Annotated in this window: 52 protein-coding genes, 1 tRNA gene and 1 pseudogene (2 of these 54 running past the window's edge); 27 read left to right on the forward strand and 27 right to left on the reverse strand. The window is 63.5% G+C overall.

Features of this window, described 5'->3' with window-relative positions:
• The 5 genes from kdpB to BLU15_RS09135 all read right to left on the reverse strand — a co-directional run.
• Positions 1–1,931 carry the 5' portion of a potassium-transporting ATPase subunit KdpB gene (gene kdpB / locus BLU15_RS09110; RefSeq protein ID WP_090295041.1) on the reverse strand. It extends 187 nt beyond the left edge of the window, so 1,931 of the gene's 2,118 nt are visible here — the first part of the coding sequence; the start codon lies at positions 1,929–1,931; the stop codon falls past the left edge of the window.
• 13 nt (positions 1,932–1,944) lie between these two features.
• Complete coding sequence (kdpA, locus tag BLU15_RS09115) at positions 1,945–3,654, reverse strand: potassium-transporting ATPase subunit KdpA (protein WP_090295042.1); 1,710 nt, start codon at positions 3,652–3,654, stop codon at positions 1,945–1,947.
• A gap of 86 nt (positions 3,655–3,740) precedes the next feature.
• Positions 3,741–3,827, reverse strand: a complete 87-nt coding sequence (gene kdpF / locus BLU15_RS40825; protein WP_060522357.1) for a K(+)-transporting ATPase subunit F — start codon at positions 3,825–3,827, stop codon at positions 3,741–3,743.
• Between the two features lie 327 nt (positions 3,828–4,154).
• The gene (locus BLU15_RS09130) at positions 4,155–5,315 is read right to left on the reverse strand and encodes an AI-2E family transporter (protein WP_034797607.1); all 1,161 of its coding nucleotides are present in this window, start codon (positions 5,313–5,315) and stop codon (positions 4,155–4,157) included.
• A gap of 188 nt (positions 5,316–5,503) precedes the next feature.
• The gene (locus BLU15_RS09135) at positions 5,504–6,739 is read right to left on the reverse strand and encodes an MFS transporter (protein ID WP_060581841.1); all 1,236 of its coding nucleotides are present in this window, start codon (positions 6,737–6,739) and stop codon (positions 5,504–5,506) included.
• A gap of 336 nt (positions 6,740–7,075) precedes the next feature.
• Here BLU15_RS09135 and BLU15_RS09145 point away from each other — a divergent pair, with 336 nt between their 5' ends.
• From BLU15_RS09145 to BLU15_RS09160, 4 genes are all read left to right on the forward strand, one after another.
• Complete coding sequence (locus BLU15_RS09145) at positions 7,076–8,776, forward strand: long-chain fatty acid--CoA ligase (RefSeq protein WP_060522360.1); 1,701 nt, start codon at positions 7,076–7,078, stop codon at positions 8,774–8,776.
• 139 nt (positions 8,777–8,915) lie between these two features.
• The gene (pgi, locus tag BLU15_RS09150) at positions 8,916–10,541 is read left to right on the forward strand and encodes a glucose-6-phosphate isomerase (RefSeq protein WP_034797225.1); all 1,626 of its coding nucleotides are present in this window, start codon (positions 8,916–8,918) and stop codon (positions 10,539–10,541) included.
• Positions 10,542–11,076: 535 nt separating this feature from the next.
• Positions 11,077–11,631 carry a DUF2975 domain-containing protein gene (locus BLU15_RS09155; RefSeq protein WP_060581837.1) on the forward strand — a complete coding sequence of 185 codons (555 nt, stop codon included), beginning with the start codon at positions 11,077–11,079 and terminating at the stop codon, positions 11,629–11,631.
• Between the two features lie 3 nt (positions 11,632–11,634).
• Positions 11,635–11,847 carry a helix-turn-helix domain-containing protein gene (locus BLU15_RS09160; protein WP_090295046.1) on the forward strand — a complete coding sequence of 71 codons (213 nt, stop codon included), beginning with the start codon at positions 11,635–11,637 and terminating at the stop codon, positions 11,845–11,847.
• 3 nt (positions 11,848–11,850) lie between these two features.
• Here the strand turns inward: BLU15_RS09160 and BLU15_RS09165 are convergent, their stop codons facing one another.
• The 7 genes from BLU15_RS09165 to BLU15_RS09195 all read right to left on the reverse strand — a co-directional run bounded on the left by BLU15_RS09165 (position 11,851) and on the right by BLU15_RS09195 (position 18,522).
• Positions 11,851–12,777, reverse strand: coding sequence for a carbohydrate kinase family protein (locus BLU15_RS09165; protein WP_060581836.1), 927 nt, complete (start codon positions 12,775–12,777; stop codon positions 11,851–11,853).
• Between the two features lie 92 nt (positions 12,778–12,869).
• Positions 12,870–13,562, reverse strand: coding sequence for an orotate phosphoribosyltransferase (locus BLU15_RS09170; protein WP_043618867.1), 693 nt, complete (start codon positions 13,560–13,562; stop codon positions 12,870–12,872).
• A 27-nt stretch (positions 13,563–13,589) separates the two neighbouring features.
• Entirely contained in the window at positions 13,590–14,627 is a 1,038-nt protein-coding gene (pyrC, locus tag BLU15_RS09175; protein ID WP_090295048.1) for a dihydroorotase, read from the reverse strand.
• A gap of 186 nt (positions 14,628–14,813) precedes the next feature.
• Positions 14,814–15,434, reverse strand: coding sequence for a nucleoside triphosphate hydrolase (locus tag BLU15_RS09180; RefSeq protein WP_090295050.1), 621 nt, complete (start codon positions 15,432–15,434; stop codon positions 14,814–14,816).
• The gene (locus BLU15_RS09185; protein ID WP_034797240.1) at positions 15,431–16,213 is read right to left on the reverse strand and encodes an ATP-binding cassette domain-containing protein; all 783 of its coding nucleotides are present in this window, start codon (positions 16,211–16,213) and stop codon (positions 15,431–15,433) included. The genes BLU15_RS09180 and BLU15_RS09185 overlap by 4 nt, the downstream gene beginning before the upstream one ends.
• Complete coding sequence (locus tag BLU15_RS09190; protein ID WP_034797242.1) at positions 16,213–17,298, reverse strand: ABC transporter permease; 1,086 nt, start codon at positions 17,296–17,298, stop codon at positions 16,213–16,215. Before BLU15_RS09190 ends, BLU15_RS09185 begins: the two co-directional genes overlap by 1 nt.
• A gap of 198 nt (positions 17,299–17,496) precedes the next feature.
• A complete protein-coding gene (locus BLU15_RS09195; protein WP_090295052.1) occupies positions 17,497–18,522 on the reverse strand; it encodes a sugar ABC transporter substrate-binding protein in 1,026 nt (341 codons plus the stop codon).
• 342 nt (positions 18,523–18,864) lie between these two features.
• On the opposite strand from BLU15_RS09195, the gene BLU15_RS09200 reads away from it, so the two are divergent.
• Complete coding sequence (locus BLU15_RS09200; RefSeq protein WP_034797247.1) at positions 18,865–20,097, forward strand: ROK family transcriptional regulator; 1,233 nt, start codon at positions 18,865–18,867, stop codon at positions 20,095–20,097.
• Positions 20,097–20,525, forward strand: a complete 429-nt coding sequence (locus BLU15_RS09205; RefSeq protein ID WP_060519841.1) for an RbsD/FucU family protein — start codon at positions 20,097–20,099, stop codon at positions 20,523–20,525. Before BLU15_RS09200 ends, BLU15_RS09205 begins: the two co-directional genes overlap by 1 nt.
• Before the next feature lie 73 nt (positions 20,526–20,598).
• Here the strand turns inward: BLU15_RS09205 and BLU15_RS09210 are convergent, their stop codons facing one another.
• The gene (locus BLU15_RS09210) at positions 20,599–21,021 is read right to left on the reverse strand and encodes a DoxX family protein (RefSeq protein WP_034797251.1); all 423 of its coding nucleotides are present in this window, start codon (positions 21,019–21,021) and stop codon (positions 20,599–20,601) included.
• A gap of 106 nt (positions 21,022–21,127) precedes the next feature.
• On the opposite strand from BLU15_RS09210, the gene BLU15_RS38910 reads away from it, so the two are divergent.
• The 3 genes from BLU15_RS38910 to BLU15_RS09220 are packed head-to-tail and all read left to right on the forward strand — an operon-like array spanning position 21,128 to position 23,857.
• Positions 21,128–21,337: a hypothetical protein gene (locus BLU15_RS38910; protein ID WP_143034208.1), complete on the forward strand. Its 210-nt coding sequence runs from the start codon at positions 21,128–21,130 to the stop codon at positions 21,335–21,337.
• Positions 21,285–21,989 carry a Crp/Fnr family transcriptional regulator gene (locus tag BLU15_RS09215; protein WP_034797255.1) on the forward strand — a complete coding sequence of 235 codons (705 nt, stop codon included), beginning with the start codon at positions 21,285–21,287 and terminating at the stop codon, positions 21,987–21,989. The genes BLU15_RS38910 and BLU15_RS09215 overlap by 53 nt, the downstream gene beginning before the upstream one ends.
• 5 nt (positions 21,990–21,994) lie before the next feature.
• Entirely contained in the window at positions 21,995–23,857 is a 1,863-nt protein-coding gene (locus tag BLU15_RS09220) for a CHASE2 domain-containing protein (RefSeq protein WP_090295054.1), read from the forward strand.
• 48 nt (positions 23,858–23,905) lie between these two features.
• On the opposite strand, the gene BLU15_RS09225 is transcribed toward BLU15_RS09220, so the two are convergent.
• The gene (locus tag BLU15_RS09225) at positions 23,906–24,529 is read right to left on the reverse strand and encodes a FecR family protein (RefSeq protein WP_089043361.1); all 624 of its coding nucleotides are present in this window, start codon (positions 24,527–24,529) and stop codon (positions 23,906–23,908) included.
• 210 nt (positions 24,530–24,739) lie between these two features.
• Here BLU15_RS09225 and BLU15_RS40830 point away from each other — a divergent pair.
• Positions 24,740–25,285, forward strand: a pseudogene (locus BLU15_RS40830) (sel1 repeat family protein); the annotation flags it as partial.
• The gene (locus BLU15_RS40835) at positions 25,262–25,600 is read left to right on the forward strand and encodes a tetratricopeptide repeat protein (protein WP_309139233.1); all 339 of its coding nucleotides are present in this window, start codon (positions 25,262–25,264) and stop codon (positions 25,598–25,600) included. The pseudogene BLU15_RS40830 and the gene BLU15_RS40835, both read left to right, overlap by 24 nt.
• Positions 25,601–25,692: 92 nt before the next feature.
• Here the strand turns inward: BLU15_RS40835 and BLU15_RS09235 are convergent, their stop codons facing one another.
• Complete coding sequence (locus tag BLU15_RS09235; protein WP_060581832.1) at positions 25,693–26,727, reverse strand: proline racemase family protein; 1,035 nt, start codon at positions 26,725–26,727, stop codon at positions 25,693–25,695.
• 200 nt (positions 26,728–26,927) lie between these two features.
• Here BLU15_RS09235 and BLU15_RS09240 point away from each other — a divergent pair, with 200 nt between their 5' ends.
• From BLU15_RS09240 to BLU15_RS09275, 8 genes are all read left to right on the forward strand, one after another.
• A complete protein-coding gene (locus tag BLU15_RS09240; RefSeq protein ID WP_034797261.1) occupies positions 26,928–27,734 on the forward strand; it encodes a 2', 3'cyclic nucleotide phosphodiesterase SpdA in 807 nt (268 codons plus the stop codon).
• 40 nt (positions 27,735–27,774) lie between these two features.
• Positions 27,775–28,089: a YkgJ family cysteine cluster protein gene (locus BLU15_RS09245; protein ID WP_034797263.1), complete on the forward strand. Its 315-nt coding sequence runs from the start codon at positions 27,775–27,777 to the stop codon at positions 28,087–28,089.
• A 186-nt stretch (positions 28,090–28,275) separates the two neighbouring features.
• Positions 28,276–31,983, forward strand: a complete 3,708-nt coding sequence (gene putA / locus BLU15_RS09250; RefSeq protein ID WP_090295057.1) for a trifunctional transcriptional regulator/proline dehydrogenase/L-glutamate gamma-semialdehyde dehydrogenase — start codon at positions 28,276–28,278, stop codon at positions 31,981–31,983.
• Positions 31,984–32,203: 220 nt separating this feature from the next.
• A complete protein-coding gene (locus BLU15_RS09255; RefSeq protein WP_090295059.1) occupies positions 32,204–32,788 on the forward strand; it encodes an IMPACT family protein in 585 nt (194 codons plus the stop codon).
• Between the two features lie 177 nt (positions 32,789–32,965).
• Positions 32,966–33,952 carry an aldo/keto reductase gene (locus tag BLU15_RS09260; protein WP_090295061.1) on the forward strand — a complete coding sequence of 329 codons (987 nt, stop codon included), beginning with the start codon at positions 32,966–32,968 and terminating at the stop codon, positions 33,950–33,952.
• Positions 33,953–33,993: 41 nt separating this feature from the next.
• Positions 33,994–34,425 carry a DUF1810 domain-containing protein gene (locus BLU15_RS09265; protein ID WP_090295062.1) on the forward strand — a complete coding sequence of 144 codons (432 nt, stop codon included), beginning with the start codon at positions 33,994–33,996 and terminating at the stop codon, positions 34,423–34,425.
• Between the two features lie 492 nt (positions 34,426–34,917).
• A complete protein-coding gene (locus tag BLU15_RS09270; RefSeq protein WP_090295064.1) occupies positions 34,918–35,295 on the forward strand; it encodes a MerR family transcriptional regulator in 378 nt (125 codons plus the stop codon).
• A gap of 218 nt (positions 35,296–35,513) precedes the next feature.
• A complete protein-coding gene (locus tag BLU15_RS09275) occupies positions 35,514–36,197 on the forward strand; it encodes a hypothetical protein (protein ID WP_090295065.1) in 684 nt (227 codons plus the stop codon).
• 235 nt (positions 36,198–36,432) lie between these two features.
• Here the strand turns inward: BLU15_RS09275 and BLU15_RS09280 are convergent.
• The 3 genes from BLU15_RS09280 to BLU15_RS09290 all read right to left on the reverse strand — a co-directional run bounded on the left by BLU15_RS09280 (position 36,433) and on the right by BLU15_RS09290 (position 40,760).
• Positions 36,433–36,509, reverse strand: a tRNA-Arg gene (locus BLU15_RS09280).
• A gap of 321 nt (positions 36,510–36,830) precedes the next feature.
• Positions 36,831–38,312: a sensor histidine kinase gene (locus BLU15_RS09285; RefSeq protein WP_060519828.1), complete on the reverse strand. Its 1,482-nt coding sequence runs from the start codon at positions 38,310–38,312 to the stop codon at positions 36,831–36,833.
• A gap of 444 nt (positions 38,313–38,756) precedes the next feature.
• A complete protein-coding gene (locus BLU15_RS09290) occupies positions 38,757–40,760 on the reverse strand; it encodes a methyl-accepting chemotaxis protein (protein WP_034797297.1) in 2,004 nt (667 codons plus the stop codon).
• Positions 40,761–41,157: 397 nt separating this feature from the next.
• Here BLU15_RS09290 and rpmH point away from each other — a divergent pair, with 397 nt between their 5' ends.
• The 6 genes from rpmH (at position 41,158) to BLU15_RS09320 (ending at position 45,986) form a co-directional block, all read left to right on the forward strand.
• A complete protein-coding gene (rpmH, locus tag BLU15_RS09295) occupies positions 41,158–41,292 on the forward strand; it encodes a 50S ribosomal protein L34 (protein ID WP_060519824.1) in 135 nt (44 codons plus the stop codon).
• A gap of 20 nt (positions 41,293–41,312) precedes the next feature.
• Positions 41,313–41,711, forward strand: coding sequence for a ribonuclease P protein component (gene rnpA, locus BLU15_RS09300; RefSeq protein ID WP_034797300.1), 399 nt, complete (start codon positions 41,313–41,315; stop codon positions 41,709–41,711).
• Positions 41,711–43,498 (forward strand): membrane protein insertase YidC, encoded by a 1,788-nt coding sequence (gene yidC / locus BLU15_RS09305; protein WP_034797302.1) that lies wholly within the window; start codon positions 41,711–41,713, stop codon positions 43,496–43,498. The genes rnpA and yidC overlap by 1 nt, the downstream gene beginning before the upstream one ends.
• Before the next feature lie 159 nt (positions 43,499–43,657).
• Positions 43,658–44,590 (forward strand): DMT family transporter, encoded by a 933-nt coding sequence (locus BLU15_RS09310; RefSeq protein ID WP_090295069.1) that lies wholly within the window; start codon positions 43,658–43,660, stop codon positions 44,588–44,590.
• Positions 44,591–44,646: 56 nt separating this feature from the next.
• On the forward strand, positions 44,647–45,300 hold the full coding sequence (yihA, locus tag BLU15_RS09315) for a ribosome biogenesis GTP-binding protein YihA/YsxC (protein WP_060607324.1): 654 nt from the start codon (positions 44,647–44,649) through the stop codon (positions 45,298–45,300).
• A gap of 149 nt (positions 45,301–45,449) precedes the next feature.
• A complete protein-coding gene (locus BLU15_RS09320) occupies positions 45,450–45,986 on the forward strand; it encodes a DUF1269 domain-containing protein (protein WP_034797308.1) in 537 nt (178 codons plus the stop codon).
• Positions 45,987–45,999: 13 nt separating this feature from the next.
• Here BLU15_RS09320 and msrB read toward each other — a convergent pair whose 3' ends face one another.
• The 4 genes from msrB to BLU15_RS09340 form a co-directional block, all read right to left on the reverse strand.
• The gene (gene msrB / locus BLU15_RS09325) at positions 46,000–46,491 is read right to left on the reverse strand and encodes a peptide-methionine (R)-S-oxide reductase MsrB (protein ID WP_090295070.1); all 492 of its coding nucleotides are present in this window, start codon (positions 46,489–46,491) and stop codon (positions 46,000–46,002) included.
• Between the two features lie 212 nt (positions 46,492–46,703).
• The gene (locus BLU15_RS09330; protein WP_090295071.1) at positions 46,704–47,261 is read right to left on the reverse strand and encodes a fasciclin domain-containing protein; all 558 of its coding nucleotides are present in this window, start codon (positions 47,259–47,261) and stop codon (positions 46,704–46,706) included.
• Between the two features lie 166 nt (positions 47,262–47,427).
• On the reverse strand, positions 47,428–48,147 hold the full coding sequence (locus tag BLU15_RS09335) for an anti-sigma factor (RefSeq protein ID WP_060607221.1): 720 nt from the start codon (positions 48,145–48,147) through the stop codon (positions 47,428–47,430).
• Positions 48,144–48,683, reverse strand: a complete 540-nt coding sequence (locus tag BLU15_RS09340; protein ID WP_090295073.1) for a sigma-70 family RNA polymerase sigma factor — start codon at positions 48,681–48,683, stop codon at positions 48,144–48,146. The genes BLU15_RS09335 and BLU15_RS09340 overlap by 4 nt, the downstream gene beginning before the upstream one ends.
• 152 nt (positions 48,684–48,835) lie before the next feature.
• Between BLU15_RS09340 and argB the strand changes: the two genes are divergently transcribed.
• Positions 48,836–49,723, forward strand: coding sequence for an acetylglutamate kinase (gene argB / locus BLU15_RS09345; protein WP_034797321.1), 888 nt, complete (start codon positions 48,836–48,838; stop codon positions 49,721–49,723).
• Between the two features lie 64 nt (positions 49,724–49,787).
• Here the strand turns inward: argB and bchE are convergent, their stop codons facing one another.
• The 5 genes from bchE to BLU15_RS09370 all read right to left on the reverse strand — a co-directional run bounded on the left by bchE (position 49,788) and on the right by BLU15_RS09370 (position 55,133).
• Positions 49,788–51,317, reverse strand: a complete 1,530-nt coding sequence (bchE, locus tag BLU15_RS09350; protein WP_090295075.1) for a magnesium-protoporphyrin IX monomethyl ester anaerobic oxidative cyclase — start codon at positions 51,315–51,317, stop codon at positions 49,788–49,790.
• Positions 51,318–51,464: 147 nt separating this feature from the next.
• Positions 51,465–52,235, reverse strand: coding sequence for an isocitrate lyase/PEP mutase family protein (locus BLU15_RS09355; RefSeq protein WP_090295077.1), 771 nt, complete (start codon positions 52,233–52,235; stop codon positions 51,465–51,467).
• Complete coding sequence (locus BLU15_RS09360; RefSeq protein ID WP_089043201.1) at positions 52,232–53,311, reverse strand: bifunctional transcriptional activator/DNA repair enzyme AdaA; 1,080 nt, start codon at positions 53,309–53,311, stop codon at positions 52,232–52,234. The genes BLU15_RS09355 and BLU15_RS09360 overlap by 4 nt, the downstream gene beginning before the upstream one ends.
• 57 nt (positions 53,312–53,368) lie before the next feature.
• Positions 53,369–54,283, reverse strand: coding sequence for a DMT family transporter (locus tag BLU15_RS09365; protein WP_090295078.1), 915 nt, complete (start codon positions 54,281–54,283; stop codon positions 53,369–53,371).
• Positions 54,284–54,341: 58 nt separating this feature from the next.
• Positions 54,342–55,133, reverse strand: a complete 792-nt coding sequence (locus BLU15_RS09370; protein WP_162731809.1) for a sterol desaturase family protein — start codon at positions 55,131–55,133, stop codon at positions 54,342–54,344.
• Between the two features lie 155 nt (positions 55,134–55,288).
• Between BLU15_RS09370 and BLU15_RS09375 the strand changes: the two genes are divergently transcribed.
• Positions 55,289–55,828 carry the 5' portion of a pyrimidine 5'-nucleotidase gene (locus BLU15_RS09375; protein ID WP_090295082.1) on the forward strand. 174 nt of this gene lie beyond the right edge of the window, so only the first 540 of its 714 coding nucleotides appear in the window; it begins with the start codon at positions 55,289–55,291; the stop codon falls past the right edge of the window.

The following is a 55,828-nucleotide window of genomic DNA, read 5'->3' on the forward strand; positions in this document are numbered from 1 at the left end:
ACCGCCGAGAGGATCGCCGATTGCGGCGAGGCGAGGCCCATGACGTTGAGCGTGGCAAGGGCCGGATAGGTGGTGATGAACAGCGCCGGGATGATGGCGAAGTACTTGGCCACGTCGTTGGCGATCGAAAACGTCGTCAGCGACCCGCGGGTCATCAGCAGCTGCTTGCCGATCTCGACGATCTCGATGAGCTTCGTCGGACTGGAATCGAGGTCCACCATGTTGGCGGCCTCGCGGGCGGCCTGGGTCCCCGTCTGCATGGCGACGCCGACATCGGCCTGGGCGAGTGCCGGCGCGTCGTTGGTGCCGTCGCCGCACATCGCGATCAGGCGGCCGCCCTGCTGCTCCTTGCGGATATAGCCAAGCTTGTCCTCCGGGGTGGCTTCGGCAAGGAAGTCGTCGACGCCGGCTTCGGACGCGATGGCGGCCGCGGTCACCGGGTTGTCGCCGGTGACCATCACCGTGCGGATGCCCATGGCGCGAAGAGCGGCGAAGCGCTCCTTGATGCCGGGCTTCACCACATCCTTCAGATGGATGACGCCGAGCAGGCGCGGACCATCGGCAACGGCGAGCGGCGTGCCGCCGGTGCGGGCCACCTGGTCGACGGCGCGGCGAAACTCGTTCGGCAAGTTCTCGTCGCGGATACCGGTGAACTTCAGGATCGAGTCGACGGCGCCCTTGCGCAGCCGGCGGCCGCCGAAGTCCACGCCCGAAAGCCTCGTTTCCGCAGCGAAGGGAATGACCGCGTCGATCCGGGTCGCGCCGGCCCGGCTTGCGCCGCCGCCGACGGCGAGCGCCAGGACCTCGCCCTTGTCGGACGCGGGCAGCGACACATCCGGCGTCTGGCGGCCAAATTCACCGGTGGCAAGCGCCGCGATCGAGCGGCCCTCAGGCGTTTCGTCGGCAAGGCTTGCAAGCAGTGCCGCATCGGCAAGCTCGGCCTCGGTGACGCCGGGCACCGGCATGAAGTCGGCCGCCATGCGGTTGCCGAAGGTGATGGTGCCTGTCTTGTCGAGCAGCAGCGTATCGACGTCGCCAGCGGCCTCGACAGCGCGGCCGGAGGTGGCGATGACATTGAAGCGCACCAGACGGTCCATGCCGGCGATGCCGATGGCTGAAAGCAGGCCACCGATCGTGGTCGGAATCAGGGTGACGAGCAGGGCTGCGAGCACGGTAACCGAGAGCACGGTACCGGAATAGCCGGCGAGCCCCCAGAGCGTGACGACGGCCACCAGGAAGATCAGCGTCAGGCCCGAAAGCAGGATCGACAGGGCGATCTCGTTCGGGGTCTTCTGGCGCTGCGCGCCCTCGATCAGCGCGATCATGCGGTCGACGAAAGTGTCGCCGGGTGCCACGCCGATGCGGATCTTGATCCAGTCGGACAGCACCTGCGTGCCGCCTGTGACGGCCGAGCGGTCGCCACCGGATTCACGGATGACGGGCGCCGATTCACCGGTGATGGCGCTCTCGTTGACAGAGGCGACACCCTCGACGACTTCGCCATCGCCGGGGATCAGTTCGCCAGCCTCGACGAGCACGAGGTCGCCGACCTTCAGCGATGTCGCCGGGATCGTCTGGGTCTCGCGGCCTTCGTCGGCAACGAGCTTGCGCGCCGTCAGTTCGGATTTGGTGCGGCGCAGGCTGTCGGCCTGGGCCTTGCCGCGGCCTTCGGCGACGGCTTCGGCAAAGGTGGCAAAAAGCACCGTGAACCACAGCCAGACGGCGATCTGGCCGGAGAACAGCGGGCTGCCTGTGCCGGTGGCGATGTCGCGCACGAAGAGACCGGTGACCACGGCTGCGACCACTTCGGTGACGAAGATCACCGGATTGCGCACGAGCTGGCGCGGGTCGAGCTTGATGAACGCCGCCTTGATCGCCGGCAGCAGGATCGCCGGGTCCAGAAGACTGGGTGCGATAGGTTTGGAAGACATGTGTCGAATTCCTTTAGAAGGTCTGACCGGCAAGCATCGAGAGATGCTCGACGATGGGACCGAGCGCGAGCGCCGGGAAGAATTGCAGCCCGCCGAGAATGAGGATGATGCCGACAAGCAGGCCGACGAAGAGCGGCGTGTCGGTCGGGAAGGTACCCTTGGACGCCGGCACACGGGTCTTCACCGCGATCGAACCGGCGATCGCCATGACCGGAACCGCATAGGCGAAGCGGCCGAGCAGCATCGCGAACCCGAGCGTCGTGTTGTACCAGGGTGTGTTGCCGGTGAGCCCGCCGAAAGCCGAGCCGTTGTTGCCGGCCGCCGACGTGAAGGCATAGAGGATTTCAGACAGGCCGTGCGGGCCCGCCGTGCCGATGCTTGCGACGGCAAAGGGCAGCATCGCGGAGACGGCGGCAAAGCCGAGGATCGTCACCGGCAGAATGAGGACGGCAAACATCGCGTATTTCATCTCGCGGGATTCGATCTTCTTGCCGAGCAGTTCCGGCGTGCGGCCGACCATCAGGCCGGCAACGAAGACGGCGAGGATCGCAAAGACCACCATGCCGTAGAGACCGGACCCGACGCCGCCCGGCAGGACTTCGCCAAGCTGCATCAGGAACATCGGCACGAGACCGCCGAGGCCCGTCAGCGAGCCGTGCATGCCGTTGACGCCGCCATCCGACAGACCGGTGGTGACAGCCGCATAGAGCGCCGTCATCGCCTGGCCGAAGCGGACTTCCTTGCCTTCCATGTTGCCCTGGGCGGCATCGAGGCCAAGGGCGGTCAGGATCGGGTTGCCGTGGGCTTCCGCCCAGTAGACGACCGCAACGCCTGAGATCAGCAGGATCGCGGTGGCGGCGATGAAGGCCCAACCCTGGCGGCGGTTACCGACCATCTGGCCAAACGTGTAGACGAGCGCCGCCGAGATCGACAACATAGCGAAAATGTTGAGATAGTTGGAGAAAGCCGTCGGGTTCTCGAAGGGATGGGCGGCATTGACGTTGAAGAAGCCACCACCATTGGTGCCGAGCTGCTTGATCGCTTCCTGACTGGCGACAGGGCCGAGCGAGATCGTCTGCTTGGCGCCTTCGAGCGTGGTTGCCGACAGATCGGCGTGGAAGGTCTGCGGCAAGCCGGTCCAGACCATGGCAAGGGCCATGACGACGGCGATCGGCAGCAACACGTAAAGCGTCGAACGGGTGAGATCGACCCAGAAGTTGCCGACGGTCGAGGCGTTCGAGCGGGCGAAGGCGCGGGTGACGGCAAGCGCCATGGCGATGCCGGTCGCGGCGGAGACGAAGTTATGCACCGTCAGGCCGGCCATCTGGCTGAAATGGCTGAGCGTGGTTTCGCCACCGTAGTTCTGCCAGTTGGTGTTGGTGACGAAGCTGACCGCCGTGTTGAAGGCGAGATCGGACGGCATGCCCGAGAAGCCCTGCGGGTTCATCGGCAGGTAGGCCTGCAGCCGGAGGATCGCATAGAGCGAGACAAAGCCGGCGAGGCTGAAGGCGAGCATCGACATCGTGTAGGCGAGCCAGCCCTGTTCCTTCTTCGGATCGACACCGGCGGCAAGATAAAGGCCGCTTTCGACGGGACCGAGGACGGGTGAAAAAACGTTGCGTTCACCGGAGAAGACCCGCGCCATATAAAGCCCCAGCGGCTTGATGACGATCAGGACGGCGATGAAGAGGAGGCTGATCTGCAGCCACCCGATGATAGACATGAGATTACTCCGCTAAGGGCGGCCGGACGGCGCAAAGGCGCCCGGCTGATGCGAACGGCCAACGGGTTCGATCCCCGTCAACCGGGTCAGAACCGTTCCGGGCGAACGAGGGTGACGACGAGGTAGGCCGCAAGACCGACGGCGACGGCAAGACCGAGCAGGGCTTCGAACATGACGCCCTCCTAAAGCCGGCTCAGCGCGCGCGCATAAAGCGCGAACACGACAAAGCCGCCGATTCCGGCGGCAAGAAAAAGAACATCGGACATGCAAATTCTCCGGACTGTTGAAGTCCGGATCTTGCGCCCGCAGCGGGTCAATTATCGATTGCGATGGTCGGAAGGAGGCATAAGGAAAAGATAAAGACGCCCGCAAAGATCCGTTCGGGAGCGCGGGAGGCGACCTTCATAGGCGCGGGACCGGTCCGGTATCGGCCTATCTGCCACAAGCTGAAGAGATCCCGAGGCCGCCCACATGCGACCGCCGGTTCGGCAAAAGAGCACCTAGCCCTTGATAATCTCGTTCACGCTCGTTTCGGTGGGCGTGGTGGCTTCGCGCATCCATTCGCGCCAGATCGCAACGAGCAGCGCCATCAGCACCGGACCGACGAAGAGGCCGAGGAAACCCATGGTCTTCACGCCGCCCACGAGGCCGAAGAAGGTCGGCAGGAAGGGAAGCTTGATCGGGCCGCCGACGAGGCGCGGACGCAGCGTCTTGTCGACGATGAAAAGTTCGGTCGTGCCCCAGGTGAACAGCGCCAGGCCATGAATGGGCGAACCGCTGGCGACGAGATAGACCGAGACCAGCGTGAAGCAGAGCGGCGCGCCACCGGGGATCAGCGCCATCAGGCCGGTGATGATGCCGAGCGTGACCGGCGACGGCACGCCGGCAAGCCAATAGGCGACGCCAAGCACGATGCCTTCGCCGATGGCGATGATGCCCATGCCGGTGACCGTCGAGCTGATAGTCAGCGGCACGACGCGGGACAGCCGTTCCCAGCGCATCGGGAAGATGCGCTCGCCGAGCTTGTCGAGTTGGCCGGAGAAGGACTGCCCATCGCGATAGACGAAGAACAGCGTGATCAGCATGAACAGCAGCGTCAGGAAGGCATGGAACGTCGAGGCACCGACGACCAGAACGCCGCGGTAGATATTGCCGATGTTGGAGCCGCTGACGAGCTGGACCAGTTCGCCGAGCGCGCCCGGATGGCCGATATGCTTGACCCATTGCTCGCCAAGCCAGACACCGGCGATCGGAATGCTCGACAGCCATGCGGGCACGACGGCACCGTTGGCATTGGTCTCGACGGCCCAGACGACCCAGTCGCGCACTTCGTCGACCGCATAGACGGCGGCAATCGAGATCGGCACGACGATGAAGGAGATGACGCAGACGATCGCGATGGTGGCGGCAAGCGTCCGGTTGCCGTTCACACCGGCGAGCAGCCGGCGATAGATCGGCCAGCTGGCAAACCCGATGACGACAGCGGCCAGAACCGGAACGACGAAACCATGGAAGAAATAGACGCCGGCGAGCAGAACGAAGACCAGCATCCAGCGGGCAGCGGTCATGGGGCCGACAAGGGCATGGCGCGAAATGGCAGTGTGCCCGAGGAGCCGTGGCTCCACGGCGAAATTCTCTCGTTCGCGATTACCCAATTGCACCAATGATCCTCCGTCTTCCGACGAGCTTACAGCAAACCCGCGGCCTTGCCAGCCACTCTGACACCGCGCGCCGCCCCTTTGCCCCTGCTTTACGGTAGTTTCAGGGCCGTGGCCGACGCTAGCGGCGGGACATGACAGAAAAATTTAGGAGGGTTCAAGAGCCCCCGGCTTTCTTTCGATAAAGCCGGTCATTCCGCCGCAGGTTTTGCAGCCATACGCGCAGGCTGTGCGCGATCGACGAAGACTGAGGCGAGAAAGATACCGAAGCCGGCAACGCCGAGAACGGCACCGACGAGACCGGTGGAGGTCCAGCCATAACCCGCAGCGATCGAAACGCCGCCGAGCCAGGCGCCTAGCGCATTGGCGAGATTGAAGGCGGAGTGGCTAAGGGCAGCAGCCAGCGTCTGGGCCTCGCCGGCGACATCCATCAGCCGGGTCTGCACGCCCGGGACGACGGCAAAGCCACCGCCGATGAAGAGCACGTTGACGATGGCGATCCACGGATTGCCCATGGTGAAATAGAAAAGCACATAGGCAAAGATGTTGAAGACGATGGCGATACCGATCGCCGGCATCAGCGCCCAGTCGGCAAGCCGCGCCCCGACGATGTTGCCGAGGATCATGCCGGCACCGAAGACCGAAAGCATGATCGGCACATTACCAAGCGAAACACCTGCGACTTCGGTCAGCGCCGGTGTGATGTAGCTGAAGACGGCGAACATGCCGCCACAGCCGATGGCGCAGATGCCGAGCATCAGCCAGACCTGCAGCTTGCCGAGCGCACCCAGCTCGCGAAGCGGCGTCGCCTTCGGGTTGCCCTTGTCCCGCGGTACGTGGGCGAAGGTGAGCGCCATGGTCAGGAGGCTGATGGCGCCGACGATGGCAAACGCGGAGCGCCAGCCGAGCGCCTGGCCGAACCAGGCGACGAGCGGCGTGCCGAAGAGAGTGGCGATGGTCAGTCCCATCATCACCCGGCCGACGGCGCGGGCCCGCTGGTTCGGCGCGGCAAGGCCGGCCGCCACCAGGGCAGCCACGCCGAAATAGGCGCCATGTGGCAGCCCGGCGAAGAAGCGCGCGGCAATCAGCGTGTAGAAATCCGGAGCGACGGCGCTCGCGAAGTTGCCGACGGCAAAAACCAGCATCAGGACCAAAAGCACCCGGAAGCGCGAGAAGCGGGCGGCAAGCACCGCGATCAGCGGCGCACCGACGACGACGCCGAGCGCATAGGCGCTGATGACCGCACCAGCCTGGGGCACCGATACCGATACGTCTTCGGCGACTTGCGGCAGGAGACCCATGATCGCAAACTCGCCGGTACCGATCCCGAAGCCGCCGACGGCGAGCGCCACTTCGGCGGCAGAAACACGGGCGCGGCGCGGATCGACGGCAGAGGAGAAGGCTTCGTCACACATGGGCTCACTCATGGGCAATGGCCAGTGTCGCCGTGCCTTGCGGCCGGAGAAAAATCTGGGGGATATGTCGGCGGATGTTGGATTGGACCAACGGGGATATGCTGCAATGCAATACAGGCTTTTCCTGCGGCAGGCAAAGCTTTTGCGGTTCTCGTCATACTTTTTCGCAAGGCTCGCAGAAGCCTGTTAACCGTAAGCTCAGTTGACGTTTACGTCAAAGTTATATAATTCCGAATCTCAGCTTGAAGAGGTGTCGCAAAAGCATCATCCTCATCGGCGTGAGAGGATCGGGAGGGATTTTCTCAGGCCGCATCAGGCCAGCCTGTGGCGACCAGAGGGAGAGAGGTCATGGCGGAAGTCAGCGCACAACAGACGGGTATCAGCCCAGGCAAGATCTGGCTGAAATCCTATCCACCCGGAATAGCCGCCGAAATTGGCCCCCTGCCCTACAAGTCGATCGGCGAATTCTTCGACCACGCCGTTGCCCGCTATTCGAGCCGTCCGGCCTTCACCTGCATGGGCAAGACGCTGACCTTTGCCGACCTCAACGCCCAGTCCGCCAGGATCGGCGCCTGGCTGCAATCGATCGGCCTTGCCAAGGGCGACCGCGTCGCGGTGATGATGCCGAACATCCTCCAGAACCCCGTGATCGTCTACGGCATCCTCAGGGCCGGCTTTACCGTCGTCAACGTCAACCCGCTCTACACGCCGCGCGAACTGCAGCACCAGCTCACCGATTCCGGCGCCAAGGCGATCTTCGTTCTGGAAAACTTCGCGCACACCGTGCAGCAGGTGGTCGACAAGACCGCGGTTAAGCACGTCGTCGTCGCGACCATGGGCGACATGCTGGGCCTGAAGGGTGCGATCGTCAATCTGGTGGTCCGCCGCGTCAAGAAACTCGTTCCCGCGTGGTCGATTCCCGGCCACCTCTCGTTCAAGGACGTTCTTTCCAAGGGCGCGCGAGCCAAGCTGACGAAGCCCAACATCGCCGCGAGCGACGTCGCCTTCCTGCAATATACCGGCGGGACGACGGGCGTCTCGAAGGGCGCGACGCTGACCCATTCCAACCTCTTGTCGAACATGGCGCAGATGGAAATCTGGTTCCAGACGGCGTTCCGCTCGCGCACCCGGCCGGACAATCTCGTCTTCATGTGCGCGCTGCCGCTCTACCATATCTTCGCGCTGACCGTGAATTCGCTGATGGGCCTTGCCACCGGCGGCAACAACATCCTGATCCCCAATCCCCGCGACATCCCGGGCTTCGTCAAGGAACTCGGCAAGCACAACACCAATATCTTCCCGGGCCTCAACACGCTGTTCAACGCGCTGATGAACAATGCGGAGTTCCAGAAGCTCGATTTCTCGTCGCTGATGTTGACCTTCGGCGGCGGCATGGCGATCCAGCGCCCGGTTGCCGAACGCTGGAAGCAGATGACCGGCTGCTCGATCGCCGAAGGTTACGGCCTGTCGGAGACCTCGCCGGTGGCAACAGCCAACATCCTCGACGCGACCGAGTTCACCGGCACGATCGGCATGCCCATCCCGTCCACCGACGTCGAGATCCGCGACGACCAGGGCAATACGCTGGCGATCGGCGAAGTCGGCGAGATCTGCATCCGCGGGCCGCAGGTGATGGCCGGCTACTGGCAGCGGCCGGACGAGACCGCCAAGGCGATCTCGCCGGATGGCTTCTTCCGCTCGGGTGACATCGGCTTCATGAACGCCGACGGCCTCGTCAAGATCGTCGACCGCAAGAAGGACATGATCCTGGTCTCCGGCTTCAACGTTTTCCCGAACGAGATCGAGGAAGTGGCGATGACCCATCCGGGCATCCTCGAATGCGCGGCGATCGGCATTCCGGACGAGCATTCCGGCGAAGCGGTCAAGCTCTTCGTCGTTAAGAGGGATGCAGCACTGACGGAGGAAGAGGTCAAGCGCCACTGCGCCGCCAACCTCACCAACTACAAGCGTCCGCGTTTCGTCGAATTCCGCACCGAACTGCCGAAGACCAATGTCGGCAAGATCCTGCGCAAGGATCTGCGCGGATAAACTACTCCGAAATTCAAACGATTTAAAAAATCCTGAAAACCGCCGCCTCGGCGGTTTTCCAGTCTTGATTTGGTCCACTTAAAGCGAATAGCTACGCAGGCGATTGTCCGACACCCCTGTCCGACCAAGGAGCCCCGCGATGAAAGCGCTTGTCGACCAACTCAAAGCCACCGCCGCTCAAACCAACGCAACCGATATCCGCGCGGCCTTCGCCGCCGACGCAGAACGTTTCGCGCGTTTCAGCACCACGCTCGGCGACCTGCTGCTCGACTATTCGAAATGCGCCGTCAACGACAAGGTGCTGGACGGACTGGAGGCGGTCGCCAGGGCCGCCAAGGTCGAGGAGAAGCGGGACGCCATGTTCCGCGGCGACATCATCAACATCACCGAGGAGCGCGCCGTGCTGCACACGGCGCTGCGCAACCGCGGCAACCGCCCGATCCTCGTCGACGGCAAGGACGTGATGCCCGATGTCAACGGCGTGCTTGCCGCCATGGGCGCCTTTGCCGACGGCATCCGCTCGGGCGCGCTGAAAGGTGCGACCGGCAAGAAGATCACCGACGTCGTCAACATCGGCATCGGCGGCTCGGACCTCGGTCCTGTCATGGCGACGTTGGCGCTTGCGCCCTTCCACGACGGCCCGCGCCTGCACTTCGTTTCCAACATCGATGGCGCCCATATCGCCGATACGCTGAAGCTGATCGATCCGGAAACCTCGCTCTTCATCATCGCCTCGAAGACCTTCACCACCATCGAGACGATGACCAACGCGGCGACCGCCCGCGCCTTCATCGCCGATAAGCTCGGCGAGGCTGCCGTCGGCCATCACTTCGCAGCCGTTTCGACCGCGCTCGACAAGGTCGCCGCCTTTGGCATCGACCAGGCCCGCGTCTTCGGCTTCTGGGATTGGGTCGGCGGGCGCTACTCGATCTGGTCGGCGATCGGCCTGCCGCTGATGATCGCCGTCGGCAAGGAGAATTTCGGCCGCTTCCTCGATGGCGGCCACGCCATAGACGAACATTTCCGCACCGCACCGATCCGTCAGAACATACCGGTCCTGCTCGGCCTTCTCGGCTTCTACCATCGCAACGTGCTCGGCTACCCGTCGCGGGCGATCCTGCCCTATGACCAGCGCCTGTCGCGCTTCCCCGCCTATCTGCAGCAGCTCGATATGGAATCGAACGGCAAGGCGGTGACGCTTGAGAGCACGCCGGTCGAATACTCGACCGGCCCGGTCGTCTGGGGCGAGCCCGGCACCAACGGCCAGCACGCCTTCTACCAGCTGATCCACCAGGGCACGGACGTCATTCCCGCCGAGTTCATGATCGCCGCCAACGGCCACGAGAAGAACCTGCGTCACCAGCACGAGCTGCTGATCGCCAATTGCCTGGCCCAGTCGGAAGCGCTGATGAAGGGCCGCACGCTCGCGGAAGCCAAGGCGCAGCTGACCGCCAAGGGTATGGCCGATTCCAAGGCCGACAAGATTGCGCCGCACCGCGTCTTCACCGGCAATCGCCCGTCGCTGACGATCGTCTATGACCAGCTCGATGCCTTCGCGCTCGGCCGCCTGATCGCGCTTTACGAGCACCGCGTCTTCGTCGAGGGCGCGCTCTTCAACATCAATTCCTTCGACCAGTGGGGCGTCGAGCTCGGCAAGGAGCTGGCGACCGGCCTGCTTCCCGTCGTCGAAGGTAAGGAAAGCGCCGAAGGTCACGATTCGTCGACGGCGGGTCTGGTGGCAGCCTTGCTGAAAGCCGCCCATTAAACAAATCCGCAGGGTTCTCCCCGGAACCGCACCGCTGAAGACGATAGAGGCCTGAGGCGCTTTTCGCGCCTCGGGCCTCGTGATTTTGCACAACCCGGCAACGTCGTGGCGCCGGGTTTCAGCACCTCCATCAGATCGAGCTTCAACAGCAGCGGAAAATAGTCCGTGTCCGACCCCATCTGCATCCGGGCATTGACCATGACCTTTCGGCAACGTCCGGAGAACCGGCCGACAGGCTGCCGCGGTTAGGCTCGCCCCGTTTCGAGCGTGCGATCTTTTCCTGCAACAGCCGCAAACGCGCGGCATCCGCTTCGGCGAGAGCCAGGAGATAGAGCGTTTCTCCCGGTGGCACGCGGCTCCCGAGCGCCGCAGCCGGCACACTGCCCGCGTGGACGTTGAGCGCATAGCTCTGGCTTTCCGCAGGCGCGCTCCCCTCCTGCCAGGAAAGCTCCAGGGCCGCATCCAACATCACAATTGACGGCAATTATTTATTGTTTTACGATAAAAATACAAGTGAAACGATAAGGGACTTTGTATGACGAACTCCGCCGAGAGGCTGCGCAAGCTCAGCCGCTTCATGAAGCTCATGATCATATTGTGCGGAGCGTTGTTCTGTTCGGCGGTCGTCTACACGCATTGGCAGATCTTCTTCGACCGGCAAGGCTTCGAACAGGGCGTTCGCGACATCGTCTTCCCTCGGGTCGAGATCATCACTCTGTCCTATCGAGCCATCGGGACCGTCGCCTTTCTGACTGCGATCAACAACGCGCTCGTCATTGCCGGCCTCGCATTCGCCTGGCAGCTTTTCGACAGCTTCCAGCGCGGCGAGATCCTGTCCGGCCGCAATGGCGTGCTGTTGCGGCGGGTGGGACTGACCGCCCTTTTCGGCTCGCTGTGCATGACCGTCAGCAATGGGATCGGCATCCTCGCTGTCACCTATGACAACCCGGGCACCACGGGACATGCGGTGATGTTCGACATCAATGGCGGCACGATGATCGTGCTTCTGATGGCCGGGCTCGTCGTCGGCCTCGGCCATGTCATGGTCATCGCATCGGGGGTCGAGGCGGAGAACAGGAGCTTCGTCTAGCGCATGCCGATTGTCGTCAATCTCGATGTGATGCTGGCGAAACGCAAGGTTCGTTCACGCGATCTTGCCGAACAGGTGGGGATCACCGAGCAGAACATCTCGCTGCTGAAATCCGGAAAAGTGAAGGGCGTGCGCTTCGACACGCTGGAAAGGATCTGCGCAGCACTCGACTGCCAGCCGGGCGATATCCTGGAATACCGCCCGGACCCGGACTAACGATCAAAGACCGATTTCATGCTTCCACGGCGGGTTGGCGCCTGCGCGCGAGACCGTGACGGCCGCCGCCTTGGCGCCGAGCGCCAGCGCGTTGCGAACGGCGGTTTCAGTGAGGCCGGCGACATCGGCCTTGCTCAGGAGACCGGCGAGCTTCAGCGATGCCAGCACGCCGGCATCGAAAGTGTCGCCGGCACCGACCGTATCGACCACGGTCACGCGCTCACCGGCAACCTCGACCTTGTGGCGGGCGGTATAACCGACGGCGCCATCGGCGCCCTTGGTAATCAGCACCAGCTTCGGGCCGCGCCTCAGCCATTCGGCCGCGAGATCGTCGTGACTTCCCTCCATGCCGAACCAGGCGAGATCCTCGTCGGAGAACTTGATGATATCGGACATCGCCGCCATGCGGTTCATGCGGGCGAGATGAGCCTCTCGGTCCTTGATGAAACCGGGGCGGATATTCGGATCGAAAGAAATGACCCGCTTTTCATGCTCGCGCGTCATCAATGCTTCGTAGGTCGAGCCGCAGGGCTCGGGGATGAGGCTGATCGCGCCAAAATGCAGTGCCTCACAGAAATCGCCGAGCGTTGGCAGGTGCTCGCGGGTGATCATGCGGCCGGCAGTGTTTTCATCGAAGAAGGCGTAGCTGGCATGGCCGTTGACCAGCTTGACGAAGGCAAGCGTCGTGTGCAGCGACAGCGTCGCGCAGGGGCCGAAATCGACATTCGCTGCCTTCAGCGTGTCGCGCAGGATATCGCCGAACATGTCGTCGGAGAGACCCGTGAAAAATCCGGTCTGGATGCCGAGGCGGCCAAGGGCGATCGCCGTGTTGAAGATCGCGCCGCCGGCATAGGGCGCAAAGGCACTCTCGCCCGCGGTCGTGTCCCGCGGCAGCATGTCGATCAGCGCTTCTCCGCAGCATACGATCATCGGCTTATCCTCCTCGACAGATTTTCAATCGATTTAAAAATTATGACTGAAGACGCTACGAGGCCCCGGCAGAACCGGGGCCTCGCCAGAGATTACGCCAAGGCGCTGACGCCGCCGTTGCGGCCCGACCAGGCGAGCGGCGCGTTGAGGAAGGCCTCGACCTCACCGAGCGTCTTTTCGTCGAACAGCTTCTGCTCGCGGGCGACCGCAAGCACGTTGCGCCATGTGGCGATCCAGTGCAGGTCGACGCCCTTGCCTTTCATCTCGCCGACCGCTTCCGGGAAGATGTCGTAGTAGAAGAGCGCAATGCCGTGGTCGACGATGCCACCGGCTGCGCGGATCGCGTCGATGAACTTGAACATCGAGCCACCAGCCGTCGTCAGGTCCTCGATGACGAGAACGCGGGCGCCTTCCGGCATATGGCCTTCGATCTGGGCGTTGCGGCCGTGGCCCTTGGGCGCCTTGCGCACATAGATCATCGGCAGACCGAGACGTTCGGCAAGCATGGCGGCGAAGGGAATGCCGGCGGTTTCGCCGCCTGCAACCACGTCGAACTTCTCAAAACCGGCTTCGCGCAGGATCGACGCTGCAGCAAAATCCATCACCGCCGAACGGATGCGCGGATAGGAAATCAGCTTGCGGCAGTCGATATAGACGGGGCTCGCCATGCCGGACGACAGCTTGTAGGGCTTGTCGGCGCTGAAATGCACGGCCTTGATCTCCCAGAGCATCTTGGCGACCAGCTCGGCCATGACGGCCTTGTCGGTGAACGCGTTGGAAAACATCAAACTCTCCTTCAAAACTTCAAGCGATCAAACGACGGCCCAGTGCAGCGGGAACATCGGATCGAAGACGGTGACCGGACCGGCACCGGTCTCGATCTTCTTGGGATAAGTGACAGCCTCTGCCTGTTTCCTGAGCGTGATCGTTTCCTCGTTCACCGGCAGCCCGTACCAGGCGGGACCGTTCAGCGAGGCGAAGGTTTCGAGCTTGTCGAGCGCGCCCTCCTCCTCGAACACATGCGCCAGGCAGCTCATGGTGTTGATCGAGGTGTAGATGCCGGCGCAGCCGCAAGCGCATTCCTTCAGCGGATCGACGTGCGGTGCGGAGTCCGTGCCGAGGAAGAAGCGCTTGTCGCCGGAGACGGCAGCCGCGCGCAATGCCAGGCGGTGGTTCTCGCGCTTGGCGACCGGCAGGCAGTAATAGTGTGGCTTAATCCCACCGACGAGAAAGGCGTTGCGGTTGATGATCAGGTGATGGGTGGTGATCGAACCTGCAAGGTTCGCCTTCGACGCCTTGATGTAGTCGATGCCGTCCTTGGTAGTGACGTGCTCCATCGTCACCTTCAGTTCCGGCAGGCGCTTGCGCAAGGGATCGAGCACGGTCTCGATGAACACGGCCTCGCGGTCGAAGATGTCGACATCAGAGCTGGTGACTTCGCCATGCACGCAGAGCGGCAGGCCGATCTTTGCCATGCGCTCCAGCACCGGCATCGCCTCGTCGATGTTGCGCACGCCGCAGTGCGAGTTGGTCGTCGCACCTGCCGGGTAGAGCTTGACCGCCTTGACGAGACCGCTCTTGTGGCCGGCTTCGACGTCGTCGGGATTGGTGCCTGCGGTCAGGTAGAGCGTCATCAGCGGCTCGAACCGGTCCCCGGCCGGGATCGCCGAGACGATACGTTCGCGATAGGCGGAGGCGTCTGCGGTCGTGACGACAGGCGGCACCAGGTTGGGCATGATGATCGCGCGGGCGAAATGGCGGCTGGTATCGGCGATAACGCCCTTCAGCATGTCGCCGTCGCGCAAATGAAGGTGCCAATCATCCGGGCGGCGGATAACGAGGTCTTGCATGGTCAGCGTTCTCCTAGGTCAGAGCAGGCGCAGACGGAAAACCGCAGCCCCGGGCTCGCGCCCGATCCGCGCGCGCAGCTTTGCGAGCCGGCGGGTACGCGGGTGGCGGGCGGTTTCTCATGTGGTGGAACCGCGTCTCGATATCACCAATGCGCCCGCAAACACAATCCGCAATCCGACCATCGCTCAGAAATCCGCAAGCACCAGATCCGCCGCCCGCTGATGGTCGACCACGCGATGCGCGTTCGGGATGTCGTTACCGAGAGCCTTGCGCTTCGCCGCCTCCTCGTCATAGCCGTGATCGGACCAGCGCTGCAAAAGCCGCCGCTCCAGTTCTGCCACGCCGGGATTGATGAAGATCGAGAAATCGAAGGCGCCTTCGAGCCCGTCCCACGGCGCCTCGTCGAGCAGCAGGTAGTTGCCCTCGACCAGGATGATGCGGGTCTCGGGCGCAACGATCCTGGCAGAGGCGATCGCGATCTCGCGCGAGCGGTCGAAGACCGGAACCAGCACCTCGCCGTCATTGGCGCGCACCGCGGCGACCGTCGAAAGAAAAGCCCTGACGTCGAATGTCTCCGGCGACCCCTTCCGTGGGAGGAGACCTTTTTCCTCAAGAACGGCATTGTCCATGTGGAAGCCGTCCATCGGCAGAACCGCCGCCCTTTCGCCGCCGGCAACCAGGGTTTCGGCCAGCGCCTCGGCCAGCGTCGACTTCCCGGCACCGGGCGGCCCGGCGATGGCGACGACGAAGCGGGCGGCACCAGCCGCCCGTTTCAGGATTTCGTTTGCAATCGGCTCGACATTCATGCCGCAAGCGCCTCGCGCGGCGGCTCCTTCGCCCCGGTCATGAAGGCAACCGCATCCGACATCGTATGCTCCTTCGGATTGATGACACAGAGCCGCTTGCCGAGACGGTGAACGTGGATGCGGTCGGCCACCTCGAATACATGCGGCATGTTGTGCGAGATCAAGACGATCGGCAGGCCGCGCGAGCGCACGTCGAGGATCAGCTCCAGCACCCGCCGGCTTTCCTTGACGCCGAGTGCCGCCGTCGGCTCGTCCATGATCACCACCTTGGAGCCGAAGGCCGCGGCCCGCGCCACGGCCACGCCCTGGCGCTGGCCGCCCGAGAGCGTTTCCACCGCCTGGTTGATGTTCTGGATCGTCATCAGCCCGAGCTCGGACAGTTTCGCCCGCGCCCGCTTTTCCATTTCCGCGCGATCGAGGGTGCGGAAGAGCTTGCCCATGATGCCAGGTTTGCGGATTTCGCGGCCGAGGAACATGTTGTCGGCGATCGACAGCGCCGGCGACAGCGCCAGGTTCTGATAGACCGTTTCGATGCCGGCTGTTCGCGCTTCCATCGGCGAACGGAAGTTGATCAGTTGGCCCTCAAGCCGGATCTCGCCCTCATCCGGCGTGATGGCGCCGGAGATCGCCTTGATCATCGAGGACTTGCCGGCACCGTTGTCGCCAATCACGGCGAGGATCTCGCCGGGATAGAGATCGAAATCGGCATGATCGAGGGCGGTGACGCGACCGTAACGCTTGACCAGGCCGCGCGCGGTGAGAATGGGTTCCTGAGCCATCAGCCTGCTACCTTTCTGATCCATTGGTCGATTGCGACGGCGGTGATGATCAAGACGCCGGTGAGGAAGACTTTCCACTGCGGATCGGCGCCGAGCATGTTGAGCCCCATGGAGACGACGCCGACGATCATCGCGCCGATCAGTGTGCCGAGGATCGACCCGCGGCCGCCGAAGAGCGAGATGCCGCCGATAACAGCTGCGGTGATGGCCTGCAGATTGTAGTCGGTGACGGCTGCAGACGGCGAGATCGAGCCGTTGCGGCCGATCGAGACCCAGGCGGCAAGTGCCGCGATCAGGCCGGCAAGCGTATAGGCACTCAGAAGCACGCGGCTGGTGCGGATACCCGAGAGCTTCGCCGCCTCCGGATCGTCGCCAACGGCATAGAGGTGGCGGCCCCAGGCGGTGTGATTGAGCGCGTACCAGAGGCCGAAGACCAGCACAACCATCATCACCACGCCGAGCGTGAAGACGGCGGAGCCCACCTTGAAGCTGACGCCGAAGAGGTGGAGCATCTGGGTGACGGCCGTTACGTCGGCCTCGCGGATCGTCGCGTTGGCCGAATAGATGAAGTTCGTCGACATGATGACATACCAGGTGCCGAGCGTGACGATGAACGGCGGAAGCTTGACCCTGGAGACGAGGAAGCCGTTGAGGAAGCCGCAGGCGCCGCCGACGACGAAGCCGATGAAGATCGCGATCGGTGCCGGAAGGCCGTAGGTGACGGCGCAATTGCCCATGATCACAGCCGACAGCACCATGATGACACCGATCGAAAGATCGATGCCGGCGGTCAGGATCACCAGCGTCTGTGCGGCACCAAGAATGCCGACGATGGCGATCTGCTGAAGGATCAGGGTCAGGGTGTAGGACGAGAAGAACTTACCCCCGATGGCGATGCCGAAGATCAGGATCGCTGCAATCAGCACGATGAACGGCACGGCGGCCGGCGTCGAATGCAGGAAATGCTGGATCTTCTGGACCGCTGTCTTGTCATGCGTATCGAACGACGCGACCTGCGTCGAACTGTTGACCAGGACTTTTTCGAATTCCTGGGATGGCTGCGCGGCTGTGTTGGGCTCGCCCATGGACCTTCCTCCCGTGAACCCCACTCCCAAGGGGTTGCGATGGTGTCGTGCACAGCCCGCCCACAATGACGCGGGCAATAGCACTCTTTAAAAGCTGCGCGGTTTTCGTCGCCTTGTCAAAGACATCGGCGCTTACGCGAAGGGCGGCCGGGGCCGCCCTTCCGTTGCCTTTACATGGTGACGGTAGAAGGCGGGCAATCAGCCCCAGCACTTCTCCGTGCCGACCTTGGTATCGATCGATTCGACGCCGGCTGCCGGCTTGTCGGTGACGAGCGAGACGCCGGTATCGAAGAAGTCCTTGCCTTCCGTCGGCTTCGGCTTCTCACCGGTGTCGGCGAACTTCTTGATCGCCTCGATGCCGAGAGCCGCCATCATCAGCGGGTACTGCTGCGAGGTTGCGCCGATGACACCTTCGGCGACCGACTTGACGCCCGGGCAACCGCCGTCGACCGAAACGATCAGCACGTCCTTTTCCTTTCCGACGGCCTTCAGCGCCTGATAGGCGCCGACGGCGGCCGGCTCATTGATGGTGTGGATGACGTTGATATCCGGATCCTTCTGCAGAAGGTTCTCCATCGCCTTGCGGCCACCTTCCTCGTTGCCGTTGGTGACGTCGTGGCCGACGATGCGCGGATCGTCCTCGTCGCCGATCTTGTTCGGATCCTTCGTGTCGATGCCGAAGCCCATCATGAAGCCCTGGTCACGCAGAACGTCGACTGTCGGCTGCGACGGCGTCAGGTCGAGGAAGCCGATCTTGGCGGTCTTGGCACCATCACCCATGGTGGCGGCGGCCCATTGGCCGATCAGCTTGCCGGCGAGCAGGTTGTCGGTGGCAAAGGTCGCATCGGCGGCGGTTGCCGGATCGAGCGGCGTGTCGAGCGCGATCACGAGCAGACCGGCTTCCTGCGCCTTCTTGACCTGATCGACGATCGCCTTGGTGTCGGAGGCGGCGATCAGGATGCCATTGGCACCGTCTGCAATGCAGGATTCGACCGCAGCCACCTGGCTGTCATGGTCGCCGTCGATCTTGCCGGCATAGGACTTCAGCGTCACGCCGAGTTCCTTGGCCTTGGCAGTCGCGCCCTCTTTCATCTTGACGAAGAAGGGATTGGTGTCGGTCTTGGTAATCAGGCAGGCGCCGACATCGGCGGCTTGCGCGGGCATGGCGAAGACAACGCCAAGCGACAGCGCGCCAAAAGCAGCGGAAAGAACAGTCTTCTTCATGAAATCCTCCCAAGGATTGAAAATCGTGCCGGCGGACCGGCCCTGGCTACACCACCGCAGCATTCTCCTCCGCTGCAACTGGCGCTTCCGAGACAAAAACAAACACTAAATTTCCGGGGTGTCAATAAATAAATCAAATTGAATTATTATTTCGATGTGGCATTGTTGGGATGACAGCGCTCCACCGGAGGATTGGCGCGCCGACCAAATTGACAGAGCCGCGACAAGTGGAAACAAGAGACCTGCGCCAAGCGGGCGGCAGAACGGGATGAGGAACTATGCAGGCGGTTTGCGCCCGCATCCCGCTCACATAATCCAATGCCAACGGGAGGAGACGGTGGCATGTCACTGACAGACGGCCCCGACCGGGGACCGACGCAACCTGAAGTCATCGATCCGAGCGGCGGCGCCAACCAGACGCGCGTGCGCGCCTATAACGAACGGCTGGTCATGTCGCTGGTCCGGCGCCACGGCGGCCTCTCCAAGGCCGACATTGCCCGGCGCTCCGGCCTGTCGGCGCAGACCGTTTCGGTGATCATGCGCGCGCTCGAAAGCGACGGCCTTCTGGTCAAAGGCGATCCCGTCAGAGGCAAGGTCGGCCAGCCCTCGACGCCGATGCGGCTCAACCCAGACGCGGTCTATTCCTTTGGCGTCAAGATCGGCCGGCGCAGCGCCGATCTGGTGCTGATGGATTTCGTCGGCAACATCCGGCTGCATCTGCACCACGTGCATGCCTACCCACTGCCCGGCGACCTCGTCGATTTCATCATTTCCGGCATGGCGAAGCTCGAACAGCAGCTTGGCCCCGACCAGCGCAAGCGCATCGCCGGCATCGGCATCGCCACCCCCTTCGAGCTCTGGAACTGGGCCGAAGAAGTGGGCGCGCCGCGCGAAGAGATGAACAGGTGGCGCGACGTCGACCTGCAGGCGGCGGTCGCTGCCCGTACCACCTATCCGGTGTTTCTGCAGAACGACGGCACCAGCGCCTGCGGTGCCGAGCTCGCCTTCGGCGTCGGCGCCAGCTATCCGGATTTCGTCTATTTCTATATCGGCTCGTTCATCGGCGGCGGTGTTGTGCTGAACTCCGCACTCTTCTCCGGGCGAACAGGAACGGCTGGCGCCGTCGGTCCGCTGCCGGTCTCGGGCAAGGACGGCAAGACCATCCAGCTGCTCAAGATCGCCTCGGTCTTCGTGCTCGAAAACCTCTTGCGCGAACGCGGCATCGATCCGCGGCCGCTCTGGTACTCGGCCGACGACTGGATCGACTTCGGCGAACCGCTCGACATCTGGATCGACGACTGCGGCGCAGCCCTCGCCCAGGCCGTCGTCTCCGCCGTTTCGATCGTCGACTTCTCGGCCGTCGTCATCGACGGCGGCTTCCCGCCCTGGGTGCGGGCGCGGTTGCTTTCCGCCACGCGCAAGGCGCTCTACGACCTCGACCTTCAGGGCGTGACTATTCCCGAACTGGTGGAAGGCATGGTCGGCAGCCATGCGCGCGCCATCGGCGGCGCGAGCCTGCCGCTCTTTTCCCGCTACCTGCTCGACACCAATGTCCTCTTCAAGGAGCTCGGCTGATGCTGAAAGGCCTAAACCCGATCCTCAGTCCCGAACTGCTCGCAACGCTGCGAGCGATGGGCCACGGCGACGAGATCGCGCTGGTGGATGGCAACTACCCCGGCCAGGAACATGCGCGCCGTCTCATCCGGCTCGACGGGCACCCGCTGATCCCCGTGCTCGACGCTATCTTGAGCGTCTTGCCGATCGACGATTTTGTGCCCGAGGCGATCTTCCGGGCCACTGTCAAACAGGACAAGGACACGCTCGACCCGGTCCACCAAGAGATCGTAGCGTGCTGCGGCAAGCACGAACCGAACCGCCGCGTTGTGCCTCTGCTCGGCGCCGATTTCTATCCGCGCGTCAGGGCCGCCCACACTGTGGTCCAGACGAGCGAGCCACGGCTTTACGGCAACGTCATCCTGCGTAAGGGCGTGATTTATCCCTAAGACTTCGCACACAACGAAAAAAGCCCGCCGGCGAACCGGCGGGCCTTGCATTTCATCAAGTGAAATCCGCGCCTCAGGCGCCGCGCTTGTCGATCGACAGCGCGCCCGGGCCAAAGGCGGCGAGCACGAGGAAACCACCGGCGACCGAGATGTTCTTCATCATCATCAGGCTGTTGAAGACGCTCAGCAGGCCGTTGGCTTCCGGCGGGAAGGTCGGAATGTTGATCGCACCGCTATGGAAGACGAAGGCGGTCACGAGCGTGAAGGCCGCCAGCAGGTAGGCCGCAATCTTCGTCTGGAAACCGACGAGAACGGCAAGACCGGCAACCAGTTCGAAGGCGCCGGCGAGATAGGCAAGCAGCGTCGGCGCGGGCCAGCCGGCACCGGTGATCATTCCGGCGGTCGCCGACGGATCGGTGAGCTTGCCGAAACCGGCCGTGATAAACATGATCGAAAGCAGGATGCGTCCGACGAGGACGACAACATTCTGAGACATGGAAGACTCCTGTGAGAAACGGTTCGTTGGCAACAGAAGTATCAGTATTTTCAAAATCATCTAGCCGTTGCGCGGGCGACAGATCGTTCACAAAAATGAAACGCCGATGACGCATCGTCAACCTTCTATCGGCCACTTCTCGACGCAGGACTGCAAGACAATGCGGAACTACAACGACGACGCCTCGTTCTTTTATGTTGCAACGACGGAGCGGCTGGGCGAAGAATTTCGGCGCGGCAGGGGACGCCGCGCGGGGGAATGTCATGAACGAAATCAACAGGAGCCCGGCATTCTGGCGCTCGTTTCCGATCTTTGAAGAATTCGACAAGGACGCTATCGCCGAACTTGCCAATATCGCAACCTATCGGAAATGGCCGGCCGGCACCGTGATCTTCCAGCGCGGCGACGAAGGCAACTACATGATTGTCGTCATCTCCGGGCGCATCAAGCTGTCGCTGATCACGCCGCAGGGCCGCGAACTGATGCTGCGCCAGCACGAAGCCGGCGCGATCTTCGGCGAGATGGCGGTGCTCGACGGTCAGACCCGTTCGGCCGATGCGACCGCCACGACCGCCTCCGAGGGCTATGTAATCGGCAAGAAGGCCTTTCTCGACATCGTCACCAATCGACGGGAGGCGGCCGAAGCGGTCATCCGCTTTCTCTGCGCCCAGCTTCGCGACACGACGGAGCGGCTGGAAACCATCGCGCTTTACGACCTCAACGCCCGGGTGGCGCGCTTCTTCCTCGCGACCCTCCGGCAGATCCACGGCAACGAATTGCCGGAAAGTGCCAATCTCAGGCTGACCATGAGCCAGACGGACATCGCCGGCGTGCTCGGCGCCAGCCGACCCAAGGTCAACCGCGCCATCCAGTGGCTTGAGGAGAGCGGCGCGATCAAGCGCAACGAAGGCATCATCGCCTGCAAGGTCGGTCGCCTGCAGAGCATCGCTGACCCCGAGGAGGACTAGACCGCATGGTCGTTGAGCCGCGCCGGCGTTTGCGTTTCACGCCGCTCGCCGGCGGTTGCCTCACGAGCCTGCTTGCGGCCATAGCACTCTATCTCTACGCCGGACCGCTGTTCGAAACCCAGCGCGAGTTGTTCTTCGACAGTCTGACGCAATGGGTTCCTGCCCCCCAGTCGCCCGACCTCGTCGTCGTCGACATCGACCGGCAGGCCCACCAGTCGCGCCCTTCGGGTGAATGGGACCGGACAGCGACCGCCGAGCTTCTGTCGCGACTCGCGACCGCGGGCGCCAAGGTGATTGCAGTCGATTTCGTCTTCAGCGCCGATTGCGACCCCAGCTCCGACGGCAACCCGGCGCTTGCCGCAGCACTTTCGAAGACCGCCGTCGTTCTCGGTTTTCTCGTCGCCGATACGGTGCAGGAGCGGCCGCGTCCCGTGCCGCCGCTGGCGCTCAGCCGACCCTTCACCGCGCCCGAACTGTGGTTTCTCGACGGCGCGGAAACGTCATGCCGGGCCTTCATGGATCAGGCGAGTGCGGCGGCGGCCTCGTTTCTCGTCGGCGACGAGGATGCGCGCATACGCCGGGTTCAGGCCTATGCCATCCTCGGCAACGACGCCTATCCGACGCTGGCGATCGAAGCGGCCCGGCAGATGCGGAGCGGCGGCACGCCCATCCTCGGCGGCCAGCCGGCCTGGATGCGCATCGACGGGCAAACGATCTTGCTCGACGACACCGGAAGCCTGCGTTTCGTCGCAAGTCCCCAGGAACGGCTCAGCGAACGTACGGTTTCGGCGGCCGACGTCTTGTCCGGCAAGGCTTTGCCCGAGCGCTTCGCCGGCAAACTCGTGCTGATCGGCAGCAGCCTGCCAAGCCTCGGAGGCCTCAGACCGAGCGCCTCGATGCCGCTCGAACCCTCGGTGCAGATCCACGCCGACATCGCCAACGCGATCATGACCGGCTTCGTGCCGCAGCGCGACGGCCGATTGCCGCTTGCCGAAGCCGTGGCCGCACTTGTCGCCGGCCTCGGCATCGCCTTTGCCGCCACCCGCCTGCGGCCGCTGACATCGGCGGCGCTCGGCCTTTGCACCGTCGCCGCCGCGGTCGCTGCAGCTGCCGTCGTCTACGATGCCAGCGGCTGGCTCATCGATGCCGTCAGCGTCTCGGTCGCGCTTATTGCCGTCCTCGCGGTGACCAGCGTCCTGCAATTTGCCCAGGTGCGGCGCGCGGAAGCGACGGCCCGGCAGAAGTTTTCGCAATATCTGCCGCAGTCGGTGGTCGCCCGCTACATCGACAATCCCGGACTTGCCCGCATGGCTGGCGAGGAGCGCCAGGTGACCGCGCTCTTTACCGACATCGAGAGCTTTTCCACCCTGTCGCAGAGGCTCAAGCCGCGGGCGCTCATCGCCCTGCTCGACATCTATTTTGCCGAAGTCAACGCGCTGGTGGCCGACCATGGCGGCATGGTCGACAAGGTGGTGGGCGATGCGGTGCACGCGTTCTTCAACGCCCCGGAGGATCTGGCTGATCATGTCGACAGGGCCATCGATTGCGCCAAGGCGATCCATGCGCTGACGGAAGAGATGCGCAGGCGTCCGCAGTTCGCCTCCAACGGTTTCGGCCGGACGCGGATCGGGATCGAGACCGGACCGGCCGTCGTCGGCGAGGTCGGCGCCGGCGGCAAGCTCGACTACACGGCCCACGGCGATGCGATCAATCTGGCGGCACGCCTTCAGGAGGCAAACAAGTTTCTCGGCACGGCGATCTGCGTCGGGCCCGCTGCCGCTCAGGAAAGCAAAAGGCCGCTTCGCCCGCTTGGCAGCCACGAGATCCGCGGGTTCTCGACGATGGAACTGTTCACGGTCGCCGACTGAGGCGGCGCGCCGTCTGCACCCGCCGCTTCGGATAATGTCGGCGTCAGCTCAGCGCGTCAGGCCGACGCTGGCATAGGCCTCCTTGATGCGCGCCTCGCCCCAGTTGGCGGGCTCGCTCGGGGCGTCCCCGCGATGATGAAACTCCACCCCCTGCCCCGCAGCGACGATCTTGGTTACGCCGCCGCGCGCGACCGAAACGCTTCCATGTTCGACAAAGACGGCAAAGGCGGCCCGGCTCGGACCACAGAAGAACTTGGTGCCGCGCACGCCGATCATGCCGAAGGCCGTGCGGACGGCGACATCGACCTTCGGCAACCCCTCAGGCCGGTCGAAGACCATGCGACCCGTTCCAAGCTCGAGCGTGCCGCCCTGCCCGGCAATGAAGCTATCGACGAGCAGTTCGGTTTCGGCGCCCAGAAGCACGCGCGTATCCGTGCCCAGATTCAAGGTTGCAAAACTCTCGGCGTTCGTGTGCACGCGGTCGTTCTCGAACAGCTGACCGCCGACGGCGAGTGGCTTATCCTTTTTTGCCTGCCTCAGCCGGACATCGCCGCGGATCTCCGTTGCCTCGCCAAGGGCTGAGCCTGCCCAGGCGGGCGTAGCACCACCGCCGACCGCCGTCAGCAACAGACCGCCGACGACGACGCGCCGGCTCACCAGCATCTTGCGCATCGACGCTGCCAGATCTTCCATCGCTTATCTCCCGTATCGCTGCCGCCTTGCGAGGATAGCCCCGGCGCTCCCGGATGCAAGCGGGCGCAGGGCCGGCCCGCAGCAGTCCCTCGCCACTTCGCCCGAGCTTTCGTTGCCGGGCTGTTCCCGCCGGAACAGCCGTCTCCAACGAGCAGGGATAAGTTCACCGTCAAGAGAAGGGAGAGCTTCATGGAAAATCGCAGCGCATCCGGCACCCGCATCATCAACGCCGTATTCCTGGCTGTCGTCAGCTTGCTGGCGGTTGCTGCGATCGCACTTCCTTCAGCCCGCGCCGCCGAGCTTTCCGCAGCCGACGTCTGCGACCGCGAGGCAGGCAGCATTTTCGACCTGCAACGCAATATGGCCTTCCCGGCCGTTGCCACTGAGGACATCAAGATCGGCGTCGCGCTGTCGGCCTGCCGCGAGGCCTATAACCAGAAGAGTGGCGCCCGCACCGAGTTTCAGCTGGCCCGCGTTCTCGACAAGGCCGGCCAGAAGATCCAGTCGCAACGCATTCTCGGCGAAGCCGCCGAACATGGCCACGCGCTGGCCATGACCAACTATGCCGTTCTCGTCGGCGAAGAAGGCGATACCGCCACCGAATTCGCGCTGAACCAGAAGGCCGCCGCCGCCGGCAACATTCTCGCCGCCTACAATCTCGGCGTCTCCTATCGCGACGGCATGGGAACCTCGGTCAACGGCGAACTCGCGATCGCATGGTTCGAGCGGGCATCCCTCGCCGGCGACGACGTCGCCGCCTTCAATCTCGCGGTCATCCTGGACGAAGGAAAGCTGGTCGCTGAGGACAACGCGAAGGCCGCCAAGTTCTACCGGCTGGCCGCCGACAGGGGCAATGTCGATGCCATGGTCAATCTCGGCCTGATGCTCGAGAACGGCGAAGGCATCAACAAGGACATCCCTGCGGCACGGGAAATCTTCCGCAAGGCCGCCAATGAAGGCGATGCGTTTGCCGGCCAGAAGCTCGCCGCACTCAGCGTAAGCGATGGGTTTGAGACAGCCATGCTCCCCAAGGCAAGCCGCATCAAGTAATCGAACACGCCTCCCAAGGGCCACGCGGGTCGGAGATCCCATGATCTTCGGCCCGCGTTTTCGTTTAGAACACCCCCTAAGAACGCGACCGACTAGCGGATTTCGCCTGCCTGCGGCCCCCAGGTATCGGTGAGCGCGAAGCCATCGGCCAACGGATCGAACGGGTCGAGCGCCACCTGGTGCAGACCGAAGGTCCAGCCGCGACCGGCAATGGTCGGGATGATCGCCTCGCGACCGGCAACAGTCGTGACCCCTTCGAGGCCCACTTCGAATTCCGAACCGATGATCGAGCGGGACTTCAGGACGTCACCGACCTTGACCTTGCCGCGCGCATGCAGCGTCGCAAGGTTGGCGGAGCTGCCCGTGCCGCAAGGCGAGCGGTCGACGCGGCCCGGCCACATCGTGGTGCAGGTGCGGATCGTGCCGTCAGCCTCGACATCGCGGAACATCACATAGGCGACGCCCTTGATCTCCGGGATTTCCGGATGAACGACGGGGATGGTGCGGTTGACGATGTCCTTCAGGATCATGCCGGCTTCGACGATCTCGCGGGCGTTCGCCTTGTCGATCGTGGTACCGATCTGGCCGACATCGACCAGGGCGTAGAAGATGCCGCCGTAGCAGAGATCGAGCTTGATCTTGCCCCACTTCGGCGTCTCGACCTCGACGTCGAGCTCATGCACGAAGGACGGCACCATCGTCAGCTTCACCTTTTCGCAGCGGCCGTCGCGGCAGGTGGCGGTCGCCTTGACGAGGCCGGAGGCAGTGTCGAGCATGACGACGGTCTCGGGTTCCTTCATCTCTATGATGCCGGATTCCAAGAGCGCGGTCGTGACGCAGATCGAGTTCGAGCCGGACATGGCATGGGCCTGGTCGGCCTGCAGGATGATGAAGCCGGCATCGGCTTCCGGCCGCTTCGGCGGCACCAGAAGGTTGACCGACCCGATCGAGCCGGAGCGCGGCTCCAGGCACAGGAACCGGCGCAGGCTGTCATCGACCGTGTTGATGTGGTTGAGCTGCTCGGCGATCGAGTTGCCCGGGATCTTCGGCACGCCGCCGATCGCGACCTTGCCGATTTCACCCTCGCAATGAACGTCCAGCAACTGGATCGTGCGCTTCCACCGCATGCCGTTTCTCCAACGCGTTTGCCATAGCCTTAGCGGCGACCATGGCTGATATATCAGATGCGCCTGCATTACCGCTTTCCGCGCGCGCCCGCAAGAAAAACCGCGGGCCGCAGTTCGTCTGTCGAGCCCAAAGATGCGGCTTGACGCACGCCCGTCGGCGCGACAGCTTGGGCCAATCGGACGCAACCCTCTGGAACTCCATGACAAAGCTGATCATCTTCACCGACCTGCATATGGTGCCCGAGGGTACGACAATCATCGGCCTTGACCCCCATCAGCGGCTGGCCAACGGCATCGCGCATGTCAACCGCTACCATGCGGACGCAGACCGGGTGGTCTTCATGGGCGACCTCACCCACTACGCGGACCGCGCGTCCTACGAGCGCCTGAAGCGGCTCATCGATCAGCTTACGCCGCCGGTCGCCATCACCATCGGCAATCATGACCGGCGCGAGGTGTTCCGCGACGTCTTTGCCGATGCCGAGACCGACGAGAACGGCTTCGTGCAGCAGGCGATCGATTTTGCCGACTGCCGCGTCCTCCTGCTCGATACGCTGTTTGCCCCGCCCTATGATTATCCGACCAGCCATGCCGGCGTACTTTGCGCCAAGCGGCTCGCCTGGCTCGACCGGCAATTGGCCGATGCCGGCGACCGGCCGGTGCTCATCTTCATGCATCACCCGCCGCACAGGACCGGCTTTAGCGGCATGGACATGATCCGGCTCGCCAACGAGGCGGAGTTTTATGATCTCGTCAAACGGCACGGCAATGTCCGGCACATCTTCGCCGGCCATGTGCACCGCACGATCAGTGGTTCTTCCCGCGGCATTCCCTTCTCGGTCTTCAAGAGCCCGGTGCACCAGCAGCCGATGCCCTTCGACGCACCGGACGCGTCGCTGTCGGTCGACGAGCCGGCGGCCTATGGCATCGCTGTCGTGACCGCCGATGGCGTGCTGGTGCATACGGAGGACTACGAGATCGCTCGCCGGGATGCCGCCATCGCGTAAGGCCATTTCGAACGCACGGCCTTCATGCTAGTTTGACGGCATGACCGAACCCGTATCCCTCGACGAAAGCTTCGATTGCCAGAGCTGCGGCGCCTGCTGCGCCTATTCGGCCGACTGGCCGCGTTTCTCGCTGGAGACGGACGAGGAGCTCGACCTGATCCCGGCGGAGTATGTGTCCGCCGATCTCGGTGGCATGCGTTGCGAGGACGATCGCTGCTTGGCGCTCAACGGCAAGCTCGGCGACCATGTCGGCTGCAAGATCTACGCGATCCGACCGATCGTCTGTCGCACCTGCATGCCGGGCGATGACGAGTGCCTGATGGCCCGCGAGAAGCATTTCGGCAAGGCTGCATAACACCGGATCATCCGGCGATATTGCGAACATTCCGCATCCTCTGCGGCGCCGTGCGCGTGGGACGGTGAAACATTCCGCCAAAGATCAAATTTGCCGGATGGATGTACGGCGAAAGGAAGCGTATTTTCCGCCCACGATCGAGGGCGCGCCGCGCCTTCAAAACCGCTTCCCGGAGGATAGCGCTCGATGAGCCAGACACCGCTTCACAAGACCACTGCAGAGACCGGCGCGCCTCAGGCTCCCTTTGCCGAGTTCGCCCCGCCAGTCCGACCGCAGAGCACGCTGCGCCAGGCGATCACCGCCGCCTACCGCCGGCCGGAAACGGAAGCGCTGCCGGCGCTGGTCGAAGCCGCAACGCTCGACGCCACCACCCGCGCGGCCGCCGCCAAGACGGCGCGCAAGCTGATCGAAGCGCTACGCGCCAAGCACAAGGGTTCGGGCGTCGAAGGCCTCGTGCAGGAATATTCGCTCTCCAGCCAGGAAGGCGTGGCGCTGATGTGCCTGGCCGAAGCGCTGCTGCGCATTCCGGACACCGCGACGCGTGACGCGCTGATCCGCGACAAGATCGCCGACGGCGACTGGAAGTCGCATATCGGCGGTGGCCGCTCGCTGTTCGTCAACGCCGCCACCTGGGGCCTCGTCGTCACCGGCAAGCTGACCTCAACCGTCAACGACCGCAGCCTTTCCGCCGCGCTCACCCGCCTGATCGCCCGCTGCGGCGAGCCGGTCATCCGCCGCGGCGTCGACATGGCAATGCGCATGATGGGCGAACAGTTCGTCACCGGCGAAACCATCGACGAGGCGCTGCGCCGTTCGCGCGCACTCGAGCAGAAGGGCTTCCGCTATTCCTACGACATGCTCGGCGAAGCGGCGACGACGGCTGCCGACGCGGAGCGTTACTACCGCGACTACGAGCAGGCGATCCATGCCATCGGCAAGGCATCGGCCGGCCGCGGCATTTATGAAGGCCCCGGCATCTCGATCAAGCTTTCGGCGCTGCACCCGCGCTACGCCCGTTCGCAGGCGTCGCGTGTCATGGATGAGCTTCTGCCGAAGGTGAAGGCGCTCGCCGTTATCGCCAAGAAATACGACATCGGCCTCAACATCGACGCCGAGGAAGCCGACCGTCTCGAACTTTCGCTCGACCTGCTCGAAGAACTCTGCCTCGACAAGGATCTCGCCGGCTGGGCCGGCATGGGCTTCGTCGTCCAGGCCTATGGCAAGCGCTGCCCCTACGTGCTCGACTTCATCATCGACCTTGCGCGCCGCGCCGGCCGCCGCGTCATGGTGCGCCTCGTCAAGGGCGCGTACTGGGACGCCGAGATCAAGCGCGCGCAGCTCGACGGTCTCGAAGACTTTCCGGTCTATACCCGCAAGATCTACACCGACGTCTCCTACATCGCCTGTGCCAAGAAGCTGCTGGCCGCAACCGACGTGATCTTCCCGCAGTTCGCGACCCACAACGCCCAGTCGCTGGCGACCATCTACGAAATGGCCGGCAAGGACTTCAAGGTCGGCAAGTACGAGTTCCAGTGCCTGCACGGCATGGGCGAGCCGCTCTATGACGAGGTGGTCGGCAAGGGCAATCTCGACCGTCCCTGCCGGATCTACGCGCCGGTCGGCACCCATGAGACGCTGCTGGCTTACCTCGTTCGCCGCCTGCTCGAAAACGGTGCGAACTCCTCCTTCGTCAACCGCATCGCCGACCCGAAGGTCTCGGTCGACGAACTGATTGCCGATCCGGTCGAGATCGTGCGCGCGATGCCGGTCGTTGGCGCACCGCACGACCAGATCGCGCTGCCCGACAACCTCTTCGGCGACACGCGCCGCAACTCCGCCGGTCTCGACCTTTCGAACGAAGCCGGCCTGACTTCGCTGACCGCAGCGCTCCAGGCAAGTGCGACGGTTAACTGGAAGGCCGTTCCGCAGTTGGCAACGGGGCCCGCCTCCGGCGAAACCCGCGCCGTCGTCAACCCCGGCGACCACCGCGACGTGGTCGGCTCGGTCACCGAGGCATCGGAAGCCGACGCCCGCCAGGCAGCGACGCTTGCCGCCAAGGCCGCCGCGAGCTGGGCCGCCGTCTCGCCCGCCGAGCGCGCCGCCTGCCTTACCCGCGCTGCCGACCTGATGCAGGCGCGCATGCCGACCCTGCTTGGCCTCATCGCCCGCGAAGCCGGCAAGTCGCTGCCGAACGCCATTGCCGAAGTGCGCGAAGCGATCGACTTCCTACGCTACTACGCCGAACAGACGCGTCGCACGCTCGGCCCGGCTCACAAGGCGCTTGGTCCCATCGTCTGCATCAGCCCATGGAACTTCCCGCTGGCGATCTTCGCCGGCCAGATTGCCGCCGCGCTCGTCGCCGGCAACCCGGTGCTGGCGAAGCCCGCTGAAGAAACCCCGCTGATCGCCGCCGAAGGCGTGCGCATTCTGCACGAGGCCGGCATTCCAGCCGACGCGCTGCAGCTGCTCCCCGGCGACGGCCGCATCGGTGCGGCGCTCGTTGCCGCGCCTGAGATCGCCGGCGTGATGTTCACCGGCTCGACCGAAGTCGCCCGCCTGATCCAGGCGCAGCTTGCCGATCGACTGTCGCCCGCCGGCCGGCCGATCCCGCTGATTGCCGAAACCGGCGGCCAGAACGCCATGATCGTCGACAGCTCGGCACTTGCCGAACAGGTCGTCGGCGACGTCATCGCCTCGGCCTTCGACAGCGCCGGCCAGCGCTGCTCGGCGCTGCGTGTACTCTGCCTGCAGGAAGACGTTGCCGACCGCACGCTTTCGATGCTGAAGGGTGCGCTGCATGAGCTCAAGATCGGCCGCACCGACCGGCTCTCGGTCGATGTCGGCCCTGTTATCACCGCTGAGGCCAAGGGCATCATCGAGAAGCACATCGATGCCATGCGCGGCCTCGGCCGCAAGGTCGAGCAGATCGGCCTTGCTTCCGGCACCGAACAGGGCACCTTCGTGCCGCCGACGATCGTCGAGCTCGACAAGCTCTCGGACCTCAAGCGCGAAGTCTTCGGTCCGGTTCTGCACGTCATCCGCTACCGCCGCGACGATCTCGACCGGTTGATCGACGACATCAACGCCACCGGCTACGGCCTCACCTTCGGTCTGCACACGCGCCTCGACGAGACCATCGCCCACGTCACCTCGCGGGTGAAGGCGGGCAACCTCTACGTCAACCGCAACGTCATCGGCGCCGTCGTCGGCGTTCAGCCCTTCGGCGGACGTGGCCTCTCCGGCACCGGCCCGAAGGCTGGCGGCCCGCTCTATCTCGGCCGCCTCGTCGCCACCGCCCCGGTCCCGCCGCAGCACAGCTCGGTTCACACCGATCCTGTTCTGCTCGACTTTGCCAAGTGGCTCGACGGCAAGGGTAAAAAGGCGGAAGCCGAAGCCGCCCGCACCGCCGGCAGCAACTCGGCCCTCGGGCTTCACTCGGAACTTCCGGGCCCGGTCGGCGAGCGCAACCTCTATGCGCTGCATCCGCGTGGCCGCGTGCTGCTGGTTCCGACCACCGAAACCGGCCTCTACCACCAGCTGGGTGCCGCCCTTGCGACCGGCAACACCGTCGTCGTCGACGCGGCTTCCGGTCTGCAGGCTTCGCTGAAGGATCTGCCGGCGAGCATCGCCGCACGCCTTTCCTGGTCGAAGGATTGGGCCGCCGACGGTCCGTTCGCAGGCGCGCTCGTCGAAGGTGACGGTGCCCGCGTGCGCGAAGTCAGCAAGACGATCGCCGGCCTTCCCGGCCCGCTCGTTCTCGTCCAGGCGGCTTCGAGCGAAGAGATCGTCAAGAACCCCGACGCCTATTGCCTGAACTGGCTGCTCGAGGAGGTCTCGACCTCGATCAACACGGCAGCGGCCGGCGGCAATGCCAGCCTGATGGCGATCGGCTGATCGGTTCCATATCTTGCGAAGCGCCCTCTCCCCGTCGTGGGAGAGGGCTAAACTGACTGACATTTCACCAATAGGGCGTCCTCGCCCCTGCACTCGTTCCGGGACAACGGCGAAGTGTGTGCGGTCTCCATCGTGACCGCATCTACCAGAGCACAAGCTGCATCCACCGTGGCGCCGCCCCCAACAATCCGTTATCAGCGTCTGAGAAACGGAAGCAGCAATGTTCACCCTCAAGCGCACCGAAACGGCAAACCAGGACGTCAAGAAGAGCCGGTTTCTGGCCTTTGCCGCGCCCATTACCGATGAACAGGCGGCAAAAGACTTCCTCGCCGCCCATTCCGATCCTACCGCCAACCACAATTGCTGGGCTTGGCGCATCGGCCAGGCCTATCGCTTCAGTGACGACGGCGAGCCGAGCGGCACGGCCGGAAAACCGATCCTCGCGGCCATAGACGGCCAGGAGCTCGACCGCGTCGCGGTCGTGGTCACCCGCTGGTTCGGCGGCATCCTGCTCGGCAGCGGCGGCCTGGTGCGCGCCTATGGCGGCACGGCGGCGCTGTGCCTCAGGGCGGCGGAAAAGATCGAGATGATCGAGACCGTGCGCGCCACCGTCGCCCTCGACTTTTCCGACATGGCGCTGATCAAGGCGCGGCTTCTCGCGCGCGATGTGGCGATCATCAATGAGAGCTTCACCGACAAGGGGCCTGTGCTGGCGGTGGAGCTTCGCAAGGACGAGGCGGAGGCGATCCTCGCCATGGTCCTTGACCTCAGCCGCGGCAAGTCCGTGGTTTCGCTGGACGACTAGCCCCTTAGGTCCGAGAAACCCCACGGCGCAGCACCGACCGCAACGAACGGGTCACTGCCGAAAAATGTGCGCGGTATCCTGCGCCACGTCCCGCGCTAATTTACTCGATCCGAACAGTCATATTAGAAGCGCCCCAGCCAGCGTATGATCCGCGACGCACAAACAGGAGACAGCACGATGAAGACGAGAGTTCTTGGCAAGACCGGCGCAACCATATCCGAAATCGGCTTCGGCGCCTGGCAAATTGGCGGCTCCTGGGGCGATGTCAGCGAGGCAGACGGCAAGCGCGCGCTCAATGCCGCGCTCGATGCTGGCGTCACCTTCGTTGACACCGCCGATGTCTATGGCGACGGCCGCTCCGAAAAGATCATTGCAGCGGTGTTGAAGGAGCGCGGGGGCGACAAGCCCTTCGTCGCAACCAAAGCCGGCCGCCGGCTGAGCCCGCATGTGACCGAAGGCTATACCGGCGAAAACATCGAGGCCTTCATTGACCGCAGCCTTTCAAATCTCGGCGTCGAGACGCTCGATCTGGTGCAGCTGCATTGCCCGCCGACCGAGGTCTACTATAGGTCGGAACTGTTCGGCGCGCTCGACCGGCTCGTTGCCAAGGGCAAGATCCGCCACTATGGCGTCTCGGTCGAAAAGGTCGAGGAAGCGCTGAAAGCGATCGAATATCCCGGCGTTGCGACCGTGCAGATCATCTACAACATCTTCCGCCAGCGTCCGCACGAACTGTTCTTCGCGGAAGCGCAGAAAAAGAATGTTGGCGTCATCGTGCGCGTGCCGCTCGCCTCGGGGCTGCTTTCCGGCAAGATCAGCAAGGATACCGCATTCGCAGCCGACGACCACCGCAACTTCAACCGCCATGGCGAAGCCTTCGATGTCGGCGAGACTTTTGCCGGTGTGCCGTTCGAGGCGGCGCTGGAAGCCGTCGAGCAGCTTCGCCCGCTGGTGCCCGAGGGCGTGCCGATGGCGCAGTTTGCGCTCCGCTGGATCCTCGAGCAGCAGGCGGTCTCCGTGGTGATCCCGGGCGCCCGTAGTGAGGCTCAGGCGCAATCCAACGCCGCTGCCAGCGCGCTTGCCGCCATCGACGACGAGACCAAGGCGGCGATTGCCGCGGTTTACGAGCGGCTGGTGAAGGTTCATGTTCATCATCGCTGGTAACTGACGCCTCACCGACGGGGCGACCAAAGGGGGGCAGCGACATGAGCGATCCCTTCGATCTGCAGCGGTTCGTCACCGCACAGGACCGCGTCTATGCCGCGGTCCTCGATGAACTCGCGCACGGCCAAAAGCGAACGCACTGGATGTGGTTCGTCTTTCCGCAGCTTGCTGGCCTTGGCCATTCGGCAATGGCAGAGCGCTATGCGATATCCGGGCTCGGCGAAGCGTCGGCCTATCTCGCCCATCCGGCGCTCGGCCCCAGGCTGCGCGAATGCACCGAGCGGACCAATGCGGTTACGGGCAGATCGGCCCACGACATTTTCTCCAGCCCCGATGACATGAAGTTCCGGTCATCGATGACCCTGTTTGCCGAGGTCGAGAAAGACGGGGGGCCGTTCGGAGCGGCGCTTGCGCGCTATTTCGCGGGAGAGAAGGATCGGCGCACTATGGAAATCCTGGCGCAACGGCATTGATGCCGGCGTTCAAGCGCTCAAGATGCGCGTTTCGGCGACCGTCAGAGGTTGGGCGTCGAATGGATCAGGAAGAACAGGATCATGAAGGCACAAACCGAAAGGCCAGCAACAATCACCAGCAGTTCTTTCATCATATAGCGATACATCGGCACCTCCCTTCTTCAGCGGCCCCTTCCCCCTTCATATAGGAAGCCGAGGGACCGATTTTCACACTTCGGCGTCAAAAGATCGTGAACCCGCCCGCGCTTTCGTGATCGGATTCTTGATCGTTGCGGCCCGGCCCATTGCCGCCGTGACACCGCGTACGAGCAGCGTAAATCATTATATACTAACATATATTATTGTCTCCTAATCCTTTCGAAGGTCAGCGTCGCCGAGGCTGCCACTGACGGGCGCGAAACAAGCGGCACGACAACCATTGACGAATGGCAGATTGCCTTCTAAATCTACACCCAACGTCAGGTTTAGATAGGTGCCGGATTGTCGTCGCTCATGCAAATTGGGGAACTGTCGGAACGGGCCGGCGTCAGCCACCGCACGATCCATTACTACGAGCGGCTGGGCCTGGTGAAGCCGGCCGAGCGCGAAGGGGCCGGCTACCGATACTATGACGAGACCGCCGCGAAACGACTGGAGAAGATCGCGGCGCTGAAGCGTCTCGGTCTCAGCCTCGACGAGATCGCCGCTGTCATCGACCTCTATTTCGAGGATACAAGCGGCATCCGGGGAAAGGAGCGCGTGCTGGAAATCCTGCAAGCCCAACTCGACAAGACGAACGCCCAACTCGACGAACTCTCTGCATTCAAACGGGACCTCGAAAACAACATCGCCCGCATGCACGGGCTGATCTCCGAGGCGCGGCAAAAGTAAGCGCGGCACCAATGGGATTTGGCATATGCTTGATCTACACTTGACGTCAGGTTACGCTAATGGGTTCACTTGCCCTACTGGCTCGGCCCGCGCCGGCTCCGCTTCCGTTGTCGGCAGCGTCAGCTTCTTGAGCGCTCTCCTTGGCGATCCGCGATCGCAGGGCTCGATCTCATGACCACCTTCCGCCCCCCCCAAACCAGACAAAAGGAGCTCTGGACATGCCGCATAGATGCCCTCTCGCGGTCCTTGCCGCCCTCGGCCTTGTCGCCGTCACGGCAACCGCAAACATGGCCCTGGCAGAGACCAAGGCAACGCCAGCCGCGACCGGCAGTGCCCACCCCGCAGCCGCCACCATCGGCGCCTTCATGCCCGCCGGTTACCGCGAGGCAGCCCGCCGAACCGCCGTCGTCGATGGTGAAGCTGCGGAACTCGTCCGCTACGAGCGCGCCGACGGACGCAATGCCGCCCTCGGCGGCGAGCACTTCAGCACCGTCATCGCCGACGACGGCCGCCTCAAGGGTTTTGCCCGGATCGATCTGGACCTAGTCCGCCACCTGTTGCCGACACGCGAGGAAGCGCAGGCAATCGCCATGGACTTCCTGCGTGAAGCGGCGCCGGACCTTCTGCCGGGAATGAGGATCAGCTGGATCGACCCGCATGACGAGCCGCTACGGGTTACCCGCAAGGGACGCACCGAGGACCTGACCCTCACGGGCATGAAGGTCAAGATGCGCAACCAGGCCGACGGCCTCTGGATGTGGGTCATCGTCGGCGCGGACCGCAAGGTCATGGTCTTCGAGCGCGACATTCACTGGATCAGCTTTCCCGGACGCCGCGGAACGGAAAAGTGGCTTCACGATGCCTGGCTCGTCGAGAAGGGCTACAGCCTGGGCCAGTCCTGATCGGCCTACCGGATTGAGGGAACGCGAGCCCTCAGGGCCGCTGACTGCTCGATTCGGATCCAGTGAAGGAGCGGCACCGCGATTTACCAGCCGCAAGCCTGGCCCGCGGAACGCTGCAAACGAAGACACTTGAAGGATGTGAGAGGCGCGTCGCGAAACGCAAGGTCGCGACGCGCGACCCAAGTGGCGATCAGGAAGAACCGGATCTAGACATCATCTATGCCTTTGAAAAGAATGGCGCACCCGAAGAGATTCGAACTCCTGACCCCCAGATTCGTAGTCTGGTGCTCTATCCAGCTGAGCTACGGGTGCTTTTGCCTGAAGCGGTCGAACCGCTTGCGTGAGCGGTTCTCTAAAGGGTCCTTTCGGGGATTGCAAGCGCCGTTCTGTAAAAAATTTCATTTTTACGACGGCACGCCCGCTTTGCTGTGGACCGAGGCAACCGCGCCGGCGCTGAACCCGCTGGAAAGCAAGGGGTGCCGCCGCAGGACCTGGCTGCGAAAAATAATTGAAGGGTGCCACCTCCGCCGCCCATGCGCCAGACGAGCCGCGCGCGGTGGTCGGTCAGACCCCGCCCAAATATGGAATCACCAACGGTTCCGGCTCGACACTCAAGAGGGTGAATGTGCGGCGCTAATGGCGGAACTTCGAACGGAAGGCGTCGAGCGGCACCGGCCGGTCGGGCAGCTCGATGCGAAACAGCGTGCCCGGCGTCGGCTTTTCGACGAGCGCGATCGTGCCGCCATGGGCCAACACCAGTTCGCGCGCGATCGCCAGCCCAAGCCCCGTGCCTCCGGAGCGTGCCGAGCCGCGGAAAGCGGCGAACAGGTTTTCCCGCGCCTTGGGCGGCATGCCGGGCCCGGTATCATCCACGGAAATGGTGACGACGCTGCCGATGCGCATGGCGGAAACGGCAACGGTGCGTGGGCGGCCATCCTCCGGCTCGTGATTGGTCAGCGCCTGCACGGCGTTGCGGCAGATGTTGTGCACCACCCGGAAGAGCTGCTCGCTGTCGGCGTCGACTTCGAGGTCGTCCTGCATCTGGATCTGGAAATCGATGCCGGATTGCGGATCGATCGCCAGCAATTCGGCGACATCGGAGACCAGCGGTTTCAGCGCAACGAAGCGTCGATGCGGCTCGGCCTCGGTCGTGCGACCGTAGGACAGGACCTCGCGGGTGTAGCCGACGGCGCGGTCGATGGTGCGCAGCAGGGTCGGCGCGAAGCGCTTGACCACCGGGTCGTCCACGTCGGCCAGGCGGTCGGAAATCAACTGCGCCGAGGACAGGATGTTGCGCATGTCGTGGTTGATCTTCGACACGGCGAGCCCGAGTTCGGCCAGGCTCTTCTGCTGCTTCAGCGTCTTTTGCAGCTCGCGCTGCATGCTGGCGAGATGCTGCCCGGCGACGGCGAGTTCGTCGTGCCCCTGCGGCGGTACGAGCACGCGGGCCGGATCGGCCGGATCGTTGGAAAACTCCTGCATGTTGGCCGTCATGCGCCGGATCGGCGCAATCAGCATGCGGTTGATGGCCAGGAAGATCAGCGCCGCGGTGATCAGCGAAATGATCAGCGACAGGACAAAGACGTTGCGCGAGTAGACGAGCATGGCCTTGCGCAGGCTCGCATCCTTCATCAGGAGCTCGATCGTCGCATCGCTTTCGCCGAGCGGCCCATAGACGCGGATCACGCGGTCGCCGCCGAAGAGCAGCGTATCGAAGGCATCGCGGATGGCAGCAACGGCTGTGGAATTGGCGACGTCGTACTCGCCCTGGATCTCAAGCGGCATGTCGGTGAGCGCGATCATGCGCGAGGCGTCCTTGCGCCGGATGACGATCGCCTTCGTGCCGGTCGCCATCAGCGTGTCCTTCTGGACGCTGCGCGGCAGTTCGACATTCTGCAGACCATCGACGACGACGGCAGCAGCGGCTGCCGTATTCAGCCGATCCTCGAGCCAGCGAATGCGCATGGTGGCAACTGACGGCGCGAAGATCAGCACTTCCGCCAGCATGACGAAGACAATGGTCAAGAGCAGCAGCTTGCCGGATAGGCCGCGGAAAAACCCGGCACCGGTTCTCAATGCCTCGCCTGCCATCGCCGGACGTGTTTCTTCCGCCATGCCTTACAAACTTTCCTGCCCGTCAACCAAAACGCCTGGGACCCCGTATGAACATCCGGGCCATGGGGCATCGCGCCTGGGGCGCATAATAGGAGATGGCCGCCGTTTTTCCAATCGCAGACGGACCTTAGAGGGTGCGGCATAGGCGCGGCTGTCTCTTCGTCTCGTGCCGTCGATCATGACAAAGGATCGCGTCCCGCCCATTTTTCTCCCCTTGCATCGCCGAAGCAAATTTCGGCGCGCCGCCGCCTCGGCTCGACCTACCTGCACAGAATTGGCATCGGTGTAAGTCACCCAGGGAACAGTTCGAGTGGCGAGCCTTGCGGACGACAAGGACAGCCGTGCGGCCTGATCGAGGGCAAGTCTGGAAGGCTCACGAAACAGAAAGCCCGCGGCACCTTATGGCACCGCGGGCTCCAATCACTTGGTGAGGCAATTCGCCGATCAGAACTCTTCCCAATCGTCCTTGGCAACCGCCGCAGCGGAGCCGCCGCCGCCAAACGCGCGGGCGACGTTGCCCATCATGCGCCGGGCGGGCGATGCGACCGGCTGGGCCGTCTCCCGAGCCACGGCGATCGGCCGGGCGGCAACATTGTCGACCTTGAAGTAGGCGATCAGGCTCGCGAGATTGTTGGCTTCGCCGGAGAGCTTGTGGGTTGCGGCATTCGCCTCTTCCACCATGGCGGCGTTCTGCTGGGTCACCTGGTCCATCTGGTTGACGGCAGTGCTGACTTCGCTGAGGCCCGTCGACTGTTCGCGCGCGGCCGTCGCGATCGAGTGGATGTGGTCGTTGATTTTCAGGACCCGTTCCTCGATCTCGCCAAGTGCCGAACCGGTCTCCTGTACCAGGCGGACGCCGGTTGCCACTTCGCTGCCCGACTTCGAGATCAGCGACTTGATGTCCTTGGCGGCACTTGCGGCACGCTGGGCGAGCTCACGCACTTCCTGTGCGACGACCGCGAAGCCCTTGCCCGCATCGCCGGCACGGGCTGCCTCGACGCCGGCGTTCAGCGCCAGCAGGTTGGTCTGGAAGGCGATTTCGTCGATCACGTTGGTGATCTGACCGATTTCGCTCGAGGCCTGCTCGATGCGGCCCATGGCGTCGACGGCGTTGCGCACGACGGCCGCCGACTGCGCGGCACTGTGCTTGGCTTCGTTGACCATGACGGTCGCTTCCTGCGCCCGCTCGGTGGAGCTCTTGACCGCAACCGTGATCTGGTCGAGCGCTGCAGACGTTTCCTCAAGGGCTGCGGCCTGCTGCTCCGTCCGCTTTGACAGATCGTCGGCGGCCGAACGCAGCTCGGACGAATTGCCGTTGATCGAGTCGGTGGTCACACGGACCTCGCGCAGCGTCTTTTGCAGCGTGGAAAGGGTTTCGTTGACGTTCTTCTGCAGCTCGGCGAAGGCACCCTGATAATGGCCGTTCATGCTCTGGGTCAGGTCGCCGGCCGCAAGGCTCGCAATCACTCGGCGGGTTTCGGCGATACCGGCATCGACGCTGCCGACCAGCTCGTTGACGCTGCCAGCAAAGCGGTTGAGGTCGTCGTTCTCGTAGTCCTTGCCTATGCGCTTGGTGAAATCACCGGCGGCAGCGGCCGCAACAACGACGCCGATGCTCGACTGCAGGTCGGCGCTCTTTTCACGCAGTACCGCTTCCTGCGCGTTGAGGTCGCGTACGGCCAGGCCGTTCTGCTTGAAGACCTGAACGGCTTCTGCCATTTCGCCGATCTCGTCCTTGCGGCCCACGAAGGGCACGTCCGCGGTGAGATCGCCGCCAGCCAGTTGCTTCATCTTGCCGGTCAACTCGAGGATCGGACGGCTCAAATGGTTCGTAGCGATGTAGAAGGCCGCTCCAATGCCGGCGATGAGGCCAAGGCCGGCGATAGCAAGAATCGTGATGATCACGCTGCGCTCGAAGGTGGCAACGTCAGCCGTCACGACTTCAAGCGTCTTCAGGTTGATGTCGACGACGCCGTCGATCTGCTCCTGGAACGCCTTGCGGTTGGCGCGATTGGCGTCGGTATTGCCCTGCTCGTTGCCAGCCTGCGGTGAAACTTCTTCGCCAAGCCGCGCCGTCTCGACGCGGAAGGTCCTGAATTCCGCGGCGCGGGCGACCAGCGTGTCGAAGGACGCTTTGGTGTCGGCGGGGATCAGCGGGCGCCAATCGGCGAGCAGCGTGTCGATCTTGTCGAGATTCTTGCGAATGCCCTCGGCAAAGGGCTTGGCCTTCTCGATGGTCGGGGCGGCATAGATGCCACGCGATTCCATGACGACCGCGGTCACCAGACGATTGAGGCGTTCCGCGTAGAAGGCGCGCTTCGCCACGTTCTCGTACTGGTGGAACTTTTCGTTGTATTTACTGACAGCAACCAGCGACATGCCGGTCACCGCAACCGCCAGCACGCTCATGATGCCGACAATTAGATTGATCTTACCGCGTATTTTCATCCCGACCTCCACGGAGTGACGAGAGCTTCCGATTATCGGACATGCCGCCGCCCCATATGCACCGGAGGGACCCTAAAATAGGCGTGGTTAATAAAGCTCGTCGCCCTCGACCGGCATTCTGGGGAGATCCAGTTAGGGCTCCATTTACCAATCTCGGCTAGTTGGCCTTCCTTTTCGCGGCCCGACGGATCGCCTTTGGCGGGTGCGCCGGCGGTTTTTGCGGTGCTGTCGCCACTGAATCGCCGCCCGCAATTGACTTTCCGGGAAAATTCCCCTTATAAGCCGCGCACGTCCGGTCAAGCCCTCCTGCCCGAAATGGCGGAGCCATGTCCGATAACGTAAACGCTCCTTGCTACACGCAAACCCAAGAAGGGCCGCACACCGCGGTATTAAATAAATGAAGCGTACCTACCAACCGTCCAAGCTTGTCCGCAAGCGTCGCCACGGCTTCCGTTCGCGTATGGCTACCAAGGGTGGCCAGAAGGTCCTCTCGGCCCGCCGGGCCCGTGGCCGCAAGCGTCTTTCGGCTTAAGCCGAAGTTGCCCGAAACCAGTGTCCGGGCACATGACGTCAGATAAAGACAAAACGACTGTCGGGCGGCTGAAAAGCCGTCCGCAGTTTTTGGCCGTTCGGGCAGGAGAAGGCCGCAGAGGCCCCTTGTTTCTCCTCGAAGTGCTCGACCGCAACGATCCGGAAGGCGAAGCCCGCGTCGGCTTCACCGTCACCAAGAAACACGGCAATGCCGTCGAGCGAAACCGGATGCGCCGACGCCTGAAAGAGGCGGTGCGGCTTTCCGCCGGGTTTGCAATGAAACCCGGACACGACTATGTGATTGTCGCCCGACGCGAACTCCTGAATGCTCCCTTCGACGCCTTGACCCGGGGCCTTCACGAGCGCATCGAAAACAAGCCGAAACAGAAGCGGCCGCCGGCCGGTTCCAGGAAACTATGATGGAAAAAAACCGCAACTATTTCGTGGCGATTGGCCTGTCCGTGCTGATCCTCATTGCCTGGCAGTTCCTTTACGTCAATCCGAAGATGGAAAAGGAACGCATCGCTGCGGAAGCGCTGCAGGCCCAGCAGGCGCAATCGCAGTCGGCAACGCCGACTCAAGCGACGCCGGGCCAGGCTCTGCCGGGCGGCGGCGCGATCCCGGGCGCCGGTGAAAACCGCGACCAGGCGATTGCCAAATCGGCCCGCGTTGCGATCGACACGCCGGCGCTTTCCGGCTCCATCAACCTGACCGGTGCCCGCTTCGACGACCTGAAGCTCAAGGAATACCGCGAGACGGTCGATCCGAAGAGCCCGGTCATCACCCTCTTCAGCCCGGCCGAAACGGTCGACGGCTACTTTGCCGAAATCGGCTATGTCGGCAGCGACGCAACCGGCACCGTGCCCGGCCCGCAGACCGTCTGGACGCTTTCGGGCGGCGACAAGCTGACCGCGGCGACCCCGGTGACGCTGACCTTCACCAACGAGAAGGGCATCACCTTCAACCGAACCATCTCGGTTGACGAACATTACATGTTCCAGGTGGTCGACAGCATCAAGAACGGCGCAGCCGAGCCGCTCAGCCTTTCCTCCTACGGCCGCGTGACCCGCTTCAACAAGCCGACGACGCCGAGCGTCTACGTACTTCATGAAGGCTTCATCGGCGTGCTCGGCGAGCATGGCCTGCAGGAACTGAAGTACGGCAAGATCGAGGACGAAAAGTCGGTCGAGCCGGGCAAGGCAACCGGCGGCTGGCTCGGCATTACTGACAAGTACTGGGCAGCGGCGATCGTTCCGCCGCAGGCAACCCCCTACGACACGCGCTTCACGCACTTCACCGACGGTCGCGCGCGCTACCAGAGCGACTACAAGAGCGACGCGATCACGGTCGCGCCCGGTCAGTCCTCGGAAATCAAGAACCTCGTCTTTGCCGGCGCCAAGGAAGTTCCTGTCGTCGACAACTATGAAGTGGCCTACTCGATCCCCAACTTCGACAAGCTGATCGACTGGGGCTGGTTCTACTTCATCACCAAGCCGATGTTCAAAATGATGGATTTCTTCTTCCGTCTGTTCGGCAACTTCGGCATCGCGATCCTGATCACCACGATCGTCGTCAAGGGTCTGTTCTTCCCGCTTGCCAACAAGCAGTACGCATCGATGGCGAACATGAAGAAGGTTCAGCCGAAGATGGAGGAACTGAAGAAGAAGTTCGGCGACGACCGCATGGGGCTGCAGCAGGCGATGATGCAGCTCTACAAGGAAGAGAAGATCAACCCGCTGGCCGGCTGCTGGCCGATCCTCATCCAGATCCCGGTGTTCTTCGCGCTCTACAAGGTGATCTACATCACCATCGAGATGCGCCACGCGCCGTTCTTCGGCTGGATCCACGACCTTTCGGCGCCCGATCCGACGACGATCGTCAACCTCTTCGGCCTCTTGCCGTTCGACGGTCCGGCCTTCCTGCACCTCGGCGTCTGGCCGCTGATCATGGGCGTTACCATGTTCGTGCAGATGCGCATGAACCCGACGCCGCCGGATCCGACCCAGGCGATGCTGTTCACCTGGATGCCCGTGGTCTTCACCTTCATGCTGGCCTCCTTCCCGGCCGGTCTCGTGATCTACTGGGCCTGGAACAACACGCTTTCGGTGCTGCAGCAGTCGATCATCATGAAGCGCCAGGGCGTGAAGATCGAGCTCTTCGATAATCTGAAGGGCCTGTTCTCGAAGAAGCCCAAACCGGCGGAATGACGCCAGCCGGTAGCACAATCGCAGAGCCCCGGACTTCGGTCCGGGGCTTTTTTTGTTTCCACGCCGCGGCGCGACACGCGGATGGCGTTGACGCGGACGTGCGGTCCGGGCATCTGGCGTTATTGAAATCAGCGCGCCCCTGCTCCAGGACAATTTGTCATGACCGATCCGTCGGCCACCTCCGCCCCGTTCGCCGCCAGCGAGAAGCTTGGCGCCCTGCTCGTCTTCGGCTCGGCCTTCTTCTGGAGCTTTGGCGGCGCGATTGCGCGGTTCCTGCACATTTCCGACAGCTGGACGATCGTCTTCTGGCGCTGCCTGTTTGCCGGCCTGTTCCTGCTCGCCTTCATGCTGGTGCGTGACGGACCGCGCGGCACGGTGGCCCTGTTCAAGGGCATGGGCTGGCCGGGCATCTCCGTCGGGCTCTGTTTCAGCATCGCCTCGACCTCCTTCATCATTGCGATCTCCTACACGACGATCGCCAATGTCGTTCTGCTCGGCGCCGGGGTGCCGCTGTTTGCGGCGCTGATGAGCTGGGTGCTGTTTCGCGAGCGGGTATCGCGCTTCACCTGGGGCGCGATCACCGCCGTCATCTTCGGCGTCGGGATCATGGTCTCGGAAAGCCTGACGGGAACAATGTCACCGGTCGGCGATGCGCTGGCGCTGCTGATCCCCGTCGTCTTCGCGCTGGCAACCGTCATTACCCGCCGATACCCGCATGTGCGCATGACGCCGGCGACCTGCTTCGGCTGCTTTGCCGCAAGCGGCATTGCCGCCAGTCAGTCCTCGGGCCTGGCGGTGACTGGAGGCGAGCTCGCGCTGCTCTTCGTCTTCGGCGCCTTCAACCTCGGGCTTGGCATGGCGCTCTTCGTGACCGGTGCCCGGCTGGTGCCCTCGGCGCTGGCCGCGCTGCTCGGGACGGCGGAAACCGTGCTGGGGCCGCTCTGGGTCGCGATCATCCATGGCGAGGTGCCGAGCAGCCGGACGATCGTCGGCGGCACCTTCATTCTCCTGGCGCTGCTGGCCTACCTGCTCAACGAATTCCGGCGGACGCAAACCATCCCCACACGGCCGGTCCGCACGCCGACGCCTTGACATCCACGGCCAAAACCTTGAAGCCAAGGACTTTCTCGATGAAGGACCGACCGCCGATGGCCGATACCAGACCCAAAGACGACAAGCCGTTGTTCGGCCGGCCGTGGATTTTCATTCGCGGCGTCCCCGCCATGAAATTCCTGCCGCCGGAAGGACCGGCCGAGATTGCCTTTGCCGGCCGCTCGAACGTCGGCAAGTCGTCGTTGATCAACGCGCTGGTCGGCCACAAGGGTCTGGCAAGAACCTCCAACACCCCGGGCCGCACGCAGGAACTCAACTACTTCGTACCGGATGGATTTTCCGGCGAGGCCGACGACCTGCCGCCGATGGCGCTCGTCGACATGCCCGGCTACGGCTATGCCCAGGCGCCGAAGGAACAGGTCGATGCCTGGACAAAACTGGTCTTCGACTACCTGCGCGGCCGCTCGACGCTGAAGCGCGTCTACGTGCTGATCGACAGCCGCCACGGCATCAAGAAGAACGACGACGAGGTGCTCGACCTGCTCGACAAGGCAGCCGTCTCCTATCAGCTCGTGCTGACCAAGACCGACAAGATCAAGGCCGCCGGCGTGCCGCGGCTGATCGCCGAGACGCTCGAAAAGATCAAGAAGCATCCCGCCGCCTTCCCGGAAGTCCTTGCGACTTCCTCGGAGAAGGGCGAAGGGCTCGACGAGCTGCGGGCGGCAATCGGCATCGCGATCGCGCGCTAAAGGGGGCCTCAGGGCGTCCGGCATCGCGCTGCAAGCACCCGCCCATGCGAAATCGATGTCTTTGATCTCTGTCACTACCCCGACATGCAATCCGCTCTATCTCTGCGTTGCGTCCAGAACGGTGGCGCGGCCAGAGATAGGAGTGTGACATGTCCGATTTGATCGTTGTCGGGTTCGATTCCCCCGAGGAGGCTGACAGGGTTCTGGTCCGGCTCGCCGGGCTGAAGAAGGAATATCTGATCGACCTCGAGGATGCGGTGGTCGTCGTGCGCGACACCGAAGGCAAGGTCCACCTCAAGCAGAGCCTCAACCTGACCGCCGTCGGCGCCACCTCGGGCCTGCTCTCCGGCTCGCTCTGGGGCGGCCTGGTCGGCCTCCTGTTCCTCAATCCGCTGGCAGGCTTTGCAATCGGCGGTGCGCTCGGCGCGGGTGCCGGCGCCCTCTCGGGCTCGCTCAGCGACTACGGTATCGACGACGAATTCATCAAGTCGCTCGGCAACACCATCCCGAACAACTCCTCCGCTCTGTTCATCCTGGTGCGCAAGGTTCAGCCGGAAAAGGTTCTCGCCGAATTCCCCGACCTGCGCGGCCGCGTGCTGAAAACGTCGCTTTCGCCCGAACAGGAGCAGAAGCTGCAGGCAGCGCTCTCCGGCACAACAGCGGCTGCACCGCCCGCCGGCGCCTAATCGTCCGGCTGGCTTATCGAGACAGCACGAAGGCGAGCGCCAGGCCATTGATGCAATGGCGCTTGCCGGTCGGTGGCGGGCCATCGTCGAAGATGTGACCGAGGTGGCCGCCGCAACGGCGGCAATGGCATTCCGTACGGGTCATGAGCAGCGAATTGTCTTCCCGTGTCGCCACGGAATTGGGGAGCGATTGCCAGAAGCTCGGCCAGCCCGTGCCACTGTCATACTTCGCCTCGGACGAATAGAGCGGCAATGCACAACCGGCGCATTGGAAGGTGCCCTTGCGCTTCTCGTGGTTAAGCGCGCTTGTAAAGGGGCGCTCCGTGTCCTCGTGCCGAAGGATCCGGTACTGGTCGTCGGTGAGGGCTGCCCGCCATTCGGCATCAGATTTGACGACCTCGAAGGGCTCGATTCCCGCTGCCCATGCAAGCGGCGTGAGCCCGCGCAACGCGAATGCTGCGGCCAATGCCGTGCCTGCCATCAGGAAGACGCGCCGGCTGATCATGCTAACCTCCCACTTGGCCTAAAGCGCGTCACGATCATTCGCGCGGAGCGCTGTACGTTGTCGATTTGTCGGATGTCGCGATAGACGATACCGCCCGGACACCCCCGCTGCAAAACAATGCCGTTCAAAGCATCGTGACGCGGTGAAAGGCCATCGGTGATACGACCTATGGTAAGCGCCAGGCCGCCGGCAGCGGCCAGGCGCCGCCGAACTCAGCCTTTCGGCAGGAGCACCTTGTCGATCACATGGATGACGCCGTTCGACTGCTTGACGTCGGCGATCGTTACCGTCGCCATACCGCCGGTTTCATCGGTCAGCATCAGCTTGCCGCCGTCTTCCCTGGCTTTCAGCACACAGCCGCCGACCGTTTTGACGTCATGCTCGCCGCCGTCCTTCTTGATCATCTCGGCAATCGTCGCCGACATCGCGTCGGCGGCAACGACATGGCAGGTCAGGACCTTGGCGAGCTTGTCCTTGTTCTCTGGTTTCAGAAGCGTGTCGACGGTACCGGCCGGCAGTGCGTCAAAGGCGGCATTCGTCGGCGCAAACACCGTGAACGGCCCCTTGCCCTCCAGCGTCTCCACCAGCCCGGCTGCCTTGACGGCGGCGACCAGCGTGGTGTGATCCTTGGAATTAACGGCGTTCTCGACGATGTTTTTCTCCGCATACATCGGCGCGCCGCCGACCATCGGATTTTCGGCATGGGCGACGAAGGCACTTGCTGCGAGGACGGACGCTGTTGCGACCAAGCGGATGGCAGACGTGAACATCTTCTCTTCCTTCCTGTTGAGGGAGGCGGCGCATGGGCCGCCCGCCGAAACTGCCGTTCCCTGCGGGGGAACAAGACAAGCAACGGAAGGACGAGAGAAAGAGTTTCAGGAATTTTCAGGAAAGTTAGTCGATTGATAAATAAGGGTATTTATCGAGATTACGCGCTCAGAGGTTTCGCGCCTTGCCGAGCGCGATGATCGGTCCGGTGGCCACGCCGGTCGGCGAACCGCCGAGCGGCTCGACGCTGACGGCAAGAACCGAGCCGGCGGAGATCCGCGAGCGGAAGGTCGACGGCACGGCGATTTCGCCCTCCCCGGTCTGCGGCAGGACACCGAGCGAGATTGCCGGATTGCTGCCGTTGATCAGCCAAAGTTCGAGGGATTTCTGTTCCGCCTGGCTGGCGGCCACCGGCGTTACCTGCAAGCGGCCCGATGCCCGGTCGAAGCGGGCGACGAGATCGATGGCGCTGCCTTTCCCCGAGAGCTCGGCAACAAGCGAGGCACCGGTCGACCGCGTCTCGAACAGGCCGGCCATGGAGGCGCCCATCACCAGCAGCGCGGCGAACGAGGCAAGCGCCAGTCCTCGCCAGAGCGCCAGCGAGTGCCAGAGCCCGCGGGACCGTACAGGTTCCGACCGCAACGTATCGAAAAGCTGCCGTTCGATCGCGGAGAACGTCCTGGGTGGGGGCACCACCGGATCATAGGCGTCGTCGAAGGAGGAAAGGTTGCTCTGCCAGCGGTCGACCATGGCGGCAAAGTTGCGATCGGAAGCAAGCCGGGCCTCGACCTTGCGGCGATCGTCGGCAGACAACACGCCGAGCACATACTCGCCCGCGATCACCTCGTCGCGGCGAAAGTCCCGGCCCTCTGGGGTTGGTGTCGTCATCGCTCCATACACTCTCGCAACTTCAGGAGACTGCGCCTCAACCAAGTCCGCATAGTGTTCAGCGGCACCGCGAAGACGTCAGCCAGTTCCTGGTAGCTCAGGCCTTCGACGTAGGCGCGCCGCACCGCTTCCGCGCGGTCTTCTTCAAGCTCCTCCATGCAGGCGTCGATCCGCCTGCCTTCTGCTCTCACGACTGCCAACTTTTCCGGATCGGCAGCAGGATCAGCCAAATCGTAGGCTTCGTCAATCACATTGGCAGCCGGTTTGCGCGCCCGGATGAAGTCGATGGCCTGATTACGCGCTATTGCCGCCAGCCAGGAACCCGCAGCCGCCTGTCCTTGCGAAAACCGGCCGGCCCGCTGCCAAATCTTGACGTAGATTTCCTGCAGCGCTTCTTCTGCCTCGCCCCGATTGCCAAGAATACGCAGGCAGATGCCGAAGAGTTTCGGACTGGTCTGCCGATACAGTTCGGCGAAGGCGTCGCGATCGCCGAGCGAAACGCGGCCAAGCAGGCCGGCCATATCCTCATCGATCATAGAACGCGCCCCGAAGCCTCATCTCTCCAGAGATAGGGCGCAGTTCACTTTGAACCAGCCGTATCGTCATTCGGCCTTTATGTTGCTCTCCGATCATTCCATCGATCCGGAACTTGCGCTAAACAGCAGCCGGTATTTTTCGAGGGTCCGCCATGTCCGCCAATGAAAGTGAAATCCAGGCACGCCTGCTCACCCAGGCCCTGCCCTACATGCAGCGCTACGAGAACAAGACGATCGTCGTCAAATATGGCGGCCACGCCATGGGTAACAGCGAGCTCGGTCGCGCTTTTGCAAGCGACATCGCGCTTTTGAAGCAGTCGGGCGTCAACCCGATCGTCGTGCATGGCGGCGGCCCGCAGATCGGCGCCATGCTGACGAAGATGGGCATCGAATCGAAGTTCGAAGGCGGCCTGCGCGTCACCGACGAAAAGACGGTCGAGATCGTCGAGATGGTGCTCGCCGGCTCGATCAACAAGGAGATCGTCGCGCTCATCAACCAGACGGGTGAATGGGCGATCGGCCTTTGCGGCAAGGACGGCAACATGGTCTTCGCCGAAAAGGCACGCAAGACCGTCAAGGATCCGGATAGCAATATCGAGCGCGTCCTCGATCTCGGTTTCGTCGGCGAAGTGGTCGAAGTCGACCGCACGCTGATCGACCTGCTCGCCCGCTCGGAAATGATCCCGGTGATCGCGCCGGTCGCGCCCGGCCGTGACGGCCACACCTACAACATCAACGCCGACACCTTCGCCGGCGCCATCGCCGGGGCGCTGAACGCCACGCGCCTGCTGTTCCTGACGGACGTTCCCGGCGTGCTCGACAAGCAGGGCAACCTGATCAAGGAACTCTCTGTATCCCAGGCCCGCGCGCTGATCGCCGACGGCACGATTTCCGGCGGGATGATCCCGAAGGTCGAGACCTGCATCGACGCGATCAAGGCGGGCGTTCAGGGCGTCGTCATCCTCAACGGCAAGACGGCCCATTCGGTGCTGCTCGAAATCTTCACCGAGCGCGGCGCCGGCACGCTGATCGTGCCCTGACGCACCCCGATCGGCAATGACATGACGAGGATCCGGAAGCCGTCTCACACAGCTTCCGGATTTTTTATGTGGCCTCGCTGTCCGATGGATGGCGCCTGCGGGGCGGTAACATCGATTCCTCCTCGGCCTCCTGCGGCGCTCCCCAGAACACCTCAAGCGACGGCCCGGCGGCGAAATGGCGGCGGCGGAAGACGAATTCGTAGAGCTCGTGAAACCAGACCCTGCGCCCCATGCGGGTGTACCACCGCATCGAATGGCGCTGCTGCGGGTCGCGGTGCAGGAGGACGCGCGCAAGGGCCTTTGGCCGCGCCTGGATCGCGACCTCGATCAATTTCACGCTCAGAAAAAGCACGACCGGGTGAAGGTGCTTCATCTTCAGCACCTGATGCTTGTAATCCCACTTGCGCATGTCCGGCTCGATGACGGTGCGATCCCTGGCGAGGCCAAAGAACGGGGTCCACCGGTGCGGCGTGACGTAGAGCGCCTGGATCTGGTCCGGGTCGTAGGAAAGAAGTTGCCTGAAACCACGCCAAAGATCGCTCAGGCGTTCCTCCTCGAAGCCGACCACCCAGGTGGCCATTGAAAGAATGTCGTGCTGGCGCAGGAGCGCGATTGCCTGCCGGTCGCTCGTGGTCGTCCCGCCCTTTTTGATCAGCTTCAGCGTCGCGTCATCAGTGTTTTCCATTCCGAGCAGCCAACGCACGACACCGGCCTTGCGATAGAGGTGCAATATGTCGGCATCGCGCACGATATCGTCTGCCCGCGTCGAGCCGACGATCTGCACCGGCACGTTCTCGGCGATCATGGCGTTCAGGAAGGCGAGCCAGCCCTTGCGCGACGAGGTCGGGTTTTCGTCGGCGAGATTGATCAGTTCCACGCCCTCTTCACGGTGGAGGCGGGCGATCTCCTTAGCGAACGCGACCGGATCCCGGTGCCGCCATCGCGTCCAGAAACCGCGCTGGCCGCAATAGTTGCACAAATGCGGGCACCCTCTCGAAAACTGCAGCACGACAGCGCGTTTTCCGCCCCAATAACTGTAGTGCCGATGCTCGATCAACTCCCAGCCGATGCGGTAGGCATCGAGATTGGCGATCGCCTCGGTCGGACGGGTGGCGAGCGCAACCCCGTCATCATCGCGATAGGCGATGCCCGGAACCTCGCTCAAGGGTTCTAAGGATGACAGGGCGCGCACGAGCCGTCGCACTGTCTCTTCGCCCTCTCCCCTGACGATGTAATCGAAGGCGCCGCCCTCGCTTAGAACCTCGCGCCAATGATAGGTCGGGAACACACCGCCATAGATCACCCGGACGGACGGTGCGGTCATTCTGACATCGCTGGCAATACGCTTGGCCGTCGGGTGGGCCGACGTCGACCCCGAATGACCGATCAGCAGAAGATCCGGGCAGTCGTCGAGCACGCGTGCGACAATCTCTTCGAAGCCCAAAGGGCCGAATTCGCAATCGATGAGCCGCACGGCGTGGCCATCATCGATGAGCGGCCCGCCAACGGCGAGCAGGCCGAGCGGCGGAAGATGATCGTCGGGAATACGGCTGCCGATGGCCGTATGCGGCGGATTGAGCAGAACAATCTTCATACGGTGCCTCTTGGGTCGCAAAGAATTGCCAGAGACACGATAAAGCTGAAGATTGCGGAAATAACAGCTCCAGGCTGCGGCCAAAAACGTACGTTTTCGCGGTGAAATCGCGCAACTTGCGCAGCGCGATTTCATCGAGCCCCGAGCTCAGCGCGGAGCGTAGACCTCGGTCGCCGCCGCCTTCAATTCTTCCATCATCACGCGGTATGGGCCCGGACCGTAGCTGGCGCGTGACACGCCGGCGCGGGCGAGCGTCTTCAGGTCGGGTGCGGCCGGGCGCATCATGATGTTGACGGGCAGGATCGAGGCGGCGCAGACCTTGGCGATCAGCGCCTCGTCCACCAGCCACGGTACGAAGAAGCCGCTGGCGCCCGCTTCGGCATAGGCCTTGCCGCGGGCGATCGCCTCGTCGACGAGGCCGGCATGCCGGCTCTCGTCACCCTCCTGCAGGAAGAGATCGGTGCGGGCATTGATGAACAGGGGGATGCCGCGCCGGTCAGCCATCTCGCGGATGGCGCGGATGCGCTCCGCCTGCTTTTCGACCGGGTGCACGCCGCCCTTGCCGACGATCTGGTCCTCGAAGTTGATGCCGATGGCGCCGACGTCGAGGATGCGCGAGACATTGGCGGCACCGGTCGCAGCGTCGTCGGAGTAGGCGCCTTCGAAATCGATGCTGACGGGCAGGTCGGTGCTCGCCACGATCAGGCGTGCGATATCGGCAAGCCAGGCCAGAGGCACCTTCTCGCCGTCGCCGAAGCCGTGGGCGGCCGCCACCGACCAGCTTCCGGTCGCAAGCGCCTTGGCACCGGCCTCTGCCACGGCCTTGGCGCTGCCGGCGTCCCAGATGTTGTAGAGCACTACCGGGTCACCCTTCTTATGCAGGGCGGCGAAGGCGAGCGCCTTTTCCTTCTGGTTCATTGTGTTTCCTCCACCAACAGGCTGACTGGTTTCATTTTCGCCTCGTGCCGAAGCAGCCACTGTTTCCGCCAGAGCCCGCCACCGTAACCGGTCAATGAGCCATCCGCGCCGATGCAACGGTGGCACGGAATGACGATGGCGATCCGGTTGGAACCGTTGGCCTTGGCGACCGCACGTGCGGACTGGATCGTAGCGACCTCGCGGGCAATGTCACCATAGGAACGCGTCCCGCCGGCGGGAATCTTCACGAGCTTCGCCCACACGTTGCGCTCGAAGGGCGTTCCCCCGGGCGCAAGCGGAGTTTGAAATCCGCCCGCCTCGCCGGCGAAATAGCTCTTCAACTCGCCTTCGATCTGATCGATCGGCGCCGTCCGGCCGGGGACGATGGCCGAGCGCGTCGCGCGCTTCAGCGCCTCCAGTTCCGTCGGCAGCGCCTTGCGTTCGTGGAACTCCAGCAAATGGAGGTGCGTCGCATCGGCAACCGCGACCATCGGCCCGATCGGCGTTTCGATCCAGTCGGACGAGAGCAGCGCCCTCCCCTGCGCTGCCGCCGGCGCATCGCCGAGCAGGCGCTGGAAGGCTGCGCGAAACCCGCTCGGCGACTCGTAGCCGGCCTCGAGCTGGGCGTCGATCACCCGACCACCGTCGGCGAGCTGGCGGGCGGCGAGCCCCAGGCGACGATGGCGCGCGAGATCGAGGAAGGTGATGCCGAGCGCGCGCTTGAAGGCACGCCGGACGGTCGAGGGATCAAGCCCGCGGCACACGATGTCGTCCTCGCTCCAACGGCGCTCCGGTGCTGCTTCCAGCGCCTGCAGAAGCTCCTGGACGAGCGGATCCTTGGCGCCGAACGTGGCAAGCGGCCGGCAGCGCTGGCAGGGACGGAACCCCGTCTCCAGGCAGGTGCCGATAGAGCCGACGAAGATCGTGTTTTCCCGCTTCGGCTTGCGGGCCGGGCAGGACAGGCGGCAGAAGACGCCTGTTGTCTTGACGCAGACGAAGGCCGAACCTTCGTATTCGCTGCTGCGCGCCATCAAGGCGTCGTAGAGCGTTTCATCGGAGGGAAGATCGAACAACATGCCGCGGTTCTAGCATGACCACGGCTCGGGAGACGCCGGTTTTCGGGCGTCTATTTTTCAGATCAGCACCAGCATGACGACACCGAGCACGATCAGCAGGCAACCCAATAGCTCCAGTCTGTTGATCCATTCGCGGAAGATGAAAAAGGACGAGGCGAAGGTGAAGAGCATTTCCACCTGGGCGACGACCTTGACGACGGCCGCCTGCTGCAGGGTCATCGCCATGAACCAGCCGAAGGAGGCAGACGCGCCGACGAAACCGACGACAAAGGCCGGCTTCCAGGCAGCCGCGATGCGCGGCAGCTCGTCGCGTTCGCGCACCACGATCCAGATCAGCATGACCACGGTCTGCAAGAGGATGACGAAGCCGAGCGTGAAGCTTGCCTGCATCATGTAGTCGGGTGCCGGCAGGCTCGGCGCCAGTGCCAGCGACGCCGAACGGTAGGCGACGGCCGAAAGGCCGAAGAAGGTGCCGGACAGCAAGCCGATGCCGGCCGTGCGCGAGAATACCGAGGTCACCAGCGTGCGCGCACTCAGGGTCGTGCGCGCCACCGAAATCAGCATCACGCCGACGACCGAGATGGCGATTGCCACCAGCGTGCCCTCGCTCGCCTTTTCGCCGAGGAAAATCAGGCCGAAGAGCGCTGCCTGCGCCGGTTCCGTGCGCGAATAGGCGGTGCCGACGGCGAAGTTGCGGAAGGAGAAGAGATGGACGAGCAGGAAGGTTGCGGCGATCTGCGCCAGCCCCCCGATCACCGCCCAAAGGAAAAAAGTGCCGTTCGGCACCGGAAGCGGACGGCCCACCACCTGCCAGAGCACAACGAGATAGAGGAAGGCGAACGGCAGGCCGAAGCCGAAGCGCACGAAGGTCGCGCCCGTCGTGCCCATGACGCCTTTCAAGTGTTTCTGCATTGCGGAGCGGACGTTCTGAAGGAAGGCCGCGGCGATGGTGATGAGGACCCAGGTTTCCATCGTTTCGAGCTAGCATGCAGGCCGGCTCGTTGCCAAGGACCACCTAACGGACCGGTTGCTAGTCCGCCCTTTCCCGCGCCTCTGCGAGCTCCGTGCTCTCGCTGATCGTGATCCGGGGCGCCTCGTCCTCGAAGGTCTTTACCCGCTGATCGTAGTTCGGCGCGAGCGTTCCGAGCACACGGTCCCAGAAGGAGAAGTAGTTGGCGTAATTGTACCTGAAGCCCGAATGGTGCTGATCATGGAACGTCGTGCACAGCAGCGGAGACGGGTAGCGCGCGGTGGAGGCGGCAAAATACTCGAAGCCGCAATGGCCGATCATGCCGTTGAAATGTTCGAACAGCCGATGGGCGATGAGCACCAGCGGCGGAAACGGCACGACGAAAACGACGACGGCCGAAAAGCTCTGAAGCAGGAAGTTGTCGAAGACGTCCTCGGAATAGGTGCTCCAGATCGTCGGCGCCACGCTTTTATGATGCAGGGCATGCAGCGGATAGAGCCACTTGGTGTGCAGCAGCCGGTGCATGAAATAGAACCAGGCATCGTAGAGGATCATGCTGAGCACGAAGAGCGGCAGGGCGTTCCACCAGGTAAGCGTCCAGGGCGCCGGCGCCCAGCCCTTCTGCTGGGCGTAGAGTCCGATCGTCAGCGGCAGGCAGGCGCTGAACATCGATTTGAGGCTCTGGCGGATCTCGGCGCTGCGGCGCTTGTCGGAACCGCGTCCCTTCTGGATCTTTCGCTCGGGATTGCGCTCGTTGAGCCATGTGATGCCATAGCCAAGCGCGAAATAGGTAACGACGGTGAACGTGTAAAACCCGAACAGAAAGAGCAGATAGAATACTTCGTTCGACATTGGCATCCGCATCCCCGAGCCAAAAACCGCGCGAGCCGGAAGATGCCACGCACAACCGCCAATTCAAAGCGCTAATCTATGCGCCAGCATTACGCCCGGCCCCGCATCGCCATTTTCCCGTTTGCCGCCACGGTCGGTCGTGTCATAAGGCGGTCATGAAAAAGCTCGACCGCCTGCCGACCCGCTCCGAATTCGCCCATGTCACCGACTGGGTCTTCGACCTCGACAACACGCTCTATCCCCACCACGTCAACCTGTTTGCGCAGATCGACCGCAACATGACGGCCTATGTGGCGAAGCTTTTGTCGCTCGATCCGGCCGACGCCAAGAAGCTGCAGAAGGACTATTACCGCGACCACGGCACGACGCTCAAAGGCCTGATGGTCCATCACGGCATCGACCCGAACGAGTTCCTCGAGCAGGCCCATGCGATCGACTATTCGATCGTTCCGGCCGACCCGGCGCTCGGCGAAGCGATCAAGTCGCTTCCCGGCCGCAAGTTCATCTTCACCAATGGCAGCGTTGCCCATGCGCAGATGACGGCCCGGGCGCTCGGGATCCTCGACCATTTCGACGACATCTTCGATATCGTCGCCGCCGACTTCGTGCCGAAGCCCGCGGGCGAGACCTATGACAAGTTCATGAGCCTGCACCGGGTCGATACCCGCAATGCCGTGATGTTCGAGGACCTGCCG

Origin of the sequence: Ensifer sp. YR511 (genome assembly GCF_900103045.1) — a bacterium.
GTDB lineage: Bacteria > Pseudomonadota > Alphaproteobacteria > Rhizobiales > Rhizobiaceae > Ensifer > Ensifer adhaerens.

What these genes read in the sequence shown, in the direction of transcription:
- kdpA (WP_090295042.1), bottom strand. Translation starts at nt 3,654, where the DNA reads ATGTCTATCATCGGGTGGCTGCAGATCAGCCTCCTCTTCATCGCCGTC.
- kdpF (WP_060522357.1), bottom strand. Translation starts at nt 3,827, where the DNA reads ATGTTCGAAGCCCTGCTCGGTCTTGCCGTCGCCGTCGGTCTTGCGGCC.
- BLU15_RS09135 (WP_060581841.1), bottom strand. Translation starts at nt 6,739, where the DNA reads ATGAGTGAGCCCATGTGTGACGAAGCCTTCTCCTCTGCCGTCGATCCG.
- BLU15_RS09145 (WP_060522360.1), top strand. Translation starts at nt 7,076, where the DNA reads ATGGCGGAAGTCAGCGCACAACAGACGGGTATCAGCCCAGGCAAGATC.
- pgi (WP_034797225.1), top strand. Translation starts at nt 8,916, where the DNA reads ATGAAAGCGCTTGTCGACCAACTCAAAGCCACCGCCGCTCAAACCAAC.
- BLU15_RS09155 (WP_060581837.1), top strand. Translation starts at nt 11,077, where the DNA reads ATGACGAACTCCGCCGAGAGGCTGCGCAAGCTCAGCCGCTTCATGAAG.
- BLU15_RS09160 (WP_090295046.1), top strand. Translation starts at nt 11,635, where the DNA reads ATGCCGATTGTCGTCAATCTCGATGTGATGCTGGCGAAACGCAAGGTT.
- BLU15_RS09165 (WP_060581836.1), bottom strand. Translation starts at nt 12,777, where the DNA reads ATGATCGTATGCTGCGGAGAAGCGCTGATCGACATGCTGCCGCGGGAC.
- BLU15_RS09170 (WP_043618867.1), bottom strand. Translation starts at nt 13,562, where the DNA reads ATGTTTTCCAACGCGTTCACCGACAAGGCCGTCATGGCCGAGCTGGTC.
- pyrC (WP_090295048.1), bottom strand. Translation starts at nt 14,627, where the DNA reads ATGCAAGACCTCGTTATCCGCCGCCCGGATGATTGGCACCTTCATTTG.
- BLU15_RS09180 (WP_090295050.1), bottom strand. Translation starts at nt 15,434, where the DNA reads ATGAATGTCGAGCCGATTGCAAACGAAATCCTGAAACGGGCGGCTGGT.
- BLU15_RS09185 (WP_034797240.1), bottom strand. Translation starts at nt 16,213, where the DNA reads ATGGCTCAGGAACCCATTCTCACCGCGCGCGGCCTGGTCAAGCGTTAC.
- BLU15_RS09190 (WP_034797242.1), bottom strand. Translation starts at nt 17,298, where the DNA reads ATGGGCGAGCCCAACACAGCCGCGCAGCCATCCCAGGAATTCGAAAAA.
- BLU15_RS09195 (WP_090295052.1), bottom strand. Translation starts at nt 18,522, where the DNA reads ATGAAGAAGACTGTTCTTTCCGCTGCTTTTGGCGCGCTGTCGCTTGGC.
- BLU15_RS09200 (WP_034797247.1), top strand. Translation starts at nt 18,865, where the DNA reads ATGTCACTGACAGACGGCCCCGACCGGGGACCGACGCAACCTGAAGTC.
- BLU15_RS09205 (WP_060519841.1), top strand. Translation starts at nt 20,097, where the DNA reads ATGCTGAAAGGCCTAAACCCGATCCTCAGTCCCGAACTGCTCGCAACG.
- BLU15_RS09210 (WP_034797251.1), bottom strand. Translation starts at nt 21,021, where the DNA reads ATGTCTCAGAATGTTGTCGTCCTCGTCGGACGCATCCTGCTTTCGATC.
- BLU15_RS38910 (WP_143034208.1), top strand. Translation starts at nt 21,128, where the DNA reads ATGACGCATCGTCAACCTTCTATCGGCCACTTCTCGACGCAGGACTGC.
- BLU15_RS09215 (WP_034797255.1), top strand. Translation starts at nt 21,285, where the DNA reads ATGAACGAAATCAACAGGAGCCCGGCATTCTGGCGCTCGTTTCCGATC.
- BLU15_RS09220 (WP_090295054.1), top strand. Translation starts at nt 21,995, where the DNA reads ATGGTCGTTGAGCCGCGCCGGCGTTTGCGTTTCACGCCGCTCGCCGGC.
- BLU15_RS09225 (WP_089043361.1), bottom strand. Translation starts at nt 24,529, where the DNA reads ATGCGCAAGATGCTGGTGAGCCGGCGCGTCGTCGTCGGCGGTCTGTTG.
- BLU15_RS09235 (WP_060581832.1), bottom strand. Translation starts at nt 26,727, where the DNA reads ATGCGGTGGAAGCGCACGATCCAGTTGCTGGACGTTCATTGCGAGGGT.
- BLU15_RS09240 (WP_034797261.1), top strand. Translation starts at nt 26,928, where the DNA reads ATGACAAAGCTGATCATCTTCACCGACCTGCATATGGTGCCCGAGGGT.
- BLU15_RS09245 (WP_034797263.1), top strand. Translation starts at nt 27,775, where the DNA reads ATGACCGAACCCGTATCCCTCGACGAAAGCTTCGATTGCCAGAGCTGC.
- putA (WP_090295057.1), top strand. Translation starts at nt 28,276, where the DNA reads ATGAGCCAGACACCGCTTCACAAGACCACTGCAGAGACCGGCGCGCCT.
- BLU15_RS09255 (WP_090295059.1), top strand. Translation starts at nt 32,204, where the DNA reads ATGTTCACCCTCAAGCGCACCGAAACGGCAAACCAGGACGTCAAGAAG.
- BLU15_RS09260 (WP_090295061.1), top strand. Translation starts at nt 32,966, where the DNA reads ATGAAGACGAGAGTTCTTGGCAAGACCGGCGCAACCATATCCGAAATC.
- BLU15_RS09265 (WP_090295062.1), top strand. Translation starts at nt 33,994, where the DNA reads ATGAGCGATCCCTTCGATCTGCAGCGGTTCGTCACCGCACAGGACCGC.
- BLU15_RS09270 (WP_090295064.1), top strand. Translation starts at nt 34,918, where the DNA reads ATGCAAATTGGGGAACTGTCGGAACGGGCCGGCGTCAGCCACCGCACG.
- BLU15_RS09275 (WP_090295065.1), top strand. Translation starts at nt 35,514, where the DNA reads ATGCCGCATAGATGCCCTCTCGCGGTCCTTGCCGCCCTCGGCCTTGTC.
- BLU15_RS09285 (WP_060519828.1), bottom strand. Translation starts at nt 38,312, where the DNA reads ATGGCGGAAGAAACACGTCCGGCGATGGCAGGCGAGGCATTGAGAACC.
- BLU15_RS09290 (WP_034797297.1), bottom strand. Translation starts at nt 40,760, where the DNA reads ATGAAAATACGCGGTAAGATCAATCTAATTGTCGGCATCATGAGCGTG.
- rpmH (WP_060519824.1), top strand. Translation starts at nt 41,158, where the DNA reads ATGAAGCGTACCTACCAACCGTCCAAGCTTGTCCGCAAGCGTCGCCAC.
- yidC (WP_034797302.1), top strand. Translation starts at nt 41,711, where the DNA reads ATGGAAAAAAACCGCAACTATTTCGTGGCGATTGGCCTGTCCGTGCTG.
- BLU15_RS09310 (WP_090295069.1), top strand. Translation starts at nt 43,658, where the DNA reads ATGACCGATCCGTCGGCCACCTCCGCCCCGTTCGCCGCCAGCGAGAAG.
- yihA (WP_060607324.1), top strand. Translation starts at nt 44,647, where the DNA reads ATGGCCGATACCAGACCCAAAGACGACAAGCCGTTGTTCGGCCGGCCG.
- BLU15_RS09320 (WP_034797308.1), top strand. Translation starts at nt 45,450, where the DNA reads ATGTCCGATTTGATCGTTGTCGGGTTCGATTCCCCCGAGGAGGCTGAC.
- msrB (WP_090295070.1), bottom strand. Translation starts at nt 46,491, where the DNA reads ATGATCAGCCGGCGCGTCTTCCTGATGGCAGGCACGGCATTGGCCGCA.
- BLU15_RS09330 (WP_090295071.1), bottom strand. Translation starts at nt 47,261, where the DNA reads ATGTTCACGTCTGCCATCCGCTTGGTCGCAACAGCGTCCGTCCTCGCA.
- BLU15_RS09335 (WP_060607221.1), bottom strand. Translation starts at nt 48,147, where the DNA reads ATGACGACACCAACCCCAGAGGGCCGGGACTTTCGCCGCGACGAGGTG.
- BLU15_RS09340 (WP_090295073.1), bottom strand. Translation starts at nt 48,683, where the DNA reads ATGATCGATGAGGATATGGCCGGCCTGCTTGGCCGCGTTTCGCTCGGC.
- argB (WP_034797321.1), top strand. Translation starts at nt 48,836, where the DNA reads ATGTCCGCCAATGAAAGTGAAATCCAGGCACGCCTGCTCACCCAGGCC.
- bchE (WP_090295075.1), bottom strand. Translation starts at nt 51,317, where the DNA reads ATGAAGATTGTTCTGCTCAATCCGCCGCATACGGCCATCGGCAGCCGT.
- BLU15_RS09355 (WP_090295077.1), bottom strand. Translation starts at nt 52,235, where the DNA reads ATGAACCAGAAGGAAAAGGCGCTCGCCTTCGCCGCCCTGCATAAGAAG.
- BLU15_RS09360 (WP_089043201.1), bottom strand. Translation starts at nt 53,311, where the DNA reads ATGTTGTTCGATCTTCCCTCCGATGAAACGCTCTACGACGCCTTGATG.
- BLU15_RS09365 (WP_090295078.1), bottom strand. Translation starts at nt 54,283, where the DNA reads ATGGAAACCTGGGTCCTCATCACCATCGCCGCGGCCTTCCTTCAGAAC.
- BLU15_RS09370 (WP_162731809.1), bottom strand. Translation starts at nt 55,133, where the DNA reads ATGTCGAACGAAGTATTCTATCTGCTCTTTCTGTTCGGGTTTTACACG.